At 55.8% G+C, this 55749-nt stretch carries 57 protein-coding genes (1 of these 57 only partly in view); 28 read left to right on the forward strand and 29 right to left on the reverse strand.

Annotated features, from left to right (window positions below; all coding sequences use genetic code 11):
• Window positions 1-253 (forward strand): hypothetical protein (locus ACRBB0_RS01970; protein ID WP_431372714.1); only part of this gene is annotated, 253 nt, incomplete at its 5' end.
• Window positions 254-444: 191 nt separating this feature from the next.
• Here ACRBB0_RS01970 and ACRBB0_RS01975 read toward each other — a convergent pair.
• The 4 genes from ACRBB0_RS01975 to ACRBB0_RS01990 all read right to left on the reverse strand — a co-directional run bounded on the left by ACRBB0_RS01975 (window position 445) and on the right by ACRBB0_RS01990 (window position 2820).
• Entirely contained in the window at window positions 445-678 is a 234-nt protein-coding gene (locus tag ACRBB0_RS01975) for a hypothetical protein (RefSeq protein WP_431372715.1), read from the reverse strand.
• Window positions 679-750: 72 nt separating this feature from the next.
• Window positions 751-1347, reverse strand: a complete 597-nt coding sequence (gene msrQ, locus ACRBB0_RS01980; RefSeq protein WP_431372716.1) for a protein-methionine-sulfoxide reductase heme-binding subunit MsrQ — start codon at window positions 1345-1347, stop codon at window positions 751-753.
• Window positions 1347-2258 carry a protein-methionine-sulfoxide reductase catalytic subunit MsrP gene (msrP, locus tag ACRBB0_RS01985; protein ID WP_431372717.1) on the reverse strand — a complete coding sequence of 304 codons (912 nt, stop codon included), beginning with the start codon at window positions 2256-2258 and terminating at the stop codon, window positions 1347-1349. Before msrP ends, msrQ begins: the two co-directional genes overlap by 1 nt.
• A gap of 94 nt (window positions 2259-2352) precedes the next feature.
• Entirely contained in the window at window positions 2353-2820 is a 468-nt protein-coding gene (locus ACRBB0_RS01990) for a winged helix-turn-helix transcriptional regulator (RefSeq protein WP_431372718.1), read from the reverse strand.
• 58 nt (window positions 2821-2878) lie between these two features.
• On the opposite strand from ACRBB0_RS01990, the gene ACRBB0_RS01995 reads away from it, so the two are divergent.
• Complete coding sequence (locus tag ACRBB0_RS01995) at window positions 2879-3265, forward strand: hypothetical protein (RefSeq protein ID WP_431372719.1); 387 nt, start codon at window positions 2879-2881, stop codon at window positions 3263-3265.
• Here ACRBB0_RS01995 and ACRBB0_RS02000 read toward each other — a convergent pair.
• The gene (locus ACRBB0_RS02000) at window positions 3238-4734 is read right to left on the reverse strand and encodes an FMN-binding glutamate synthase family protein (protein WP_431372720.1); all 1497 of its coding nucleotides are present in this window, start codon (window positions 4732-4734) and stop codon (window positions 3238-3240) included. The two genes, ACRBB0_RS01995 and ACRBB0_RS02000, sit on opposite strands and share 28 nt — an antisense overlap.
• Window positions 4735-4850: 116 nt before the next feature.
• Between ACRBB0_RS02000 and ACRBB0_RS02005 the strand changes: the two genes are divergently transcribed.
• Window positions 4851-5294: a DUF302 domain-containing protein gene (locus ACRBB0_RS02005; RefSeq protein WP_431372721.1), complete on the forward strand. Its 444-nt coding sequence runs from the start codon at window positions 4851-4853 to the stop codon at window positions 5292-5294.
• A gap of 236 nt (window positions 5295-5530) precedes the next feature.
• Window positions 5531-6943: a calcium-binding protein gene (locus tag ACRBB0_RS02010; RefSeq protein WP_431372722.1), complete on the forward strand. Its 1413-nt coding sequence runs from the start codon at window positions 5531-5533 to the stop codon at window positions 6941-6943.
• 66 nt (window positions 6944-7009) lie between these two features.
• On the opposite strand, the gene clpB is transcribed toward ACRBB0_RS02010, so the two are convergent.
• The gene (clpB, locus tag ACRBB0_RS02015) at window positions 7010-9622 is read right to left on the reverse strand and encodes an ATP-dependent chaperone ClpB (protein WP_431372723.1); all 2613 of its coding nucleotides are present in this window, start codon (window positions 9620-9622) and stop codon (window positions 7010-7012) included.
• A gap of 207 nt (window positions 9623-9829) precedes the next feature.
• Here clpB and ACRBB0_RS02020 point away from each other — a divergent pair, with 207 nt between their 5' ends.
• Both ACRBB0_RS02020 and pyrF read left to right on the forward strand, forming a co-directional pair.
• Window positions 9830-10093: a hypothetical protein gene (locus ACRBB0_RS02020; protein ID WP_431372724.1), complete on the forward strand. Its 264-nt coding sequence runs from the start codon at window positions 9830-9832 to the stop codon at window positions 10091-10093.
• 66 nt (window positions 10094-10159) lie between these two features.
• Entirely contained in the window at window positions 10160-10867 is a 708-nt protein-coding gene (pyrF, locus tag ACRBB0_RS02025; protein WP_431372725.1) for an orotidine-5'-phosphate decarboxylase, read from the forward strand.
• Window positions 10868-10882: 15 nt separating this feature from the next.
• Here pyrF and ACRBB0_RS02030 read toward each other — a convergent pair whose 3' ends face one another.
• The 3 genes from ACRBB0_RS02030 to ACRBB0_RS02040 are packed head-to-tail and all read right to left on the reverse strand — an operon-like array spanning window position 10883 to window position 12468.
• Window positions 10883-11299, reverse strand: coding sequence for an NUDIX domain-containing protein (locus ACRBB0_RS02030; protein ID WP_431372726.1), 417 nt, complete (start codon window positions 11297-11299; stop codon window positions 10883-10885).
• A gap of 3 nt (window positions 11300-11302) precedes the next feature.
• Window positions 11303-11578, reverse strand: a complete 276-nt coding sequence (locus tag ACRBB0_RS02035) for an NfeD family protein (RefSeq protein WP_431372727.1) — start codon at window positions 11576-11578, stop codon at window positions 11303-11305.
• Window positions 11575-12468, reverse strand: coding sequence for an SPFH domain-containing protein (locus tag ACRBB0_RS02040; RefSeq protein WP_431372728.1), 894 nt, complete (start codon window positions 12466-12468; stop codon window positions 11575-11577). The genes ACRBB0_RS02035 and ACRBB0_RS02040 overlap by 4 nt, the downstream gene beginning before the upstream one ends.
• Window positions 12469-12580: 112 nt before the next feature.
• Between ACRBB0_RS02040 and ACRBB0_RS02045 the strand changes: the two genes are divergently transcribed.
• Window positions 12581-13834, forward strand: coding sequence for a DNA polymerase IV (locus tag ACRBB0_RS02045; protein ID WP_431372729.1), 1254 nt, complete (start codon window positions 12581-12583; stop codon window positions 13832-13834).
• Between the two features lie 8 nt (window positions 13835-13842).
• Here the strand turns inward: ACRBB0_RS02045 and ACRBB0_RS02050 are convergent, their stop codons facing one another.
• Window positions 13843-14172: a DUF3775 domain-containing protein gene (locus tag ACRBB0_RS02050; protein WP_431372730.1), complete on the reverse strand. Its 330-nt coding sequence runs from the start codon at window positions 14170-14172 to the stop codon at window positions 13843-13845.
• A gap of 180 nt (window positions 14173-14352) precedes the next feature.
• On the reverse strand, window positions 14353-15066 hold the full coding sequence (locus ACRBB0_RS02055; RefSeq protein ID WP_431372731.1) for a GIY-YIG nuclease family protein: 714 nt from the start codon (window positions 15064-15066) through the stop codon (window positions 14353-14355).
• A gap of 286 nt (window positions 15067-15352) precedes the next feature.
• Here ACRBB0_RS02055 and ACRBB0_RS02060 point away from each other — a divergent pair, with 286 nt between their 5' ends.
• A complete protein-coding gene (locus ACRBB0_RS02060) occupies window positions 15353-16555 on the forward strand; it encodes a M24 family metallopeptidase (RefSeq protein WP_431372732.1) in 1203 nt (400 codons plus the stop codon).
• A gap of 1 nt (window position 16556) precedes the next feature.
• On the opposite strand, the gene ACRBB0_RS02065 is transcribed toward ACRBB0_RS02060, so the two are convergent.
• Window positions 16557-17147: an NAD(P)H-dependent oxidoreductase gene (locus ACRBB0_RS02065; protein WP_431372733.1), complete on the reverse strand. Its 591-nt coding sequence runs from the start codon at window positions 17145-17147 to the stop codon at window positions 16557-16559.
• Between the two features lie 99 nt (window positions 17148-17246).
• Here ACRBB0_RS02065 and ACRBB0_RS02070 point away from each other — a divergent pair, with 99 nt between their 5' ends.
• Window positions 17247-17828 carry a TetR/AcrR family transcriptional regulator gene (locus tag ACRBB0_RS02070; RefSeq protein WP_431372734.1) on the forward strand — a complete coding sequence of 194 codons (582 nt, stop codon included), beginning with the start codon at window positions 17247-17249 and terminating at the stop codon, window positions 17826-17828.
• 148 nt (window positions 17829-17976) lie between these two features.
• Here ACRBB0_RS02070 and ACRBB0_RS02075 read toward each other — a convergent pair whose 3' ends face one another.
• Window positions 17977-18903 carry a LysR substrate-binding domain-containing protein gene (locus ACRBB0_RS02075; protein WP_431372735.1) on the reverse strand — a complete coding sequence of 309 codons (927 nt, stop codon included), beginning with the start codon at window positions 18901-18903 and terminating at the stop codon, window positions 17977-17979.
• Window positions 18904-19063: 160 nt separating this feature from the next.
• Between ACRBB0_RS02075 and ugpB the strand changes: the two genes are divergently transcribed.
• From ugpB to ACRBB0_RS02105, 6 genes are all read left to right on the forward strand, one after another.
• Window positions 19064-20368: a sn-glycerol-3-phosphate ABC transporter substrate-binding protein UgpB gene (ugpB, locus tag ACRBB0_RS02080; RefSeq protein WP_431372736.1), complete on the forward strand. Its 1305-nt coding sequence runs from the start codon at window positions 19064-19066 to the stop codon at window positions 20366-20368.
• 74 nt (window positions 20369-20442) lie between these two features.
• On the forward strand, window positions 20443-21324 hold the full coding sequence (gene ugpA / locus ACRBB0_RS02085; RefSeq protein ID WP_431372737.1) for a sn-glycerol-3-phosphate ABC transporter permease UgpA: 882 nt from the start codon (window positions 20443-20445) through the stop codon (window positions 21322-21324).
• Window positions 21324-22175 (forward strand): sn-glycerol-3-phosphate ABC transporter permease UgpE, encoded by an 852-nt coding sequence (gene ugpE, locus ACRBB0_RS02090; protein WP_431372738.1) that lies wholly within the window; start codon window positions 21324-21326, stop codon window positions 22173-22175. The genes ugpA and ugpE overlap by 1 nt, the downstream gene beginning before the upstream one ends.
• Before the next feature lie 13 nt (window positions 22176-22188).
• Complete coding sequence (locus ACRBB0_RS02095) at window positions 22189-23244, forward strand: sn-glycerol-3-phosphate import ATP-binding protein UgpC (protein WP_431372739.1); 1056 nt, start codon at window positions 22189-22191, stop codon at window positions 23242-23244.
• A 3-nt stretch (window positions 23245-23247) separates the two neighbouring features.
• Window positions 23248-24222 (forward strand): glycerophosphodiester phosphodiesterase family protein, encoded by a 975-nt coding sequence (locus ACRBB0_RS02100; protein ID WP_431372740.1) that lies wholly within the window; start codon window positions 23248-23250, stop codon window positions 24220-24222.
• A gap of 3 nt (window positions 24223-24225) precedes the next feature.
• Window positions 24226-25137 carry an HAD-IIA family hydrolase gene (locus ACRBB0_RS02105; RefSeq protein ID WP_431372741.1) on the forward strand — a complete coding sequence of 304 codons (912 nt, stop codon included), beginning with the start codon at window positions 24226-24228 and terminating at the stop codon, window positions 25135-25137.
• Here the strand turns inward: ACRBB0_RS02105 and ACRBB0_RS02110 are convergent.
• The 7 genes from ACRBB0_RS02110 to ACRBB0_RS02140 all read right to left on the reverse strand — a co-directional run bounded on the left by ACRBB0_RS02110 (window position 25134) and on the right by ACRBB0_RS02140 (window position 31426).
• Window positions 25134-26126, reverse strand: coding sequence for an ABC transporter ATP-binding protein (locus tag ACRBB0_RS02110; RefSeq protein WP_431372742.1), 993 nt, complete (start codon window positions 26124-26126; stop codon window positions 25134-25136). The genes ACRBB0_RS02105 and ACRBB0_RS02110 overlap by 4 nt on opposite strands.
• The gene (locus ACRBB0_RS02115; RefSeq protein WP_431372743.1) at window positions 26123-27172 is read right to left on the reverse strand and encodes a Gfo/Idh/MocA family protein; all 1050 of its coding nucleotides are present in this window, start codon (window positions 27170-27172) and stop codon (window positions 26123-26125) included. The genes ACRBB0_RS02110 and ACRBB0_RS02115 overlap by 4 nt, the downstream gene beginning before the upstream one ends.
• Window positions 27169-27420, reverse strand: a complete 252-nt coding sequence (locus ACRBB0_RS02120) for a hypothetical protein (RefSeq protein WP_431372744.1) — start codon at window positions 27418-27420, stop codon at window positions 27169-27171. Before ACRBB0_RS02120 ends, ACRBB0_RS02115 begins: the two co-directional genes overlap by 4 nt.
• Window positions 27417-28256, reverse strand: coding sequence for a carbohydrate ABC transporter permease (locus ACRBB0_RS02125; protein WP_431372745.1), 840 nt, complete (start codon window positions 28254-28256; stop codon window positions 27417-27419). Before ACRBB0_RS02125 ends, ACRBB0_RS02120 begins: the two co-directional genes overlap by 4 nt.
• Window positions 28257-28268: 12 nt before the next feature.
• Complete coding sequence (locus tag ACRBB0_RS02130) at window positions 28269-29183, reverse strand: carbohydrate ABC transporter permease (RefSeq protein WP_431372746.1); 915 nt, start codon at window positions 29181-29183, stop codon at window positions 28269-28271.
• A 70-nt stretch (window positions 29184-29253) separates the two neighbouring features.
• Window positions 29254-30507 (reverse strand): ABC transporter substrate-binding protein, encoded by a 1254-nt coding sequence (locus tag ACRBB0_RS02135; protein ID WP_431372747.1) that lies wholly within the window; start codon window positions 30505-30507, stop codon window positions 29254-29256.
• Window positions 30508-30523: 16 nt separating this feature from the next.
• Entirely contained in the window at window positions 30524-31426 is a 903-nt protein-coding gene (locus ACRBB0_RS02140) for an N-acetylmuramic acid 6-phosphate etherase (RefSeq protein WP_431372748.1), read from the reverse strand.
• Window positions 31427-31587: 161 nt separating this feature from the next.
• Between ACRBB0_RS02140 and ACRBB0_RS02145 the strand changes: the two genes are divergently transcribed.
• The 7 genes from ACRBB0_RS02145 to ACRBB0_RS02175 all read left to right on the forward strand — a co-directional run bounded on the left by ACRBB0_RS02145 (window position 31588) and on the right by ACRBB0_RS02175 (window position 36722).
• On the forward strand, window positions 31588-32460 hold the full coding sequence (locus ACRBB0_RS02145; RefSeq protein ID WP_431372749.1) for a BadF/BadG/BcrA/BcrD ATPase family protein: 873 nt from the start codon (window positions 31588-31590) through the stop codon (window positions 32458-32460).
• Window positions 32457-33230 carry a GntR family transcriptional regulator gene (locus tag ACRBB0_RS02150; RefSeq protein WP_431372750.1) on the forward strand — a complete coding sequence of 258 codons (774 nt, stop codon included), beginning with the start codon at window positions 32457-32459 and terminating at the stop codon, window positions 33228-33230. Before ACRBB0_RS02145 ends, ACRBB0_RS02150 begins: the two co-directional genes overlap by 4 nt.
• 3 nt (window positions 33231-33233) lie before the next feature.
• Window positions 33234-34259 carry an SIS domain-containing protein gene (locus ACRBB0_RS02155; protein ID WP_431372751.1) on the forward strand — a complete coding sequence of 342 codons (1026 nt, stop codon included), beginning with the start codon at window positions 33234-33236 and terminating at the stop codon, window positions 34257-34259.
• Window positions 34256-35392: an N-acetylglucosamine-6-phosphate deacetylase gene (gene nagA, locus ACRBB0_RS02160; RefSeq protein ID WP_431372752.1), complete on the forward strand. Its 1137-nt coding sequence runs from the start codon at window positions 34256-34258 to the stop codon at window positions 35390-35392. The genes ACRBB0_RS02155 and nagA overlap by 4 nt, the downstream gene beginning before the upstream one ends.
• 30 nt (window positions 35393-35422) lie before the next feature.
• On the forward strand, window positions 35423-35752 hold the full coding sequence (locus ACRBB0_RS02165; RefSeq protein ID WP_431372753.1) for a hypothetical protein: 330 nt from the start codon (window positions 35423-35425) through the stop codon (window positions 35750-35752).
• 63 nt (window positions 35753-35815) lie between these two features.
• The gene (locus tag ACRBB0_RS02170; RefSeq protein ID WP_431372754.1) at window positions 35816-36082 is read left to right on the forward strand and encodes a hypothetical protein; all 267 of its coding nucleotides are present in this window, start codon (window positions 35816-35818) and stop codon (window positions 36080-36082) included.
• A gap of 13 nt (window positions 36083-36095) precedes the next feature.
• Complete coding sequence (locus ACRBB0_RS02175) at window positions 36096-36722, forward strand: DUF1523 family protein (RefSeq protein WP_431372755.1); 627 nt, start codon at window positions 36096-36098, stop codon at window positions 36720-36722.
• Here ACRBB0_RS02175 and ACRBB0_RS02180 read toward each other — a convergent pair.
• The 8 genes from ACRBB0_RS02180 to ACRBB0_RS02215 all read right to left on the reverse strand — a co-directional run bounded on the left by ACRBB0_RS02180 (window position 36719) and on the right by ACRBB0_RS02215 (window position 47199).
• Window positions 36719-37054 carry a VOC family protein gene (locus ACRBB0_RS02180; protein WP_431372756.1) on the reverse strand — a complete coding sequence of 112 codons (336 nt, stop codon included), beginning with the start codon at window positions 37052-37054 and terminating at the stop codon, window positions 36719-36721. The two genes, ACRBB0_RS02175 and ACRBB0_RS02180, sit on opposite strands and share 4 nt — an antisense overlap.
• Window positions 37055-37135: 81 nt before the next feature.
• The gene (locus tag ACRBB0_RS02185; RefSeq protein ID WP_431372757.1) at window positions 37136-38008 is read right to left on the reverse strand and encodes a dimethyl sulfoxide reductase anchor subunit family protein; all 873 of its coding nucleotides are present in this window, start codon (window positions 38006-38008) and stop codon (window positions 37136-37138) included.
• Window positions 38008-38757 (reverse strand): 4Fe-4S dicluster domain-containing protein, encoded by a 750-nt coding sequence (locus ACRBB0_RS02190; protein ID WP_431372758.1) that lies wholly within the window; start codon window positions 38755-38757, stop codon window positions 38008-38010. Before ACRBB0_RS02190 ends, ACRBB0_RS02185 begins: the two co-directional genes overlap by 1 nt.
• A 94-nt stretch (window positions 38758-38851) precedes the next feature.
• Window positions 38852-41683: a molybdopterin oxidoreductase family protein gene (locus ACRBB0_RS02195; protein ID WP_431372759.1), complete on the reverse strand. Its 2832-nt coding sequence runs from the start codon at window positions 41681-41683 to the stop codon at window positions 38852-38854.
• Between the two features lie 28 nt (window positions 41684-41711).
• A complete protein-coding gene (locus ACRBB0_RS02200) occupies window positions 41712-42749 on the reverse strand; it encodes a YeiH family protein (RefSeq protein ID WP_431372760.1) in 1038 nt (345 codons plus the stop codon).
• A 211-nt stretch (window positions 42750-42960) separates the two neighbouring features.
• Window positions 42961-43983: a phosphate acetyltransferase gene (pta, locus tag ACRBB0_RS02205; RefSeq protein WP_431372761.1), complete on the reverse strand. Its 1023-nt coding sequence runs from the start codon at window positions 43981-43983 to the stop codon at window positions 42961-42963.
• 87 nt (window positions 43984-44070) lie between these two features.
• Window positions 44071-45843: a sulfoacetaldehyde acetyltransferase gene (gene xsc, locus ACRBB0_RS02210; protein ID WP_431372762.1), complete on the reverse strand. Its 1773-nt coding sequence runs from the start codon at window positions 45841-45843 to the stop codon at window positions 44071-44073.
• A 273-nt stretch (window positions 45844-46116) separates the two neighbouring features.
• Complete coding sequence (locus ACRBB0_RS02215; protein WP_431372763.1) at window positions 46117-47199, reverse strand: glycosyltransferase; 1083 nt, start codon at window positions 47197-47199, stop codon at window positions 46117-46119.
• Between the two features lie 231 nt (window positions 47200-47430).
• On the opposite strand from ACRBB0_RS02215, the gene ACRBB0_RS02220 reads away from it, so the two are divergent.
• From ACRBB0_RS02220 to ACRBB0_RS02235, 4 genes are all read left to right on the forward strand, one after another.
• The gene (locus ACRBB0_RS02220) at window positions 47431-48825 is read left to right on the forward strand and encodes a hypothetical protein (RefSeq protein ID WP_431372764.1); all 1395 of its coding nucleotides are present in this window, start codon (window positions 47431-47433) and stop codon (window positions 48823-48825) included.
• Window positions 48826-48836: 11 nt separating this feature from the next.
• Window positions 48837-50141: a glycosyltransferase family 4 protein gene (locus ACRBB0_RS02225; RefSeq protein ID WP_431372765.1), complete on the forward strand. Its 1305-nt coding sequence runs from the start codon at window positions 48837-48839 to the stop codon at window positions 50139-50141.
• 274 nt (window positions 50142-50415) lie between these two features.
• Window positions 50416-51009 carry a GNAT family N-acetyltransferase gene (locus tag ACRBB0_RS02230; RefSeq protein ID WP_431372766.1) on the forward strand — a complete coding sequence of 198 codons (594 nt, stop codon included), beginning with the start codon at window positions 50416-50418 and terminating at the stop codon, window positions 51007-51009.
• Window positions 51006-51461, forward strand: a complete 456-nt coding sequence (locus ACRBB0_RS02235) for a pentapeptide repeat-containing protein (protein ID WP_431372767.1) — start codon at window positions 51006-51008, stop codon at window positions 51459-51461. The genes ACRBB0_RS02230 and ACRBB0_RS02235 overlap by 4 nt, the downstream gene beginning before the upstream one ends.
• Here ACRBB0_RS02235 and ACRBB0_RS02240 read toward each other — a convergent pair.
• Complete coding sequence (locus ACRBB0_RS02240; RefSeq protein WP_431372768.1) at window positions 51446-51952, reverse strand: serine O-acetyltransferase; 507 nt, start codon at window positions 51950-51952, stop codon at window positions 51446-51448. The genes ACRBB0_RS02235 and ACRBB0_RS02240 overlap by 16 nt on opposite strands.
• A 192-nt stretch (window positions 51953-52144) precedes the next feature.
• Here ACRBB0_RS02240 and ACRBB0_RS02245 point away from each other — a divergent pair, with 192 nt between their 5' ends.
• Window positions 52145-54199, forward strand: coding sequence for an acyltransferase family protein (locus tag ACRBB0_RS02245; RefSeq protein ID WP_431372769.1), 2055 nt, complete (start codon window positions 52145-52147; stop codon window positions 54197-54199).
• Window positions 54196-55749: the 5' portion of a GMC oxidoreductase gene (locus ACRBB0_RS02250; protein ID WP_431372770.1), read on the forward strand. It continues 6 nt past the right edge of the window; the window shows 1554 of its 1560 coding nt (coding positions 1-1554); it begins with the start codon at window positions 54196-54198; its stop codon lies beyond the right edge, outside the window. The genes ACRBB0_RS02245 and ACRBB0_RS02250 overlap by 4 nt, the downstream gene beginning before the upstream one ends.

Genomic DNA, 55749 nt, shown 5'->3' on the forward strand with positions numbered 1-55749 from the left:
CACAAACGCAATTACTCTCAACATCACGCTGCATGGCAGCGGGATCGGCAGATACCCCCAGAGATTCCCACAGGGTTTTCCACAACCCATGCCCTTGAAAGAGGAATCACATCGCTTTTTGCCGACTCATTCGGTCATGCGTCTGATCACTCCTCAAACGGCTCGCCTTCCAAATGACTGCGCTCTTCTTATTCATCCTCCCCTTTTTGGGGGCACCCCCGTGTTTGTTGTCCGTAACCACGCTGTTGTTTGACGTTGGAAAGGGATCCTCGCGTGGCGTTTAATGATCGACACAGTATTGAGCCTGGCAGAACTCCAACGAGTTCGAAGAGACGCAGTTGGAACTCAGCCCATATGTGGGATGAAGAAAATCTCAAGGCGCTGGTTCTCTCGGCTAAGTGAACTGCCTTAGATTTTTATAGTTAGGCGCGACCAGACCGCCCCCTAGTCCGTTATCTGTTCAGAAACCAAGGCTTCGAAATCAGGCTCGCCTTGGATATCGGCGGAGGCATCCCTCAGGTCTGTGATCTGACTGTTGACGCTCGTTGGAAAGGCGCTGTCAGGTTGCTCTTGTTGGATATCGCCATGTTTGCAAAACGGCGCTTCGGCACAGCTTTCCGAATTTGCCCAGATCACAGTTGGCATCATTGTCACGAGACACATTATAAGGGTACGCATTCACAGCTCCTATTGCGAGACCAAGCATCAACCTGTCGTCGCAATAGGGCGGTGCCGTGCACCAATTACGCCTTAGGCGTGGCGAATGCGGCGGCTTTTGACTCGCATTGTTAGCAACCCTGCGATCACAGCCATGTAGATCAACGGTTCGATCTGCCAGCCTTTGACCAACAGCAGGTAATGAACGCCCCCCGCCAAGGCCGCAAGATAGGTCAGCTTGTGCAGGCTGCGCCATTTTGGCCCCAGACGGCGGACCGACCAATTGTTGGACGTCAGTGCCAGGGGGATCATCGCAGCGAACCCAAGCATGCCGACCGTAATATAGGGACGCTTGAGAATGTCCGCCCAGATGCGGGACAGGGTTTGAACATCTAGAACCATCCAAACCGTCAAATGCAGCGCCACATAGAAGAAGGCGAGCAACCCGATGGCCCGCCTGAATTTAAGCAGGTTGATACCAGCGTATCGGCGCAGCGGTGTGATAGCCAAACCGACGATCAGCAACTGCAACGCCAGTTCACCGAGCTCATGCTCAAGGGCTTTGATCGGCTCAACGCCTAAACCGCCAGTCGCGCCAAGATAAACAAGCCACGGCGCAGGCAGCACCCCCAAGAGATAGACAACCCAAGTGGGCAGTTTGCGGGCAAAAGCGTTGATCCGGTCAATCATTAGAAGTTCGCCGCCAAATCCATTCCGTCATACAAGGACGCAACTTCGTCATAGCCGTTGAACATTAACGTGTCTTTACGGCCTGCAAACAGGCCACCACCAATGGGACGTTCGGAGGCTTGGGACCAACGAGGGTGATCCACCGTTGGGTTCACATTGCTATAGAAGCCATATTCACGGGCGTTGGCTTTGTTCCAGCTGGTTGGGGGCTGAGTGTCCGTCAGCGTGATGCGCAGGATCGATTTGATTGACTTGAAGCCATATTTCCACGGCACCACCAAGCGCAGCGGCGCGCCATTCTGGTTGGGCAAAGGTTTGCCATACAGCCCGGTGGCCATCAGTGTCAGCGGATGCATTGCTTCGTCGAGCCGAAGGCCTTCGACATAGGGCCAATCGAGAACCTGGTAACGTGTGCCGGGCATTTCCTCGGGGCGGAACACCGTTTCAAAGGCAACGTATTTTGCATCCGATTTGACCCCGGCCATGGACAGCAAATCAGCCAGTTCAAACCCGTTCCAAGGCACGACCATGGACCACGCTTCGACACAGCGGAACCGGTAAATGCGTTCTTCGATGGTCATCTTGGCCAGAATATCACCCAACGCATAATCACCGGGGTTATCAACCAACCCGTCAATCTTGACCGTCCAAGGCTCAGTGGTCAGCGTATGCGCATTGCGGGCCGGATCTTCTTTTCCCGTTCCGAACTCATAATAGTTGCAGTAGTTTGTGATGTCGTCCCATTTGTTGGGCTTAAGCGCCTCTTGGGCATGCGCTTGACCTGCCACGCCAAATGCGGCCCCGGCCCCGATCCCCGCACCAAGGCCGGCCAAAATTTGGCGACGGTTCAAGAACGCCTTTTCGGGCGTTACATCGGAATGTGTCAGGTCGTTGATCCAGCGCTTGGCCATGTCGGTCTCCTTGTTGGCTGACGGTTAGATAAAGCCTCTGTGATCAACCTCCAACGCAAATTCCCTCACGTTGCCGTGCCGAGTCTGTAACACTTCACTTGGACACGTCAGCCAAACGGATGGATTGCAGCGCGACTTCCTTGCCGTCTTCATCCACCAAAGCCACTCGCAATCGGCGGCGAGAGGCGGTTTCGACCGGGCCAATTGGGGGGCTGAATCCAAGCAAATTGCGATTGCCCCATTCCAACAACGCGAGAAACGACATGGCCAGGTCGACGCCTTTTTTGGACAGATGATATTCCCAACGGGTGCGCCCACCGTCGGGTTTATAGGGGCGCTTAACCACAAGATCGGCCGCGACCAAATCGGCAAGACGGGTCGAGAGCACCGATTTAGGGATGCCAATGTCGGCGCGAATATCCTCGAACCGGGCGACGCCATAGAACAGTTGGCGCAAGATCATGAGAACCCATTTGTCACCCAAGACACCGGCGGCAAGCGCAAGGCCGCAGCGGTCAGGTGGGAAACGAGGGAGGCGTTCGGAATCGGCTGAGTTTGACATGTGAACTCAGATAGAGCATCTTGACCTAAGTTCAAAATTCAAACTCAGGATTCGCATCATGTCCGCCCTTGCTCTTCTTTTGATTGCCAAGATTTTGATAACTGTCCCGCTGATCGCCATCTTTGGCTTTGCCTCAAACAAAAGGCTCAACACCCTCACGGGACAGTGGGGGCATGACCCGCTGATTTACCGGCTCTATGCCGTCGCCTTGTCGGCCCTCTTGGTCGGATACCTGGCCGCCTTGCTCACGGTACTTGAACAGCAGGTGCCGTGGGGCATGCTTTGGGTTGGGCTGGTTTCAAACGCAGGGGCCTTTGCCATGATAATGGTTTGGAGCCTAAATCCGAAAATGCACCGGGCGGCGTGGGCCTTTGGAGCCATCGCCGCCGGGCTTGTCTTGACGCTTGTGTATCCGGCTCAGGCGGTCGCGCCACTGTTCGGCTGAGACGGGTACAGCTCGTTCATGCGGATCGAGCTGCCGTCGTCACGCACAATACGCACATGCCGACGCCGCATCAATCGCGGCTCGGCCACCCCCACAGAATGGGCAATGGTTTCCACCTCATAGACAATGGACTTTGCATAGGCCGCGACGCGCTTGTCTTTGTCCTCAACCACTAGCCCTTTTTGCAGGCCCGGATCATGGGTGGTGATGCCGGTTGGGCAAGTGTTCTTGTTACACTTCAGCGCCTGAATGCAGCCCAGTGAAAACATGAACCCGCGCGCCGAGGTGACAAAATCCGCCCCTGCGCAAATCGCCCAAGCCACGTCACCGGGGTTGATCAGCTTACCACTTGCAACGATACGGATGCGCTCATGCAGCCCGAATTGGTCACGCAGATCGGTCATGCGCACCAGCGCTTCGCGCAATGGCAAACCAACCAGATCCATCAAGGGCATGGGCGCAGCGCCCGTACCGCCTTCGCCCCCATCCACGGTGATAAAGTCCGGGGCATGTTCCGCACCCCGTTTTGCAATCTCATCAAAGAGGCCGACCCAAGGGTTGGCCGACCCCATGCAGGTTTTGAACCCGACCGGCTTGCCGGTCACCGCGCGGATATGGGCAATCAGGTCAAGCAAATCGCCAAAATCATCGACTTCGCGGTGGCGATTGGGCGAATTCGCGGCCTGCCCCACCGGGATTCCCCGAATCTCCGCAATCTCTTTGTTCACCTTGGCCGCCGGCAAAATACCACCTTTGCCCGGCTTGGCCCCTTGGCTCAGCTTAATTTCAAACATCTTTACCTGCGGACGCGCTGCAACCTCGCGCAGCTTGTCGTCACTCAGGTTACCCTCGGCGTCACGCACACCAAATTTCGCAGTGCCGATCTGATACACGATATCGCAACCACCAGCGAGATGATGAGGAGACATCCCGCCCTCGCCCGTGTTCATCCATATCCCAGCCTTGGCCGCGCCACGGCTAAGGGCCAAAACAGCCGGTTTGGACAAAGCACCATATGACATGCCCGAGATGTTAAAGATCGACGGGGCGGCATAGGGCGACTTGCAATGCGGCCCGATCACCATCGGTTCTGTCGACGCGTATTGGTCATCCAGCGGCGGAAACACGGCATTCATGAAAATCGGTGTGCCGGGAACATTCAAATTACGCGTCGATCCAAAAGCGATGGTGTTGCTCTTGGCCCCAATTGCGCGCGACACCCAATTGCGCTGCGCCCGGTTAAACGGCATTTCCTCACGATCCATGGCAAAGAAATACTGGCGGAAAAATTCTCCTAGCTCGGTGAACAGGTGTCGAAAACGTCCGATCACCGGGTAATTACGTCTGATCGCGTCACCGGTTTGCCGCCGGTCGGCAACAAACAAAACGATGACCAATGCGACAGCGATGCCGAGAAAGAAAACGAATAAAAGCGCCAGGTACTCCAGCGCGGCCATTGCATAACCCATATTCAACTCCAGGAATGTGTCGGTTTGCCTCAGGGCAAACGCGGGCGTTGCCGCTACTGTGCCATTAACCAAAACAAATGGCAGCCCTCCTGCTGCATTCGTGAAAGGAAATGATCATGAAAAACATGTTAGCCGCACTGGTACTGTGTGTGATGAGTTCTGCCGCGATGGCTGCGGACATGATCACCTATGACACAGATGAAAGCTTTGATGACGTTGTGTTTGGGCTCGAAAGCGCAATTCTCGACTCTGGTCTGGTGATAGATAGTGTCTCGCATACCGGTGCGATGCTGGAACGCACACGCGAAGATGTTGGATCAGACACGGTTTTGTTTCTAGATGCGGATGTCTTTAGCTTTTGCTCTGCCAAAATCTCACGCGAGGTTATGGAAGCGGATCCAATGAATATCGTATTTTGCCCCTATGACATCTTTGTCATGGTCCGCCCCGAGACCCCAGATGTGACCACGATCGGTTTTCGCACTTTCCCAGATGGCGCAATGAAGGCCGTCGAAGCTCTTCTTGATGGAATCGCCAGATCAGCCATCGGGCTCGACTGACGACACCTGAACGCGACAGTTTTTCGAACCGCAAGCGATTGTTGCGAACACAGAAACCCTCACCCCCTCTCAAATGGAAATAAGACCGAATTATGGCGAAATTTGGTCTTTTTCTTTGCCTCACTCCGCCCGCGTCCCTAGCCTCGTTTACGAATACGATTTCTAGGCTGTCCCAACTGGGCCAGCTTTTTGGGTGTTGGGGCGACATCGAAGTAATTTTGAAAAGGGGCACGGCCATGCCGACGACATTTGGAACCAACGGTGACGACAGCCTGACAGGGACAACTTTGCGCGATGTTATCGCACTTCTGGGTGGTCATGATTATTACATGGCCGATAACGGCGCTGATCTCGTTCTCGGCATGGACGGCAACGATACTTTGATTGGTGGGAATGGCGGCGACGAACTTCTTGGCGGTGACGGCAATGATCAGCTCGTTGGGGCCTGTGGTCATGACACCCTGCTTGGCGAAGCTGGCGACGACATCCTGGACGGTGGCAATGCCGATGATCTCCTTGTTGGGGGGGCAGGCGACGATACACTGATCGGCGGCAACAACGATGATGAGCTGTTTGGTGGCGATGCCGAAGACTATTTGGATGGTGGCAGCGACAACGACACTTTGAACGGTGGTGCCAATGATGACACCATTGTCGGCGGCAAGGGTGACGACCGCATGACAGGCGAAGATGGTGCCGATTTGTTCATCATGGATGGCTGGAAAACCGGCAACGACACCATCACCGATTTCGAAATTGGCATCGACAAAATCGACCTGACCACCATTGGCATTTACGACCTGTCTTTGCTCAGCGTTGACGATTTGGGGGCCAGCACACGCCTCAATCTTGGTTATGGCAATACCTTGGAACTGTCGGGCATTTCCCCAACAGACTTAAGCAATGACGACTTTATCCTGTCCGTTGCCCCCTCCCCCGTTGCCACATCCGACGGCTCCGATACCGTAAGAGGGACCGAGGCCGCAGATGTGATTGTGGCAGGTAAGGGGTCAGACCGGATTTGGGGCGGCGATGGCCATGACAATATTTCTGGCGGGTCCGGCAAAGACCAAATCCGCGGCGAAGATGGCAATGATTTTATTTCCGGGGGCTCAGGGCAAGACAAGATTTACGGCGGAAACGGCAATGACGTGATCACCGGGGATGCGGACAACGATCTTCTCAATGGGGCGGCGGGCGACGATTATCTAAACGGCGGCAACAAGAACGACCGCCTATACGGTGGCAATGGTCACGACCAACTCATTGGCGGAAATGGCAACGACAAGCTCTGGGGCGGTACTGGAGACGATCAGCTCGATGGCGGCACTGGCAAGGACACGATGCTTGCCGGTCATGGCGATGATGAACTGATCGGCGGTCGGGGCCAGGACCTGATGACCGGTGGGTCAGGAAACGATACCTTCGTGTTCGAAGCGCGCAGCAACAATGACACGATCACCGACTTCCAAGACGGAAGCGACCTCTTGGATGTTAGGGGGTATGCATCCCAAGGGATCAACACCTATTCAGATCTGGTTGTCACTCAGTCCGGGTCGGATGTGCATATCCAGTTTACGGGCGACAATAGTGTGACGTTGCGAAACACAGATGTCGCAGACATCTCTTCTGACGACTTCATTTTCTAAGCGTCCTGACCGTCGTCGGACAAAAGAAAGGCCCACCAGTTAGGCGGGCCTTTTTCATTTTCCTATTTAGTGGACGACCGCATCATCCGGTTTGGGCCGGTTCGTCGCCCCAACACGATCGCCGATGATCAACCCTTCGGCTCCGGCGCTTATGACGATGGTATCGCCATCGGCAATATCACCGGCCAGCAACATCTCGGCCAGCGGGTTCTGCAGAGCCCGTTGGATCACGCGCTTGAGCGGGCGTGCGCCAAAGACCGGGTCATAGCCTTCATCGGCCATCCATTTCTTTGCCTCCTCATCAAGCTGCAACGAGATTTTGCGTGCAGCCAAACGTTTGAGCAAGCGGGCCAATTGGATATCAACGATACCGTCCATGTCGTCACGTTTGAGGCGATCAAAGATGATCGTCTCGTCCAGACGGTTGAGGAACTCAGGCCGGAAATGCGCCCGGACCGCGTCCATAACATCGCGCTTGGCTTGCGCCGCATCCGCCCCTTCAGGCAATTGGCTAAGCGCCTGCGAGCCAAGGTTGGACGTCAGCACGATCAAGGTCTGTTTAAAGTCAACTGTCCGCCCCTGACCATCGGTCAACTGACCATCGTCAAGAACCTGCAACAGCACGTTGAACACATCCGGGTGGGCCTTTTCGACTTCGTCAAACAGGACCACCTGATAGGGGCGACGACGCACGGCTTCAGTCAAAACCCCACCCTCGTCATAGCCAACATAACCGGGAGGAGCCCCGATCAGACGCGCCACGGAATGCTTTTCCATGAACTCAGACATGTCGATCCGCACCATGGCGTTATCGTCGTCAAAGAGGAAATCCGCCACGGCTTTGGTCAGCTCGGTTTTCCCAACGCCGGTCGGCCCAAGGAACAAGAACGACCCAAGTGGCCTATTCTCGTCATTCAGGCCTGCACGCGCACGGCGCACGGCATTGGAGACCGCCGTAACAGCTTGATCCTGACCAATGACCCGCCTGTGCAGATCGTCTTCCATCCGCAACAGCTTTTCACGGTCTCCTTCAAGCATTTTCGACGTTGGAATACCGGTCCAGCGTTCCACAACGGCGGCGATATGCTCAGGGCGCACCGCCTCTTCAACCATGACATCGTCGCTTTCTTCGGCATCGGTCAGCTGCTTTTCAAGACCGGGTATAATGCCGTATGACAGCTCCCCCGCCTTGGCCAGGTTGCCTTCCCGTTTGGCTTGCTCAAGCTCCGCGCGGGCGCGATCAAGTTGCTCTTTGATATCACGCGCAGAGGCGAGCTTATCGCGCTCAGCCTGCCATTTGGCAGTCATTTGCGCAGACTCATCCTGCAAATTGCCAAGATCCAATTCCAGCTTGGCCAAACGATCCTTTGACGCCTGATCTTCCTCAAGACGCAACGCCTCGACTTCGATCTGCTTTTGCAGAATATCGCGATCCAACGCATCCAGCTCTTCTGGTTTGCTGTCCACTTCCATGCGCAAACGGCTGGCGGCTTCGTCCATCAAATCAATCGCCTTGTCCGGCAAAAAGCGGTCGGTGATATATCGGTGGCTCAACGTCGAGGCCGAAACCAACGCGCTATCAGAGATCCGCACCCCGTGGTGCAGCTCATACTTTTCTTTGATGCCGCGTAGAATGCTGATCGTGTCCTCGACCGTTGGCTCTTCAACCATCACCGGCTGGAACCGCCGCGCCAGAGCCGCGTCTTTTTCAACGTGTTTGCGGTATTCATCCAGCGTGGTCGCGCCGACGCAATGCAACTCACCACGTGCCAAGGCAGGTTTCAGCAGATTCGACGCATCCATCGCACCATCTGCTTTGCCCGCGCCAACCAACGTGTGCATCTCATCAATGAACAAGATGATTTCACCGGCGGCTTGCGTGACTTCGGTCAGGATTGCTTTCAGACGCTCCTCAAACTCACCGCGATATTTCGCACCGGCAATCAACGCCCCCATATCCAATGCCAACAGCTGTTTGTTGCGCAGGGATTCCGGCACATCGCCGTTGACGATCCGCAACGCCAACCCTTCGGCGATTGCGGTTTTCCCGACACCCGGTTCACCAATCATCACCGGGTTGTTTTTGGTGCGACGGCTCAACACCTGCATTGCACGGCGAATTTCTTCGTCTCGTCCAATAATCGGGTCGATTTTGCCTTCTCGTGCGGCTTCGGTCAGATCGCTCGCGTATTTCTTGAGCGCATCATACCCTTCTTCAGCAGTGGCACTGTCTGCGGTACGACCTTTGCGAATACCATTGATCGCTTCGTTTAGCTTTTGGGCCGAAACATTGCCGGCTTCCAACGCCTCTTTGGCCGCGGTTTTCACCAACGCCAAAGCCATCAAGAGACGCTCAACCGGAACAAAACTATCACCGGCCTTTTTGGCAATCTTTTCAGCCTCATCCACAACTTTTCCGGTGCTGCTGTCGAGGTAAATCTGACCCGCATCCCCGGTCACTTTGGGAATTTTCGCCAATTTGGTGTCGATCACCTGAACAACACGCTCAGGCTGGCCTCCTGCCCGTTTAATCAGGTTGCTCGCAAGCCCCTGATCGTCATCCATGAGTGCTTTGAGTAAGTGCTCGGGTGCCAGTTTTTGATGGCTCTCCCGCATTGCGATTGTCTGCGCCGCTTGAATAAACCCGCGCGACCGCTCCGTGAACTGATCTAGGTTCATGGTCTTCTCCTTTGTCCAAGCGCCCATCGGTTGTTCGCGCCCGCTCAGCAGCACACGAACCTTTTAGGGCCTCACACAAAAGATGGAGATTTTGACGCTCGCCTTCAAGGGGTGCGCGTTGCAAAAATACCATTACATTTTTACGGACAGCTGCACCGGATTTTAAACCCTTTGCGCGCAAGTTGCGGCACGTGGAGGCAAATTGAAATGATTATTACTGACGTCGAATATAGCGGGTTTCGACACGATGGGCCAAATGGCGTTACGTCGGGCTCGATCTCTCTGATTTGTGGCGACACTCGAATTAACGTCCCTTTGACGCTGCCGCGCCGGGTGGAAATCAGCAAAAGCAAACACCGCCTTCTGCTTTTGGCAGAAGCCCTGCGACAGACCCGCCACATGCCGGAATACCGTGCCAAAGGTGCTATTCGTTTGGCTCCGGGCATTTTGCCGCCCACTCTAAGGGCTTGATGCCTTGACGAACGCGGGCCTGCACCTCAAAAGAGGGCCGTTTGCTCAGCGAAAGGTCTTGCTCCCATGTCTATTCCAACCTCTGATGATCGTCTGATTGTTGCCCTTGATGTCCCCAATGTCTTGGCGGGTGTCGATCTGGTGCAAAAACTGGGTGACAGTGTATCGTTTTACAAGATCGGCCTTGGCATGCTGACCGGTGGTGGACTAGCGCTTGCAAATGAACTCAAGGCCGAGCATGGCAAAAAGATTTTCCTCGATATGAAGTTCTTTGACATCGGCGCCACGGTGGAAGCCGCCGTTCGCGGAATTGCCCAGTTCGATCTGGACTTCCTGACGGTCCACGGAGACCCGCATGTTGTGCGCGCCGCAAAAGAGGGCGCCGCGGGCAAAGACTTGAAAATCCTAGCAGTGACCATTCTGACATCGCTTGATCGCGCCGATTTGGACGCGTCTCTGATTCAGGCTGGTGACATTCCCGACCTCGTGACGACCCGCGCCGCCCGCGCGTTTGAAGCGGGTGCGGATGGCGTGATCGCATCACCAAATGAGGCTGCGTTGATTCGTGCGTTGCCCGAGGCCCAAGGCAAACTGATCGTCACCCCCGGCGTTCGTCCGATTGGCGCTGATCTGGGCGACCAAAAACGCATCGCAACACCTGCAGCGGCCATTGCAAATGGGGCGGATCATATTGTTGTGGGGCGCCCGGTTCACACTGCGGCAAACCCGCGTGCAGCCGCCCAAGCGATCGTCGCAGAGCTCAACCAAGCGTAAAATAGCAGACCACTCTCATTTTGCCGATAAATACGCTCTTAGTATGTCGGCAAAATGTGGGATCGCTTTGGGGTGGGAAACAAAATTCTCTGGCAGCATTGACTGCCAGCCCTCTCCCTCACAGCCAAAGACAATATCATCCAAGACTGTCTCATCCACATGAGCCACAAAGAAAAAACTGACTTTTCCTTGGTTTTCCCGAATGTGAACCAGCTCCAGGTCGGCTTCTGACAAACGAAGACCGATTTCCTCTTCGGTTTCCCGTAACGCGCAGGCTTCCGGGCTTTCAGCCCCTTCTCGGCCGCCACCCGGAAAATCCAAGCACCCTGGAAAGACAATCCCGGGCGTATGATCCCGCCACAGCGCAATCAAAAAGGGGCCCGCAAACAGCATCACCTTGGCCCCTAGAAAACTTTGCCGTCGACGATCCATTGTTCAGTTGTCGTTAATGTCTGTGTCCCAGATTTTGATCTGCCCTTTGCGTTCCCCCGCAAGCCTACGAATGACAAGCCAAGCGACCAGTGAACAGACTGCAAACACCAGCAAAGCCACCGACAGCGATGTTATCAACCCGCCACCCACCGCCAAAATCAACGCAACGGCTAGGGCACCAACGCCAAACCCCAGAAAAACAAACCCAGGGGCAAAGACCTCAATGATCAGCAAAACAATGCCTGCGCCGGCCCAAATCCACCACTGATCCCACATCATTTGCTTCCCTTCAGCATCTGGAACGCATCACCAAAGGCATCCAGCACATTGGCAGGCAGCAACACGGTCTGCTTGCCCGCACCCTCTCCGACCTTAACCAGCGCCTCGACTTGCTTCAAAGCGACCTGATACTGTGCGGCTTCTATGCCGTGCTCTTTGATCGCCTTGGCAACAACTTCTGTGGCATATGCTTCGGCCTCAGCCGACACGCGGCGGGCCTTGGCGGCTTGCTCGGCAGCATATAATTCGGCATCAGCCTGAAGCTCAACCGACCGGCGTTCCCCCTCGGCTTCGGTCACTTGGGCACGGCGGGCACGTTCGGCGTTGAGCTGCTGCAACATTGCATCGCGGGTTGCCTGATCCAAATTCACATCCAAAATTTCAGCACGGGTCACTTCGATACCCCAATCATCCACCGCGTCTTCGACGCTGTTTTTGATCTGCGAAATCAATTGAGAGCGGTTTGACTGCACCTCGTCGAGCTCCATTTTACCGATCTGGGCCCGCACGATCCCGGCAACCGTGGTCGCAATCGCACCGTCAACGTCGCGAATCCGGTAAACCGTCTTTTCAGGCTCTAAGATTCGATAGAACACAGAGGTTTCAACCTGAACCAAGACGTTATCCGTGGTGATGGCGTCTTGTTTTGCGTTGGGCAACTGTCGTTCGAGGATCGAAATCTTGTGCCGCACACGATCCAAGAACGGAACGATCAGGTTGATCCCCGGCCCAAGAACCGACCGAAGACGACCAAAGCGCTCAACCACATGCTTTTCAGATTGCGGAACAATCCGCACGCCCAAAAGAACAATGACAAAAACCAAGACCGCCAATAGTAGAATGACGATATTGCTGCTAGAAAACTCGGCAAGGACCGCTTCGATATCCATAAAAACTCTCCTGAAAAGACTTGTCACCAAGATGGTGATTTTTGTGAGAAATGAAAGCCCTGTTCCCTCTCCTCTGATTGCCGGGACGTCGTTCAGGGGATATTGTCAGGGCATGCCGTCACTTTGTCGAAATTGTCTGACGCCCTTCGAAACGGGCAACCGTTGCCCGTCTTGCGGGCGGCCGCGCGTCATTGCTCATCCTGAGCTTTGGGATTTGAGCATTGCTCATATGGATTGTGACGCGTTTTACGCCAGTGTGGAAAAACGTGACAATCCTGAGCTGGCAGACAAACCGGTGATCGTTGGCGGGGGGCGGCGCGGTGTGGTCTCGACGGCCTGTTACATTGCGCGGATGCGCGGTGTTCGCTCGGCTATGCCAATGTTTCAGGCGCTCAAAAAATGCCCGGATGCTGTGGTCGTAAAACCACGCATGGACGTATACGTAGAAACCTCCAAGGCGATTCGGGCGATCATGGAGGAGATGACCCCGTCAATTGAGCCGCTCTCCTTGGACGAAGCCTTTATGGACCTGACAGGAACCACACGTTTGCACGGCGTTCCGCCCGCAATCAAGTTGGCACAACTGGTCAAACGCATGAAAGACGAACTCGGGGTGACCGGATCCATCGGCCTGTCACACAACAAATTTCTCGCTAAAATCGCATCAGATTTAGACAAGCCCAATGGGTTCTCTGTGATCGGCAAAGCCGAAACCGAGAGCTTCTTGCGCCCCAAACCTGTGCGCCTGATCTGGGGCGTTGGTAGTGTCGCCCAAGACGCGCTGGAACGTGCGGGCATTCGAACCTTCGAAGACCTGTTGCGCTGGGAGCGCGAGGACCTGTCACAGAGGTTTGGATCAATGGGCGAGCGGCTCTGGCATCTCGCCAGAGGGCAGGACCATCGCAGCGTGAAACGCAATGCTCCGATCAAATCGATCTCAAATGAAACCACGTTTTTCGAAGATACAGGGCACACAGACATCCTTGATGGTCACCTCTGGCGGCTCTGCGAAAAGGTCTCTGATAGGGCCAAAGCGCGCGGATTGGCGGGGCGGGTGGTGACGCTCAAGCTCAAGGATTCCAAGTTCAAGTTGATCACGCGGCGCGTCACTTTGCCCGATGCCACCCAAATCGCTGATCGGATTTACCGCACGTCTCGCTCTTTGTTCGATCAGGTTCCCGGCGAGGGCCCGTATCGGCTCATTGGGGCCGGTATTTCTGATCTGGTCCCAGAAGATGATGCGGATCGGGCGGGCGATTTGCTTGATCCCAAGGCCGGAACCCGTGCCCAAGCGGAACGAGCCACCGACGAAATCAGGGCCCGTTTTGGCGAAAACGCAATCGTCAAAGGGCGATCTTTGCGGTAGGGGCTGCGCTACAAAAGCTGATCTTCTTCGTCGATCGCATCAAACCCCAGTGCTTCAAGCCCACCTTCGAGGTTGTCGACCAGATGCGGGGTTCCAATCAAGTAATCCGCTGTTGGGGTCGATGCTTCCGCCAACGCGGTCGAAAAGGCCTCTTGCAACTCTTCTGCTTCAAAGGCCCCGCGCCCAATCCACATCACCGCCACCAAGGCTGCTTGCTCTTCGACATCCATGCGGTCGATAAACGCACGTAATTCGCCCTCAGCTCGGTCCAATTCCCGCGCCATTACGATGACGGCGGCAACTTTTCGGACGGCTAGTTTGTCGCCGATACTTCCCATGTCGCGTCTCCTGAAAGGTTTATGACAGTTCTTCTCAGGGATTTTGCGTCGGACACCAAAACCGCGCCTTGATCTTGCGCAAGTCAGATCGTGGCCGTTGCAGAGCAAAATGAGAAGGTCCGGTCTGAGCCCAATCTACTGTATGCCGCGAGGTGCATGAATGTCGGCTTTCAAGCTTTCCTATTGGAATTTCCGCCGCTTGAAGGCTCTCACGTCAGCGGTAGATAGCTTGAACCACTCACCGTTGGCGCGATGATCTGCAAAACGGCGGTGCCAGTAAGTCTCGATGCCTGGTGGGTCGTCAGTTTTAATGGCATGAACAAGTTCGACCTTCTCGGGGAGCGCAATGCTAATTTGCTTCACGCGTTTCTCCAGTTCGTCGCTGCGACCAATTTTGAAATGATCACCCGACTGTAGGAGATAGACCCAGCCATCCGACATTTTTGCTGTGGTGGCACCATCTTTGGAAGCCTGAGAGGCAATCACTTCAGGCAAGATTGAGACGAGGTCTTCCTCACCTCGTTCAATAGCGCGATCTCTGAGAGCGACAATAACCCCATTCTTACTGCCAAAATGCTTGGCAAAAGTATTATGGCTGAGAAAACTAGGGGTTTCCCTGGCATAAAAGCGCAGTTCAGCGCTTGAAGGAGGCTTGCCGTAGTGGCGGCAGACCTCGGCATATTTGTCCAAAACATGATCACTTGAAAGGCGACCCTGCTTCTTGTTCGGCACCAAGCCAGCATCGGCTACCGCGTCATTCCAGCGGAGCCACAGCTTTCCATACCAGTCGCTTTCCGCGATTCCAGTCTCTTGATGAAACGGGGCCTTGCCAGGCGCTTTGCCCCCGTTCTTTTCAGCAAGGCGTTTGATCTCACTTATTATATGTTCTTTCATGGCAAGAGCTTCGACAGTGGTGTGTAGGGTGTCAAGTCGTTGCGACCGGAAACTAGAGCCACATAAATCAAAAGCAGTTATTGATTTGAAATTGAACGACGGCAGCTTCGTCCGCGATGCCGTCATTTGCCGCACTCACCCTTGCCAACGTCCCATCTCTCCGCCATTCTTAACGCTGGGCAGACGATGGCGTCGTCAGTTATATGCCCTTTTCCGTCCTGCACGCCGGGACCTTGCTTTGCCGATGCGGTGGGGGAGGGTTTCCCACCCGTCACAGGAGGGTTTCATGGAACGTCCCCAGCAGTATCGTTTTCACCAAGGTGAAAAAACGCTTCCCTTTGCCGACGCGGAATATGACGCGCGGCTGGCGCAGTTGCGCGCCGAGATGGCCAACCAAGGCATCCATGCCTGTGTGTTCACCTCGATGCATAACATCGCCTACTATTCCGGCTTTTTGTATTGCAGCTTTGGCCGCCCTTACGGGTTGGTCGTCACGTCAAGTGACAGCGTGACCATCAGCGCCGGTATTGATGCCGCGCAACCATGGCGGCGCAGCCATGCCGACAACATCACCTATACCGATTGGCAGCGGAACAATTATTGGCGCGCGATCCTATCCGTTACCGGGCCGGGCAAGGTTGTCGGTTATGAAGGTGATCACCTGACCCTTGCTCAAAACGCGCTGCTGAACGAATTCTTGTCCCCAAGCGCGACACATGACATCGCTCCGGCCACCATGCGTCAGCGGATGCATAAATCGGCGGCTGAGATTGAGCTGATCCGGCATGGTGCGCAGGTTGCCGATGTGGGGGGCTTTGCGATCCGCGATGCGATCAAACCGGGCCTCCGTGAGATCGACATCGCCATCGCCGGTCGCGATGCGATGGAGCTGGAAATCGCCAAACGATTCCCCGATGCGGAGTACCGCGACACATGGGTGTGGTTCCAATCGGGCATCAACACCGATGGGGCGCATAATCCGGTGACTGCGCGCGAATTGCAGCGCGGCGATATACTGTCACTGAACACATTCCCCATGATTTCAGGCTATTACACCGCTCTTGAACGCACGCTCTTTGTCCAAGAGGTCGACGCCGCCAGCCTGAAAATTTGGGAGGCCAATGTCGCCGCGCACGAATACGGGATGTCTTTGCTGACACCCGGAGCGAGTTGCAGCGACATCACCGAGCAAATCAACACCTTCTTTGCCGAACGCGATTTGCTGCAATACCGGACCTTTGGGTACGGCCATAGTTTCGGTGTTCTGTCCCATTATTATGGGCGCGAGGCCGGGCTGGAATTGCGCGAAGACATCGACACAGTCCTAGAACCCGGCATGGTGATCAGCATGGAACCCATGTTGACCATTCCAGAAGGCCAACCGGGGGCCGGAGGATACCGCGAACACGATATTCTGGTGATTACCGAAAACGGCAACGACAATATCACCGGCTATCCCTATGGCCCTGAAACCAACGTGGTTGGCTGATCTACTGACCAAGGCGGCCAAGCTGACCCATCTTGGCCGCCCATTTATCGACCTGTCCGGGCTTGGGTGACCCGGCCTGAGCGAGCCAGGTAAACCGTGCTGGTTTGATGCCCACAAAGTCCATCACCTGTTTTTTGATCTGCTTCTGAAAAGCATCGCCATATACAAGTCGCTGAAAGATGCGCGGCGTGTCAGAGGTGATGATCACCCGCCCGGAGCGCCCAGTCAGCATTGGGGCCGGTAGCCCAAGGAAGTTGGGGTTGCGGGTGTCAAACGCCCGCCCGGTCATCAGAGCCCGATCCAACAAAGCCTTGGTTTTGGCCGGGTAACTTCCCCACCACATCGGCATGGTCATCACAAGATGATCGGACCATTCAATCCCCTGCATAAAACTTTCCAAATCCGGCTCTAGCGGTTTGGTGTGTCGGTAATGGGTTTGTCCAAAGTCCGGATCAAACGACATCTGTGACAATGACATCGCTCGGACATCATGGCCGCCGCTTTGGGCAGCGGCTTGGTACGTGGTCGCCAAATGCGCGTTTAGCGTGTTGGCAACGGGGTGGGCATCAAAGACGAAAATTTTGCGTGGCATTGTTGGGCTCCAATAAATGACTGCGGTCAATATTCACCAAAAATGACCACGGTCAATACTAAAATTTGACCATGGTCGAAATTTGTGCAGAGTGAGCCCATGAACAAACCAATTCAAAAACGCACCTTGCAAACCCGCGCCCGCCTTCTCGAAGCAGCCCGGCAAGTGGTTGAAGAAACAGGCTATCCTGCCCTGCGGACCGAGGAAGTGGTCAAACGCGCAGGCACCGCCAAAGGCACATTCTTCGCCCATTTCCCCGACAAAGACGCGCTGATGGATCATTTGATCGGAGCTGATCTGGATGCGATTTTGGATCATATGCAGGCGGGTTCCGCCCCAAACTCGGTTGTGCAGCTGGTCGAATCACTGATGCCATTGCTTCGCTATATGGGGGCCGAGCGCGAGGTTTTTGACGTGATCATCCGCCGCTCTGGCGCGGCTGCGATTGAAGATATTGGCCCCATCGCCAAAACCTTTGAACGACAGGTTGTCTTGCTGATGCAATGGCTCGACAATTCGGCTTTTCGCCGCGATGTCGGGCCTGATTTACTGGCCGAAGGGGTACAGGCGTTTGTTGTACAAACCATTGCGTTGAACTTTTGCTCACTGCACAACACGGTCGATCTTCCCGATCGCCTGAGACCGTATTTGGAAGCCTGGCTTACTCCTAGCCCCTCGTAACCCTCTGGTGTTACGATAGAAAACCGGCACCATTTCAAAACCAGATCACAGAAGCGCTAAAGATCAACCCGACCAAACGCCCACCTTTTGGGTGTCACCCAACAGGCGGTTTTCACCTCTGGTCTAACCGACCTGTCTAACAGGCCTATCAGCTCGTGAGCCGCGCCGTCTCTGGTGGAGCTTCGGCTAAAAACGGCGTGAGGCTATCGACAAAAGCATCGATAAAATCCAAGACCACAGGCGTGCGCGTGCCCGTTGCGGGGCGTAAAATTGACAGACGATGATAGATTTGTGGATCGAACGGCCGGATCACCAATCCGCTGTCTCGGAATTGCTCCGCATCCAACGCGCTAACCACCGACGCCCCCATGCCTTCGGCCACCATTGTGCAAGCTGTTGTAAATTGGCGCACCTCAATCAAGCTGTTAATCTCAACGCCAGCATCAGCAAAGGCACGGCTCAGCCGATAATAAAACCGACTGTCCCGCCGGGTATGAATCAACCGTTCCTTGGCCAGATCAATCGGAGCAATGCGCGGTTTATTCGCCAAAGCATGGCCCTTGGGCAAAATACAGACTGATTTGACATACAAGTCCTGGCTTTCGGTCGCCGGATGCCCGGCAAAGCCGTCGGTCAGCCCGCAATCATATTGCTCACCGATGATCCATTCCAGAATCCGCTCTGGCCGATCCGGTTCAAGGGTCACCGTAACTCCGGGCCGATCGCGCAAGAATTCCACCAGCACTTTGGGCAAATGGCTCGTCGCAAATCCCGGCAAACAGGCGATCCGAATGTGCCCTGCCGTGCGTTCGGTCAGATCGCGACGCAGGTCTTCGAGATGATCCAAACTGTCCAAAATGCGATTCACTTCGGTTAGCAAATATCGCGACTCACTTGTGGGTTCGAGCACGCCGCGCCGCCGCTCAAACAGCTCAAACCCGATGGATTTGGCAAAATCAGACAGTAATCTGCTAACTGCGGGTTGTGACACGCCTAAATTTTTGGCGGCTCGTGTAATATTACCGGCTTCTGCTACAGCACGGAACGCCTCAAGCTGTCTTAGCTGAAATTTCAATGACTTACCCCCGTTTCACATAGCTTACCGCAGACCACCCTTTCACTCAAGTTATAACGTAATGTTATGGTTGGTTTACAAATGTTTCACTTGAATTATCAATGTGCTTAGCAAATGCTCAGAGTTACAACTCAAATTGTTGTTGTCAGGGAGACACTCAATGACCTTCACCAAATCGCTTTTGGCGAGCACCGTTTTCATGGGTGCCCTCGCCAGCACGGCCTATGCACAGACCGAAGTTACCTGGTGGCACGCCATGGGCGGCGCCAATGGCGAGCGCGTTGACAAGATCGCGGCCGATTTCAATGCCAGCCAGGACGAGTACACCGTCACCCCCGCCTACAAAGGCAACTACACGGAAACCATGACCGCCGCGATTGCCGCGTTCCGTGCTGGCGAACAGCCGCACCTCGTTCAGGTTTTCGAAGTTGGCACAGCAACAATGATGGCCGCCAAGGGCGCGATCTATCCGGTTGAACAGCTGATGGCCGATGCGGGCGAACCCTTTAACGGTGACGATTATTTGCCAGCGGTTGTGTCCTATTACGAGACACCAGAAGGCGAACTCCTGTCGATGCCTTTCAACAGCTCGACCCCAGTTCTGTGGTACAACGCCGATGCGCTCAAGGCCGCCGGTGTCGAAGCGCCCACCACTTGGGATGAGGTCGAAGCCGCCTCTGCCGCGCTGGTTGCCAATGGCATGAAATGCGGCATTTCCTTTGGCTGGCAGTCATGGGTCATGCTGGAAAACTACTCTGCGTGGCACAACATGGAGCTGGGCACAAAAGAGAACGGCTTTGCCGGGTTCGACACTGAGTTCACCTTTAACAACGACAAAGTTGCAGCGCGTTTGCAATCGGTTGCCGACATGCAGGCCGACAACAAATTCGTTTACGGCGGTCGTCGCGGTGACAGCCTTCCGATGTTCACCAACGGCGAATGCGGCATGTGGATGAACTCGTCTGCCTACTACGGTTCGATCAAATCCCAAGCCAAGTTCGAGTTCGGTCAAACCATGCTGCCGCTCGACACCAAGCTGGCTGATGCGCCGCAAAACTCCATCATCGGTGGCGCGACCCTCTGGGCGCTGGCCGGTCATGAGGACGAAGAGTACAAAGGTCTGGCCAAGTTCCTGACATACCTGTCTTCGCCTGAGGTTCAGGCTTGGTGGCATCAGGAAACCGGCTATGTGCCAATCACCAAAGCCGCTGCTGAGCTGAGCGCCGAACAGGGCTTCTATGAAAGCAACCCCGGCACTGACACCGCGATCAAACAGCTGAGCCTGAACATTCCCACAGCCAACTCTCGTGGCTTGCGCTTTGGTAACTTTGTTCAGATCCGCGACGTGATCAACGAAGAAATGGAAGCTCTCTGGGCCGGCAACGCCACCGCCCAAGAGGCGCTGGACAATGCTGCGTCACGTGGCAACGAGCTGCTGCGCAAATTTGAGCGCTCAGCCAAGTAAGTCTCCGTTTCAGTGATCTGGCCCGGCAGCCAAGTGTTGCCGGGCTTTTTCTGCCCTCTGTCCCCCGAGATCCAATGCTCAAACGCGTTCACTTTCCGGCCTCTGTCCTGCCCTACCTTTTGGTGGCTCCGCAGGTCATTATCACACTGATCTTCTTTATCTGGCCAGCCAGTCAAGCGGTGTATCAGTCATTCCTCATCGAAGATGCCTTTGGTCTGTCGACCGAATTCGTTTGGTTCGAAAACTTCGAATACCTTTGGGGCGATAAACATTATCGCGGGGCTTTTGGCCGCACGATTTTCTTTTCTGCCAGCGTGGCCTTCCTGTCGATGAGCTTTGCGCTGATCCTGGCAGGGTTTGCAGATCGCGTGGTGCGCGGCTCTACGGCCTATCGCACCCTATTGATATGGCCCTATGCCGTCGCGCCGGTGCTGGCCGGTGCGCTGTTCGTGTTCATGTTCAACCCGACGATCGGCATCTTCCCCTACATACTCGAAATGATCGGATATGATTGGAATCATTACCTAAACGGCGGCCAAGCCATGTTCCTGGTTATTGTTGCCGCCGCTTGGAAACAGGTTGCCTATAACTTCCTCTTCTACCTCGCTGCGATGCAATCCATCCCCAAATCCATCACCGAAGCCGCCGCCATTGATGGTGCTGGGCCAATCCGACGCTTTGCCACCATCATATTTCCACTGATCTCTCCGACCACGTTTTTCCTTCTGGTGATCAACGCCACTTACGCCTTCTTTGAAACCTTTGGCATCATCCATGCCATCACCCAAGGTGGCCCTGCGAACTCAACCACGACGCTGGTCTACAAGGTTTATAACGACGGGTTTGTCGGCCTTGATCTGGGCGGATCCGCAGCACAGTCGGTCATTTTAATGGTTATGGTGATCGCGATGACGGTGATCCAGTTCCGCTTCATCGAAAAGAGGGTCCAGTACTGATGGTCGAAAACCGCCCCCTTCTGGCGATCCTGTCGCATTTGATCCTCTTGCTCGGAGTGGCGATGGTCGCCCTGCCGGTCTGGATTACCTTTGTCGGTGCCAGCCACGAGGCTGAGCGCATGATGCAAACCCCAATTCCCATGTGGCCCGGCGACCAGTTCCTTGTGAACCTTAAACAAACCTTTTGGGGCTCGGGCTTGTCGGGCACCAAGACCGCGCCGGTTTGGATGATGATGTTCAATTCGCTGATCATGGCGCTGATGATTGCGGTGGGCAAAATCGCCATCTCTCTCCTCTCTGCTTTTGCGATTGTGTATTTCAAGTTTCCGTTCCGCATGGCGTTCTTTTGGATGATCTTCATCACCCTGATGCTCCCGGTTGAGGTCCGCATCCTGCCCACCTTCGAAGTCATCGCCGATCTTGGCATGCTCAACAGCTATTGGGGCCTCACCGTGCCCTTGATCGCCTCGGCAACGGCGACGTTCATGTTCCGCCAAGTCTTCCTCACCATCCCTGATGAGATGCTGGAAAGTGCGCGGATCGACGGGGCTGGCCCGATGCGGTTTTTCTGGGATATCGTCATTCCCCTCAGCCGCACCAATATTGCCGCGCTGTTTGTCATCCTGTTCATTTATGGCTGGAACCAATACCTCTGGCCGCTTTTGGTCACGACCGACAGCGACATGTCGACCATCGTGGTTTCGATCAAGCAAATGCTTGAAGCGGCTGAACAATCTCCACAATGGAACATCATCATGATGACCGCTCTGCTGGCCATGGTGCCACCGATTTTTGTGGTCATCGCAATGCAAAAGCTCTTTGTGCAAGGGCTGACGGAAACCGATAAATAAGGCGGCGCAGCATATGGCTGGTATCAAGCTCGACACCCTCACAAAATCCTACGCGGACACGCAGGTTTTGCACCATATCACCGCCGAGATCGAGGACGGTGAATTTGTTGTCATCGTTGGCCCGTCCGGCTGTGGGAAATCCACGCTGTTACGAATGGTGGCAGGTCTGGAAACGGTCAGCTCTGGCGACGTGTATATTGGCGACAAACGGGTCAATGATCTGGAACCGGCGGATCGTGACATCGCTATGGTGTTCCAGAACTACGCGCTCTACCCGCACATGAGCGTCCGCCAAAACATGGCCTATGGCCTGAAAATTCGCAAACTCGCCAAGGATGAAATCAATCGACGCGTTCAAGACGCCGCTGATATTCTTGAAATAGGTCAATACCTTGATCGCAAACCGCGCCAACTTTCAGGTGGTCAGCGCCAGCGCGTCGCCATGGGCCGCGCCATCGTCCGAGACCCGCAAGTATTCTTGTTTGACGAACCTCTCTCCAACCTGGACGCCAAATTGCGCGTCCAAATGCGACTCGAAATTCGCAAATTGCAAAAGCGCCTCGGCGTGACGTCCATCTTTGTGACCCATGATCAGGTTGAAGCCATGACATTAGGCGACCGTCTGATGGTCCTGAACGGTGGCTATGTTGAACAATTCGGCACGCCCATTGAACTATACGAGCGGCCCGCATCGGTTTTTGTCGCCGGTTTCATTGGTTCGCCCGCGATGAACTTCATCCCCAGTACCGCCACAAATGGCACGGTGAGCATGCCAAACGGCATCAGCTTGGACACCGGCCAAGACGTCTCCGGGCCTGTCCTTCTCGGTGTGCGCCCCGAGCATCTGACACCTGACGCAACCGGGCATTTCAAAATGACCATCGAGATGCTTGAACATCTGGGCGGAGTGACATTGCTCCACGGGACGCTGGCCGGTACAGACCTTCAAATTGTGGCAAGCCTTAACGGGATCACCCAGCATATCGTCGGCGAAGAACTCACCCTGTCTGCGCCGACCTACAACTTACATCTGTTTGATCCCGAGACAGAAAAACGGATCGGGGCCTGACTTATGTCAGACCCTCTTGCCCTCTTGCGCAAAGCGCCCGGCATTGTTCGCTTGCACGGCCATCGTGCTGCGCGCGGGGTGCTGCCTGAAAATACCTTGATGGCCTTTCAACAGGTCTTTGACACTGGCGTGCAGGTGGTTGAGCTGGATGTCCTGACCACAGCGGATGGTATTCCAGTCATCACCCACAACCCCGCGCTCATGGCCGCCTCGACCCGCGACCCCAATGGGCTTTGGCTGTCACAAGACGGCCCTCGTGTGATTGATTTGACCTATGAAGAGCTGCGGCGCTACGACGTTGGCGGGCTGCGTGCAGGTACAGATTACGCCAATCGCTATCCCGATCAGGCCTTTCTCACGGGCCAAACCATTCCCAAACTCTCTGACCTCTGCGCCTTGGTGAATGAGCCACAATACCGTCATATCTGGCTCAATCTCGAAGTTAAAAGCGACCCAACAAAACCGGACAACACCCCGGCGCTTGGCGAATATACTGCGACAATCATTGACACGCTTACGCATTACAACCTAAAAACCCGCGTTATATTTCAAAGCTTTAACTGGAATGTTCTAGAGCAGGCAAAACGCCTTTCCCCAAGCCTCCCACGGTCTTATCTGAGTTACGACCCCAAACCGAATGCGCCCATGGATGCCAATACTTTCGAAGGATCCCCATGGATGGCTGGGGCGTCTTTGGCCGAACATGGCGGTTCGCTTGCGCATGTTGTTGCGGCGCAGGGAGGGGCCGTTTGGAGCCCCTATTTCGCCGATATCACCGCCGAAAAAGTCGCGACAGCGCAGAGCTTGGGCCTCATTGTAAACGCCTGGACGCCCAACACCGCCCACGACATCCAAGCAACGATTGATGCTGGGGTTGATGGGATCATCACCGATTATCCGGGCCGGGCACAGCGATTGCTGCTTTCACAGGGTTTGACCTGGCGCGACGACATCCGCCCCTTTGCCGAGGCACCCTAATTTATGGAACCCCTCTCTGATCTGACGGCGCATCAAGCGTTTGACCGCTATGAAACCGTGCGCGCCCGTCTCCCAGACGCCAGCTTTCCAACCAGCTCACGCAGGGCAGCCAATCTGGCGGAATTGGCGGAACATTTTGATGCCTTTGTGCTTGATGCCTTTGGCGTTCTCAACCGTGGCGATGATCCAATTCCCGGCGCGCCTGAACGCATCGCTGAGCTGCGAGCGATGGGTAAACAACTTATCGTTTTGACCAATGCAGCCAGCTATACGCGTGATCAACTGCTGGCAAAATACCGCCATCTTGGGTTTGATTTCACCGCAGACGAGGTGGTTTCAAGCCGTGATGTCGCTCTGGCTTCGCTGCCAATTTTGCCAGACGGGCGCCCCTGGGCTGCGGCTTCGCTTCTTGATGACAGTTTCAAAGACAGCCCGTTTCCGCTTGAGCATTTGCACAAGGATCCATCGTTATATCAAAGGGCTGGCGGTTTTATCCTTCTGTCCAGCAGCGGTTGGAGTGCTTCCGAAACCAAGTCACTTGCAGACGCGTTGCAAGCCAGTCCCAGGCCGTTGATTGTTGCCAACCCCGATTTGGTCGCGCCGCGCGGCGATGGGCTTACCATGGAGCCAGGCACCATCGCCCATCACATCGCAGACGCCTTGGGCGTGTCGCCCGACTTCTATGGCAAACCCTTTGCCAATGCTTTTCAGGTCGCATCAATCCTGCTTCGTGACGTCGAACCAAACCGCATCGCGATGGTTGGCGATACGCTGCATACGGACATTTTGGGCGGAGCGGCAGCGGGGTTTGGCACCGTGCTCATCACAGACCATGGCCTTTTTCAGGGGGTCGATGTTGCGCCATTCATCACCCGGTCGGGCATCCAACCGGACTGGATTGTGCCGACAACTTAGAGCCGCTGGCCGTTTGCATCGAAATAAAAACGTTTTTCGGCGGGGGCAGACACCCAAAGCTCATCGCCAATCCGTGCCGAGTGCTGACCAAAAAGCCGCAAAGTAATGTCACTGTCACCGGTTTTCAGGATGACATTTGTATCGCCGCCAAGCGCTTCGACATGGGCAACTTTGCCGTTGATGTCCCCCTGTGGGTCGACACGCAGGTCTTCGGGCCGAATGCCCATGATGCGCGGATCGGCCTGATCAACAACGGATGCGGGCATGAAGTTCATCGAAGGCGAGCCCAGGAAACCGGCCACAAATTGATTGGCGGGGTTGTTGTAAAGATCCATCGGACTTCCAACCTGTTCAACGCGGCCATCCCGCAGCACAACAATCTTGTCGGCAAGCGTCATCGCTTCGGTTTGATCATGGGTCACATAGATCATCGAGGCGGACAGCTGCCGGTGCAGATTCGAAATTTCTATCCTCGTGTTCATCCGCAGCGCGGCATCTAGGTTAGAGAGAGGTTCGTCAAATAGAAACAATTTGGGCTGACGCACGATGGCGCGACCAATGGCGACACGCTGACGTTGCCCGCCCGAAAGCTCGGAGGGATAGCGTTTGAGATAGTCTTCGAGGTTAAGCATCCGCGACGCCTCTGCGACACGGGCGTCGATTTCGTCCTTGCTTTGCCCTTCTTGTTTGAGCGCCAAAGTCATGTTGCCACGCACGTTCAGATGCGGGTAAAGCGCGTAGCTTTGAAAGACCATGGCGATCCCACGTTTGGCGGGTGGGGTGTGGTTAACCACTTGCCCACCAATCTGAATTTCGCCGGCACTGGCATCTTCGAGACCGGCTATCACCCGCAACAGTGTCGATTTTCCACACCCTGATGGGCCAACAAAGACGACGAATTCACCGTCTTCCACTTCGAGGTTAATGTCTTTTAGAACATGGGTCTTGCCAAAGGATTTGTGGACGCCTGTCAAGGAAAGAGCGGTCATTGGGAGATCTCCTCTCGCGTGGTCGTCAGCTCAACCGGCTGGCCACTTCGGATGCTTTGGTCAGCGGCCAGGCAAATCGCAAGCGATTGCACCGCGTCATTCATATGTCGTGCAAGGTCAATGTCTTCGGCAATGGCGCGCAGCATAAAGGCTTGCTCAGCATCACAGAGGTCTTGGTGGCCCGGTTCATCCGGCAGATCAATCAGCCTGTCGCCCTCAGGACGATGTACCAGCAATCCACCAACCGCAGTGTGCCCGTCAACATCTGCAGAGGCGCCTTTGTTGCCATCCGTAATGGACACCGAGCCATTCGGGCTCACCACATCTTTGACGAAAAACGCCGTTTCGGACATCATCGGGCCCCAACCGGCTTCGTACCAACCGATGGACCCATCGGCGAATATGACCTGAAACTGCCCGTAATTGTACATATTGGGGTCGATCTCATCCGAGAGCCGCAGGCCCATACCGTGGACACGTACCGGCGTGGCATCGGTGATCTGGCACATCACATCAACATAATGCACACCGCAATCCACGATGGGCGATGTGGTCTGCATCAAGGCTTTATGCGTCTCCCACTCGGCACCCGTGCTTTGTTGATTGAGGTTCATACGAAACACAAACGGGCCGCCCAAATTGCGCGCCTCTTGGATCAATCGCACCCAAGACGGGTGGTGGCGCAGGATGTAGCCAACAACCAATTTGCATCCTGTCGCCTGAGCCTTGGCAACAGTTCGGCTGGCATCCTCCACTGTCATCGCCAGTGGTTTTTCGACAAAGACATGCGCTCCGGCCTCCATCGCGGCGATGGCATAGTCGGCGTGGGTCTCGGTATAGGTGGCGATCACCACCAGATCGGGCTTGGTATCCGCCAAGGCTTGATGAAAGTCCGAAAAGACAGGGTATTGGCGCAGATCAGCATGAGCCACCGTACCAGAGCGGCTCACCAAACCCACGATCTGCGCGTCGGGGTGGTTGTGGTGGGCCAGCGCGTGGGATGCCCCCATATTGCCAAGGCCTGCAATCAAAACACGGACCGTCATCGCACAACCTCTGGATCATGCGCGCAACTGATCATGTGATCTCCATAGAGGACATACTCTGCACCAGTCGCGCTAACGGCCCGTAAAACATTGCTAAAAACGGGAACCTCGCCCCAGCGGCATTCCGGTTGATCGGGATCGACCACAGCAACCACCTTGATGTTGCTCTGCTCGAATTGCCAACTTTGATGGCTGTTTTTAGCATGCTGTGAAGACGGGCATACAAGGGCGATAACGCGTTTGGTCATTTCACCGCCCCCGAAGTCAGGCCGCGGATCAGCTGGCGCGAAAAGATCACATAGAGGATCAGAACCGGCAGGATCGCCATCGAGAGGGCCGAGAGCACCGCGTTCCAATCGGTGACGAACTGGCCGATGAAGACTTGCGAGCCGAGGGTCAGGGTTTTGACCTCTTCCGCCGGGGCGAGGATCAGCGGGAACCACAGGTCGTTCCAGATCGGGATCATGTTGAACACCGCGACGGTGGCCATGGCCGGGCGCACGAGGGGCAGGACGAGGCGGAAAAAGATGGTGTATTCGCTTAGCCCATCAATGCGACCGGCGTTTTTGAGGTCTTCGGAGACCTGTCGCATGAATTCAGAGAGGATGAAGACCGCGAGCGGCAACCCTTGGGCCGTGTAAACGAGGATCAGCGCCCAGAGCGTGTTTACCAACCCGGTTTGCACCATCATTTCAAGGATCGCGACGGTGCCGATACGGATCGGTATCATGATGCCGAGCGCCAGATAGAGACCCATCAACATGTTGCCCTTAAAGCGATATTCGCTAAGCGCATAGGCGGCCATGGCCCCGAAAAGCAGAATGAAAAACAGCGACCCGACAGTGACGATAAAACTGTTTTGAAAGTAGAGAAAGAAGTCGCCCTGTTTCAGAACGGTTTGATAACCAACCAGTGAAAAGCTCTCGGCATCTGGCAGGGCCAGCGGTTCGCGAAAGATCTTTTTCCGGGTCTTGAAGCTATTGATCAGGATCACAAAAACCGGGAACAGCGCGATTAACGTGTAGGCGATCAAGGCACCATGCATGGCGACGGCGTTGAACGGATTTGAGCGTGCTTTGTTCATCTTTGCGCCTCCTTACAGCTGATACCGGCGCATCCGGGTTTGGATGCCGAAGAGATAGATACAGACGCCCACCAGAATGATCGCGAACATGGCGCTTGCGATGGCGGAACCCATATGTGGATCACCAAGCTGAAGCTGGAAGCCAAAGAAGGTGCGATACATAAAGGTGCCGAGGATGTCGGTTGAGAAATCCGGTCCAGCAAGCGCACCTTGCACAGAGTAAATTAGGTCGAAGGCGTTGAAATTGCCCACAAACGTCAGGATTGAGATGATGCCGATTGAGGGTAGGATCAGCGGCAGTTTGATCTTCCAAAAAGCTGAGGCCCCGGTGACGCCGTCAATCTCACCCGCCTCCAATACCTCTTCTGGGATGGTCAACAGGGCGGCATAGATCAGCATCATCGGGATGCCAACATATTGCCAGACCGAGATCAGCGCGAGGGTGGTCAGCGCGTATTCCTCTTTGCCGAGCCATGGAGCAAACAGCGATTTGAGGCCAACCGCGTCGAGCATTGACGGCGCAATACCCCAGATCGGCGACAGGATCAGCTTCCACGCAAATCCCACAATCACAAAGCTGAGGATCGTTGGAATGAAAATCGCCGAACGATAGAGCGCCGCAAAACGCAGTCGCGGGTGGCTTAGAACAGCGGCCAAGGCGACGCCGATGGGGTTTTGCACCAGCATATGCACGACAAAGAACCAGAAGTTATTGCCCAAGGCGTTCCAAAATTGTTCCGACCAGATCGGATCAAGGAACAGGCGTTGGAAGTTTTCCAAACCGACAAACACACGTTCCTGATCGATCTTGGAATAGAGCGCCAAGCGTAACGTGTTGAAAAGCGGGAAAATCATCACAGCGGTGTAAACCAGCACGGCAGGAGCCAGAAACACAACGATGTGCCAGCGAAAGCGAGGGCGATCCATGGGGAACCTCCGGTTTGAGTGGTCCGGGCAGAGAAACCCCGCCCGGATCGTCAGCAGTGAAGGGGAGGAATTACTGCTGCGGTGCGTACCAGGACGCAAGGCCATCCTGAAGTTTGGCACCAAGTTCCGCAGGGGCCGATGTGCCCTTTATCGCGGCGACGGACGCGCCCCATGTGTCGTTTTCAAGGTTCGGCGTGCCACGGCTCAGGATTTGATAAGTGGAGCGAATGGTGCTTTCGCATTCCCCGCGCCAGCTTACAAATTCCTTAGCGAGCGGATCTTCGAGGTCAACCGGCGTGTTGGACAGCGGGAAGAAACCCGGAAGGGCGTTGCCAAAAATCGAGGCAAATTCAGGCGATGCCACCCAAGTCAGGAAGGCTTTGGCCGCGTCGGGGTTGGCCGTTGCCGCATTCATGCCGATGCCAATGTCGGTGTGATCCGAGATGTAGCAGGTGTCGCCAGCCGCCTGAACCGGGGCTTTGAACGCGCCCATTTCAAAATCGGCCTGCGTGTTGAAACCCGAGATTTCCCAGCTGCCAGCAGGATAGATCGCTGCCCGGCCAAGCGTGAACAGGTTTTGGCTATCGGGATAGGTTTGCGCCTCGTAGCCATCACCCAAATACGGGGCCCATTTGGCGAGTGTTTCGTAAGGTTTGGTCCAGGCATCATCTGTGAGCTTTTGCTCGCCTTTGATCAGCGCAAGACGGCCTTCTTCACCTTTCCAATAGTTTGGACCGATGTTGTTGTAACCCATGGTTGCGGCTTCCCATTGGTCATTGGTGCCCATGGCCATCGGGATGTAATTGCCGTCTTTTTGGAAGGCATCCAATGCGGCAAAGAACTCGGCCTCGGTGGTAGGAACCTCAACGCCGACCTCGGTAAAGGCTTCTTTGTTATAGATAAAGCCGTGGATAACCGACGCCATTGGCACGCAGAAGCTTGCCGAGCCATCGTCGCTTTGCCACGCCGACTTCGCCACGTCCGAAAAGTTGCCCATGGCTTCCATGTCGGCAAGGTTGGCAAGATGACCAGCATCATAGAGCGCCAAAGACGCATCAAACGGGCGGCAGGTGATCAGATCACCGGCAGAACCTGCATCAAGCTTGGAGTTCAAAACCGCGTTGTATTCGGTGGGTGCCGACGGGGTGAACTTAACCTTGATGCCCGGATTGGCGGCCTCAAAAGCGGGGATGATTTTATCCTGCCACAAGGTCAGGTCATCGTTGCGCCAGCTTTCGATCGTCAGCGTGACATCCTCGGCCATCACGCTTGTCGCGGTGAGCGCGGTTGTGGCCATCGCTAAAAAAATTGCCTTGCGTTTCATAGTAGTACTCCCAGAATTATAGTGTTGTTTCGTGTGAGTGTAGCCGCGATATGGCGGGACCAAGGTGGCCCTGCGACCGGATCAATGCGGCGCGGGCCAGTTCGGGCGATTGCGCACCCAAAGCGAGAAGGCAGGCGATTTTAACATCACCGCCGGAACGGGTCAGAGCCGACGCTGCGCTGGCTTCGTCAACTTGTGTAACCTGCTGAACGATACCGCGCGCCCTGCCCAGAAGTTTGATATTGTCGGCCTGTAAGTTGACCATAAGCCCCTGATAAACATGCCCCAAGGCCACGCCCATCAAGGTCGACAGAGTGTTGAGCGCAATCTTTTGCGCGGTGCCAGCCCCCATTCGGGTCGATCCCGACAGCACTTCGGGCGGCGTATCAAGCGCAATAGCGTGATCTGTCAATTTGAACAAAGCGGCCTGCGTATTGTTGGCGATACCAATAACTGTGGCCCCCGCCGCATGGGCCAATTCGGCCGCCCGCAGCGTAAATGGGGTGCTGCCGCTCGCGGTGACGGCAATCAGGCAGTCACGCGATGTCATATTGACCAGCAAGTGTTCGAGGCTTTCGACATCATCCTCAACGTCACCCGGCATATGCGCCGAAGTCGGAATGCCGCCCGCCATCAAGATTTCTACCTGCTGCGACGGAATGCCAAAGGTGCCACCTAGCTCCATCGCGTCCGCGGCGACCATCAACCCGGACGAGCCTGCCGCCACATAATAAAGAGTTCCGCCATTACGGACACAGCGCGCCATCTTGTCGGCACCGGCCTGAATGACATTCAGGCAAGCCGAAACACATCGCCCGGCATCAACTTGATTGTCGACCAGCGCCGCTGCCGCGCCACCAAGCGTGGCCACATCTAGCGTAGATGCAAGTGGATGAAGCTGTTCGGTTTTGAGCGTCAAAGCGCGATTCCCCCTAAGTTGACCATAAGAATACCCTTTGAATACCAATTGTCTACCATTTTTTCACAGCACCGAAAAAGTCGCGCATTTTTCACCGATTACAGCCAGATGGTATTCTTTCGGCCTTTTATTTAGGCAAAAGGTATTATATAGGTAGCATCATGACCAGACCGCCTGAGATACTCGCCATTGATGGCGGAGGAACCCGTTGCCGGGTCGCGTGTGAGCACAACGGCCAGCGCTTTCACTTCGAATCCGGCAGTTGCAACGTCACCTCGGACCTTGACGGATCAATCGAGCAAATCATGCGCGGATTAAAGGGGTTGGCGCGTCTGCTTCATATAGATTTGGAGATGTTCAAAGACACCCCTTGTTATCTTGGCTTGGCCGGGGTCACGGGGCCGGAAAAGGCGCAAGACGTGGCGCGACGACTTCCTCTGACACATGTTCGAATCGAAGAAGATCGCGCCCCTGCCGCGCGTGGGGCCTTGGGGCGACAAAACGGAGCCCTAATCCACTGCGGTACAGGGTCCTTCCAAGCGGTTCAACATAATGGCCGCGCCCGGTTCGCTGGGGGATGGGGCGCGCGGCTCGGAGATGAAGCGTCGGCGCAATGGGTCGGGCGGTTGGCCCTGTCTGACACGTTGTTGGTCCATGATGGACTCAAACAGCCCAGCGATCTCTCTCAAGAGCTTCTGACTCACTTCGAGAGCACAACCGGTATCGTCGCATTTGCGGCAGCGGCCAATGCCGCAGACTTTGGCCATCTTGCCCCCCGCGTCACCAAAGCCGCCGCCAAGGCAGATCCAATTGCCCAAGAGATCATGCGCCAAGGCGCGGAACGGCTCACCTTTGCGTTGACCCATCTGGGTTGGACGACCGGCATGCCAATTATGCTAACCGGGGGTATCGCCCCGAGTTTTGCCCCCTATTTCAGCGCCGACATGCAAGCGGCGTTGACCCCGGCAAACGGCACCCCAATCGACGGGGCGATTTCGCTGGCCCATGACTTCAGAAAGGAGATCACGGGATGAGTGTTGCTGAATTTCTAGCGCCCGATATCTGGCTATCCCCCACCGCTGGCCCACGCTATGTGCAACTGCGCCGTCGGTTGGAACAGGGCATAGAAGAAGGCGTTTTACCGGCCAATAGCTCGCTCCCGCCTGAACGTGAATTGGCCGAAATGACCGACCTGTCGCGCGTGACTGTACGAAAAGCGATCCATGAATTGGTGAGCAAGGGCTTGATCGTGCAACGGCAAGGCTCCGGGTCATTTGTGCGCGAGGCCGAAGCAAAAGTTGAACAATCTCTGTCACACCTCACGTCCTTTACAGAAGACATGAGCCGACGCGGCATGGAAACCACCTCAAGCTGGCTCGAGCGCGGGATTTTCATGCCGTCTCCCGATGAAGTAATCGCGTTGGCTTTGTCAACCGGAGACTCGGTCGCGCGTATTACCCGCCTGCGCGAAGCCGGTGGTCGCCCTATGGCGATCGAACGCGCTGCGCTGCCGCTTGATATCTTGCCCAATCCGCTTGAGGTGACCACATCGCTTTATGAGCTTTTGGAGGCCAGCGGGCATCGACCTGTGCGGGCTGTGCAAAAGATTTCAGCCATCAACCTATCCGCAAAAGATGCCGAGCTGTTGGGTGTTGCAGAAGGAAATGCGGGCCTAAGCATCAAGCGCACTTCGTTTCTCGAAACCGGGCGTGTGGCGGAATACACCCAGTCGCTTTATCGCGGCGATGCGTATGATTTTGTTGCCGAATTGCGGCTTTCCAATTCTTCTCAAGGACGAGGTTAACCGATGTCCCAGACCCTGACCCAAATGCGGCGCGAAATCGAAGAGATACCAACGGCCGTTGACCGGCTCTTGTCTTCAAGCGCCGATGCCATCGCGACCACCATCAGCAAAATCGGGGACGACGTTCCGTTTTTGATGTCTGTGGCGCGTGGATCATCTGATCACGCCTGTTCGTTTCTGAAGTATGCCTGCGAGCTGGAATTGGGCCTGCCAATGGCCTCTGTTGGCCCCTCTGTCGCGTCAATTTATGGGGCAAAGCTCCAAGTGCCGAACGCCCTGTGCATATCGGTATCGCAATCAGGCAAAAGCCCCGACATTGTTGAGCTCACACGGGCTTTGACGGCAGGAGGCGCAACCAGCGTCGCGATTACCAATGACGCGACGTCCCCCCTGGCGAAGGCGGCAACTGCAACAGTGCCAATTTGCGCGGGGCCGGAACTCAGCGTTGCCGCAACCAAGACCTTTGTCACATCCTTGGTGGCTGGGCTTTGGCTTGTGGCCGAGTTGAAGGGGGACGCAGAGCTGATCAAGGCGATCCGCGCCCTGCCCGAACATCTGGAAAAAGCAACGCAATGTGATTGGACCGTTGCCGCCAATGCCATCACCGGGTCATCGGTTTTGACCCTGGGGCGCGGGCCGTCTTTTGCGATTTCGAACGAAGCGGCGCTCAAGTTCAAGGAAACCTGCCAAATCCATGCTGAAAGCTATTCATCAGCCGAAGTGATGCATGGGCCAGTCTCTATCGTAGAGCGTGGATTTCCGGTGATTGGATTTGCCGCTGGGGACGCCGCCGAGACATCGTTGGTTGAGGTTGCGGATGCTTTGACCGAAAAGGGCGCATTGGCCTTTGTCACCAGCAAACGCGCCAAGAAAGCCATTTGCCTGCCGCATCAGCGCACCGATCATTGGCTGACAGATCCGATCTCAACCATTGTGTCGTTCTATACAATGGTCGAAAAGGTCTCGACCGCGCGGAACATCAACCCCGATGCGCCACGCCACCTAAACAAAGTGACCGAAACCGTATGACCCAATCGCGCCAGATATTTCGAGGCGGTCCGATCTTTGACGGTGAACGCCTGCTCATGGATCACTGTTTGATCGTAGAGGCAGGGCGGATTGCTGCGCTCGGGCCGGATAATGGGGGAATGTCAGGCACAGGTGTCGACCTTGGCGGCGATATTTTGTCGCCGGGTTTTGTTGATCTCCAGGTGAATGGCGGCGATGGCATCATGTTCAACGACGCCCCCAACGTTGAAACCCTACGGCGGATGGGACAGGCGCATATTGGGCTGGGTGCGACTTCCATTTTACCCACTTTGATCACCGATACAGCGGCCAAAACCGACACTGCGATCAAGGCGGCCAAGGCCGCAATTGCCGAAGCCGTGCCGGGCATTGCCGGTTTGCACCTTGAGGGGCCGCACCTCTCGACTGAGCGCAAGGGCGCACATTCCGCTGGGCTGATCCGTCCGATGGGTCCGGGTGATCTGGAGGTGCTGCTAGAGGCGGCGCAAATGCTCCCGGTATTGATGCTGACCATTGCGCCTGAAAATGTCACGTTGGACCAGGTGCAACAGCTGTCGCAGGCCGGGGCGATTATTTCGCTTGGTCATAGCAACGCCGGTTTTGACACCTGCATGGCCTATGCTCATGCAGGGGCGCGCTGTGTGACCCACCTGTTCAACGCCATGAGCCAAATGGGAAATCGCGAACCCGGTCTTGTGGGGGCGACCTTGGCAAATGGGGGGCTGTCGGCCGGGCTGATCGCCGATGCCATCCACGTACATCCCGCCACAATCCGTAATGCCTGGTCCGCAAAACAGGGACCGGGAGAGATATTTCTGGTCAGTGATTCCATGGCCTGCGCAGGCAGCACAGCCCAGAGTTTTGAAATTGATGGGCGCACAGTGCTGCGGCGGGATGGGCGTTTAACGCTTGAGGATGGAACCTTGGCCGGGGCCGACCTTGATCTTGCCACCGCACTCCGGGTGATGGTCCAAGAGGTTGGCATAGCGCCCGAGGCGGCCTTGCGGGCCGCAACCTTGGTGCCGGCAAAATTAGCGGGTTTGGACGCCGGGTATCTGGCACTAGGGGGCAAGGCTGATCTGATCCGCATCGGACCAGACTTCACCCTGCGCCCGCTAACACAGGGCGCTTGACCGACCAAACACCAGACCCATTTTGGAGGTATGTTTGTTGAACTTGCCCTTCCTGCGATTGTCTTGATGGTGCTGGCCGTGGTTGTGCCGCGACTGGTCGAAACCTTCCTACCCGAAACCTTGTTTGGGATGGCGATCATTGCGGCCCTGTCTTCGCTGATCCTTTGGATCTTGGCTTCGCTTGGTTTTGCCATGCTGTACCAATGGGAAAACCCGCGCCTCGCGGCCCTATTGTTCAGCTCCACAACAAGTTGGCCCTATTTTCTCAACCTTGGGGCCAAAGCCGCCGTCATTTGGGGGCCTGTATTGGCTTTGACTGTCTCGACCACGCCGCGCCGGTGGAAAACCAACACGTGGTAAGCCACCATATGGTTGAAATTCCTTTTCTCTGCTATCAGGTGACTCATCAAAGAGAGGTAAGCCATGTTCGCGCTAGGGCGTTTGGTGATTGTAGGGCTGGTTGTGCTGTCGGTGATCTATGTGATCGCCTTGATACGCCTGCGGGCACACAGGCGCGAGAAGCTCAAAGATGAATGGGTCAAAGGCGGCGGCAAAGGTGATTTTCACGATTATGTCGACGACGGGCTGGAAAAACACCAAAAACTACGGCGTTGGTCGCTGTTTGCACTGGTCTATGGGCTGCCGATCTGCATTGTGGCGAGCATCATCTATCTGACGAATTTCCACTAAAGGGGGCCGGGTTATGGCATATGTCAAATGGGCTTTTATCATCACGTTTTGGGTCATTGTCCTGGCCTTTTTACATTATACCCTGCCTCAGAACGACATCGTTCGTATCACGGACACCTATGAAAAGCGGGTCGATCCCGGTGAAAACAGCTGGTTCTGGGCGCAGGCCGATGTTGGAACCGATGGCACTTTGCCAACGCGCGATGTGTTTTTCATCCAAACTGTGAATGCCGATGGCAACATCATGGTCTATCGCAACGAAGATACCGGGTGGAGCTGGCCGCCCTATTTCAAATTTGACACCTCGAACCTCTATGCCGAGGCCGGTGATCTCAAGTCGTCGTCCGACGCGCCGCGCTGGGTTGCAATACGCCACTATGGGTGGCGCAACGAGTTCATAACGATCTTTCCCAACGCCGTTTCAGTGCGTGAAGTGGACAGCCCCGACGTGCGGATCATTCCTTGGATGAACATCGCGATATTGGTCACGCTGTTTGCGATTTTCTGGGCGATCCGAGTGCGCTGGAAACGCTTTCAGGCCAAGCGCATCGCGCCTGTGGTCCAAAGTGTCGAAGACAAGATCGACGATGGCGGTGATTGGTTGAAAGAGACCTTTAGCAGCGACAAACCTGCCCGCTAAATATCTTCTGAACAGATGTCTCGGTTGACTTCCATTAGCTCAACCGGGGCTCCGTTCACTTCAACAAACGCGACTGTCAGGCCGGGAATCGGGCTATTGGGTTCGATGATGATCTTATGGCCTTGCAAGGCTTGGGCCAAATCCTCGACCTCAAACGCGACATGGGCAATCGACTTGACCAGATCAGGGTAAGGCGCGTCCTCGTCATAGCGCTGCCACTGAATGCCGAACGGATTGTTCTTGTGGTCGCTGACCGTCATTGCCAATTTTGGCAGCGGGATTTCTCCGTCAAAACGCCCGGTTGTCGGAATGCCAATATGGTTGAATTTCATCACCTTGCCCCAAGAGTCGCTGTGGTGGCGGACTCTAGGGACATCGCGATACAAGACAAGCATCGGCGGATCACGTCGCTGTTATCGTTTGCCGTAATACAGCCCGACAACATGTTCGGCCTGCGCAAAGAACAACCATCGCGCCACGACAACCCCGGTGAGGTGGGACAAAACCGCAAGGATTGCCATGAGATGATGCGGGTTGGTTAGTAAGATCAACAGCGGCAGCACTGCCATCAGCCCCAGCGAGATCAGGCGCAATTTGTCACCATGTTTGCGCCCGACCACATAGACAAATTCGTTGAGCAGATAGTTGGTCCCGGTATGGGGCGGTTCAAAGGCGCGCACCTTGCCGCGCGACCCAAGGCCGGTGGCGCTCCCAATGTCAGAGCCCGCGTCGGAAAACCGTTGATCCCCTTGCCAAAACCAATAGGCCTGAACGCCGCCCGCCACCGCGATCAAGAAGATCGCCATCGAAATCTTACCCGCCAAAAGTGCGCCTCCACCAAGGGCGAGGCTAAAAAACAGGGCCGGGGTTGACCAGTGATGCCAGCGCGGAACCGTTTTAAGCTGGGTATAGATCATCGAGGTTGTGCCAACAGTTGCGAGGCAAGCCAAGGCACCCAACCAGCCAAGCGGTGGAATATGGATGCCAAGGATGATCAGGAAAAACGCATAAAGCCCCATCAGAGTTAGGGCGGCGGCGGCGGCCCATGCTTCGCGCGAGAGCCAGCTAGACCGCCATTGGCTAAAGGCTTTGAGCGCGCGTTCGGGATGACCAAGGTGAAACGTCGATGCCAGCAACCCACCGACAGTCAGAGCAAACGCGATGAGGAAGAACGTAAAGCCGACCCAGCCGCGATTGGGATCGGGGTCAATACCAAGCCAGAACAACAAGCCAAGGCCAAGCCCCGACAAAGTGGTGAAAACGATGACGGAAGGTGCGGGATGCATCAGAGTTTCTCCAAAGCTTTGTCGAGCCACCCGAGGAAGCCCTGCGGCTCAGATGCGACAGGGTCAAGCCATGGAGCCAATACGTCAACTTCGCCTTCCCAGGTATCCTTGGGTTTGGGCGGTAGGTATTTGTTGACCGGTTTGGTGCCGAGTTCGGGCATCAAATCCATGCCGCCGCGCTCGGCCGAAAGCTTGGACACATTGCTGTCGGGATCGGCAAAATCCCCAAAATGGCGCGCACCAGCGGGGCAAGTCCGTACGCATGCCGGTTCGCGATCTATTTCGGGCAGGTTTTCGTTGTAGATGCGGTCGACGCACAGGGTGCATTTCTTCATCACCCCTTCGGCAGCATCAAGTTCGCGGGCACCATAGGGGCAAGACCATGCACAAAGGCCACACCCGATGCAGTCGCTTTCGTTGACCAAAACAATGCCGTCTTCGACGCGTTTGTAGCTGGCTCCGGTCGGGCAGACGGTGACACAGGGCGCATCGTCGCAATGCAAACAAGACTTGGGAAAATGGACAAGTTGTGCCGCGCCTTGATCCGGCTGGACTTCGTAACTGTGAACGCGGTTGAGGAAGGTGCCAACAGGATCACCGCCATAAGGGTCTTGATCAGACAGCGGCGCACCATAGTTTTCGGTGTTCCAGCCTTTGCAGGAAATCACGCAGGCATGGCAGCCAACGCAGGTATCAAGATCAATGACCAGGCCGAGCTTGCGTTGTGTTGTTTCGGGAAGTGAGGTCATGGGTGGGCCTCCGGGTTTGGGTATGTTGCAATGTGGCGCATGGGGGTCAGACGCCGACCTCCCAGAGTGTTCTTGGTATGTTGGCAGGGTAAGATCATTTGCCCACCTTCCAGCGAAGCTCTTTGGGGCCGGTACCAACGGGGGACTTTTGTGGCGCAAAACCGGGTTGGCTTTGGTCGGCGGGGCTGGTGGTTTTTTCGATACGCACCTTGAGGTCAAACCAAGCGGCTTGGCCCGTGATTGGGTCGGAATTGGCCCAGCGCTGTCCATCACCGCGGGGCGGTAGGAGTTCATTGATCAAGTGGTTGAGAAGGAAACCTTTGGTGGCTTCGGGCGCATCATGTTCAAGCGCCCAAGCCCCCTTGCGTTTACCAATGGCGTTCCACGTCCAGACTGTGTTTTCATTCAACGCCGCCATTTCCATCACAGGAACCGTGATTTCCCCGTGGGCCGAGCTGACCCGCGCCCAATCACCATCGCTGAGGTCGTGTTCACGCATCAGTTTGGTCGGCAGATAGAGCGGATTGCGGCCGTGGAGTTGACGTAGCCACGCGTTTTGGGTGCCCCAGCTATGATACATCGCCATCGGGCGTTGCGTCAGCGCGTGAACCGGATACCGCTTGGGATCGACCATGGTGCCTTCGAACGGCTCGTACCAAATTGGCAGCGGGTCCATGACTTTTTTCAGACGGTCGCGGAGATGCTCGGGGGGTTGATGCGCACCGATGCCTTCGGCGGCGCGTTGAAATTTGCGCACCGGTTCCGAATAGAGCTGAAAGATATAGGGGGCCGGGGCATCGTAAAGGCCAAGATCAACCGCCCAATCCTGATAGGATGTGTTCCACGGTTTGAAATAGGTGGCCCCGTCAGGAATGTGATGGACGTGAAAGCCACCATTTTTGATGTAGCTGTCAAGTTGCGCCGCGTTTGGCGCGCCACGGCCAGTGCTTGGGCCATCTTCGCCAATGCGCCAGCCGGTTAGCGGGCCAATGCCGGGTTTGCGTTCGTGATTGATAATATAGTCTGCGTAATCGGCGTATCTCGGGCTCCCGTCGTCCTTGACGAAATGCGGCAGGCCAAGTTTAGCCCCAAGTTGGATCAAGGCCGATTGAAAACCACGCACGTCACGATCAGGTTCGACAACCGGCCATCGGATCGCATCGGCGGCCCCGTCGGGTTCCGAAATCGGGCGGTCCAGCATCGAGATGCAATCATGTCGCTCAAGATAGGTGGTATCGGGCAGGATCAGGTCGGCATAGGCCACCATTTCCGAGCTATAGGCATCGGAATAAATGATGTTGGGAATGACGTAATTGCCGTTTTCATCCTTGTCCGTCAGCATCTTCATAACGCCAGACGTGTTCATCGACGAATTCCAGGACATATTGGCCATGTACAAGAAAAGGGTGTCGATCTTGTAAGGGTCACCGGCATGGGCATTTGCAATAACCATATGCATCAAACCATGCGACGACATGGGGTTTTCCCAAGTAAACGCTTTGTCGATCCGCGCCGGGGTGCCGTCTTTGTTGATCATCAGGTCTTCGGGACCAAGGACAAAGCCAAGATGCGGGCCATCCAGGGGCGCGCCGGGCGTGACGCCACAATGCGGCCTTGGGTGGGCTTCGACGGGTTTGGGATAGGGCGGTTTGAACCGATAACCGCCAGGCGTTTCGACCGCGCCAAGCAGGATTTGCAGCACATGCAACGCCCGACAGGTTTGAAACCCGTTCGAATGGGCTGAAATCCCGCGCATCGCGTGGAAAGACACCGGGCGGCCAACCATTTTTGCATGTGTTTCACCGCGAAAATCCGTCCATTCCTGATCAAGAACAATCGGTTCTTCAAAGGCTACCCGCGCCAATTCCGCCGCCAACGCCCGGATGCGCGCCGCCGGAATACCGCAGCGCTCGGCCACGGCTTCGGGCGCATATTGCGGATCGAGGTATTTCTCGGCCATCCGGTGCATGACCGCATGATGCGTCACCCCGGCCCGACGAATGTGACCGGTGAGATCAGGCATAATGCCAGGCTTATCAAAGGCGACGAGCTCTTTGGTGTTGCGGTCAATCACCTGCGGCTTGCCATCGCCATCGCGCAGGAAAAGCCCATAGTTTTCGGATTTTGGATCACAATCCAGCAATACTGGCGCATTTGTGTAGCGCGCCAGATAATCCAGATCGATACGCCCAGCTTTGAGCAGTTCATGAACTATGGCGAGGATAAATAACCCATCCGTACCCGGCGTGATACCAACCCATTCATCGGCGACGGCGTTATAGCCAGATCGGATCGGGTTCACGCCGATCACTTTGGCACCACGCGCCTTGATTTTGCCAATGCCCGCCTTGATCGGATTGCTGTCATGATCTTCGGCGACACCAAAGATCATAAACAGTTTGGTATGTTCCCAGTCGGGTTGACCAAATTCCCAAAACGCACCGCCCATCGTATAGATGCCAGCCGTCGCCATATTGACTGAGCAAAACCCACCATGCGCCGCATAATTTGGGGTGCCAAAACTTTGCGCCCAAAAGCTTGTCAGAGACTGAGATTGATCCCGTCCCGTAAAGAAAGCCAGCTTTTCGGGGGCGTTTTCGCGCAACGGCTTGAGATGAGACACGGCGATCTCAAAGGCCTCGTCCCAGCTGATCTCTTCGAACTCGCCCGAGCCGCGGGGACCGACCCTTTTGAGAGGCGCGCGCAAGCGTGACGAAGCGTTGTGCTGCATGATACCCGCCGAGCCTTTGGCACAGAGGACCCCCTTGTTGACGGGATGATCGCGGTTGCCTTCGATATAGGCGACCTTGCCGTCTTTCATATGCACATTGATCCCGCAGCGGCAGGCGCACATGTAACAGGTTGTTTGACGAATCTCGTCAGATACCTTGGGGCTCGTGTCTAGTTCAGGTGGCTGGAATGTCATCTGGCGCCCTTTTTGCTGCGGTTTGCGTTTAGGTGATTAATCGTATCCCAATCAGGATGAAGGCCCCGATAAAGAGTGTTTCGACAACGATCAGGGCAATGGCGGCCATGCCGACACCAAGCACCTGTTTAAGATTGGTTTTCATGCCCACGGCAGCAATGGCTATGAGCAAGAGCCAGCGCGAGGCCTGGCTCAGGAACTCGGCCAGAAAGCCCGGAATGAGATGGGCGGAATTCAGACCTGCGAGGATCAAAAAGGCCAGAACAAAGAACGGCAAAAGTGGCGGGCGCTTCTGGCCCGGATTGGCCTCGGCCATTGAGCGGATCGCGATGGATGCGACCAAAACCACAGGGGCCAGCATTGCCACGCGGATCAGTTTAACCAATGTCGCGGTGTCGCCTGTTTCAACCGAAATCGAGAAACCCGCACCGACCACCTGCGCAACGTCATGGATGGTGCCACCGATGAAAACACCGGCTTCGGTTGTGTTCATGTCCATCGTTTTGGCAAGGATAGGGTAGAGGATCATCGCCAATGTCGACAAAACGGTGACGCCGACCACCGTGAAAATCAATCGCTCCTCTGAGCGTTCATCGCGGGGAAGGATTGCCCCCAAGGCCATGGCTGCGCTGGCCCCACAAATTGCAACCGAGCCTGCGGTCAAAAGCGAAAACCGCCACCTGTGGCCAAAGAGACGCCCAATCGCGAGACCAAAAGCAATTGTTGCCAACACGCCACCGATGACCAGCGCGATCAAAGGGGCCCCTAGCCCCACCAGCAAATCCACACTAATCCGCGCGCCCAAAAACGCGACCCCAACCCGCAGGACCGTCCGGGCGGAAAAGGCGATGCCGGGCGCGGCTTTTTCATCTTCGGACAGGAAGGCAACGGCGATGCCAAGAAGCAAGGCCATCAACATTGCCGGTGTGGCATAGTGTTCAGACAGAAACTTGGCCGTGACCGCAACCAACACGGACACAGCCACGCCGGGAAACATAACCCTGGTCTGTTCGGTCAGGTTTGAGACGCTGAAGGGCGCAAGGAAAGATGTCTGTGTGTCCGCCATTTGGCTGGCCTTTCAAGGGTGGAACGGCACGGGATTAGCCATATCCATAGTCGAGTGTGAGCGTTTCAAGTTGCCCAGATACGGTTTGGCACCTGCCCCAGAGAGGCTAGGCCATAAGGGGCAGAAACACACGATGGATCAATTCGTGTCATTAATCGGCATTTGGGCGTGTTGGACGGCTTCATAAGGGCCAGCATCCAGCGCGGGGGCATCATGCGCACCCCTTGTTTGACTGGTCTGAGACCGTTGACGCCGCTTGCGCACCGGTGATCGCAATCATCTGATAAACGTCATCAGCGCTGCAACCGCGGGATAGATCATTTGCCGGATGCGCCAGGCCTTGCAAAATCGGACCCAGCGCGATCGCCCCGCCAATCCGTTGTGCAATTTTGTAGCCAATGTTACCGGCGCTGAGGCTTGGGAAGACAAAGACGTTGGCTTGGCCCGCGACTTCAGAATCTGGGGCCTTGGACAGAGCAACTTCGGGGATCAAAGCCGCGTCAAACTGCATTTCGCCATCAATCTTGAGGTTGGGAGCCCGATCCCGGATCAACGTGACAGCATTTTCGATGCGCGCCAAGGATTCATGCGCGTCCTTGGTCACACTTCCCATTGTTGAAAACGACAACATCGCAACCCGAGGCTCTTCGCCCGTCAAGGATTCCAGAGATTGCGCCGAAGAAATGGCAATATTTGCCAGCTCTGCGTCTCCGGGTTGTAGGATCAACCCACAGTCACCAAAGATCACGGCGCGTTCATGCGGAGCGCCGAGCAACATCAAGAAGCAGCTCGAAACGACATCGATGCCGGGCGCTTTGCCGATCACTTGAAGAGCCACCCGAACCGTGTCAGCCGTTGTCGCAACAGCACCGCCAAGGGTGCCATCAGCATCTCCCAATCGCACCATCATGGCCGCAAAGCCAAGCGGATCAATCATGGCCTGACGCGCTTGTTGTTCATCGACACCCTTGTGACGGCGCAGTTGGAGATAAGCCGCGCTATAGGCCGCCTGTTTGTCCGAGGTGGCCGGATCAACGACGGTCAGAGCCTCAGCGCCTTGGACACCCTCCGATGCGGCTGCGAAACCGCTGGGAGACGCAAGGAGCGTCACGTTTGCAACACCGTCCTGAACCGCTCGGACAGCGGCTTCGACGATGCGGCGGTCCTCACCTTCGGGCAACACAATATGCGGGCAAGCGGCGCGCGATCTGTCGATGATTTGGTCTAGAATCAAGGCCGCTCCTCCCAAATTGGCCATGCTGCCAAATGCGGCAGCGCAAACTCACCCCAAGGGTTGTCTTGGGGTGAGCGTTGGATCCGCTTAGCCTTGCGGGACCATATCATCGGCAGAGATACCAGCCACTTCGACGGGCTTTTTCATGGCGTCGCGGCGGAACGGATCACCCAGTTCTTGGTTAATCATGGCTTCGATGAGGGTGGTCTTACCCTCTTTCTGATCCTTGATCGCCTTGTCCAGCGCGGCGGTCAGCTCATCCATTGTGCGGGCAACGACACCTTGAAGGCCACAGGCCTTGGCGATACCGGCATAAGACACCTGTTCATCAAGCTCAGTGCCGACAAAGTTATCGTCGAACCAAAGGGTCGAATTCCGCTTTTCCGCGCCCCATTGATAGTTGCGGAAGACGACCTGCGTCACGGCAGGCCATTCGCCACGACCAATCGCCGTCAGCTCATTCACCGCGATTCCAAAGGCACCATCGCCAGAGAAACCAACGACAGGAACGTCTGGCTGACCAATTTTGGCACCAACAACCGCTGGAAGACCATACCCACAGGGGCCAAACAGGCCTGGGGCCAGATATTTACGCCCCTGATCAAAAGAGGGGTAAGCGTTGCCGATTGCACAGTTGTTGCCGATATCCGAGGAAATGATCGCCTCTTTCGGCAAGGCGGCGGTGATCGCGCGCCATGCCATACGCGGGCTCATCCAATCGGGCTTGTCCGCGCGGGCACGTTCGTTCCAGTTGGTGCCCGGATCGTCGTTTTCGTGAGTCAAAGACGTCAATTCCTGCGCCCAAGCCGATTTGCGCTGAGCGATATTGGCCTTGCGATCAGCACGGTTTTCATCACCAGCTGTATCGCTCATCTGCTCCAACAACCCGTTGGCGACTTTGGCGGCGTCACCAACGATCCCAACAGTGACCTTTTTCGTGAGGCCAATGCGATCTGGGTTGATGTCGACTTGAATGACCTTCGCATCCGCGGGCCAGTATTCCATGCTGTAGCCAGGCAGCGTCGAGAAGGGATTCAAACGCGTGCCAAGGGCGAGGACCACATCCGCGTCTTTGATCAGCTCCATCCCGGCTTTGGAACCATTGTAGCCAAGGGGGCCAGCATAGAGCGGGTGGTTGCCGGGGAAGGCATCGTTGTGCTGATAGCCAACGCACACTGGGGCATCGAGACGCTCGGCCAATTTGATCGAGGCGTCAATACCACCTGCAGACAGAACGACACCCGCACCGTTGAGGATAACAGGGTTTTTCGCTTCGGACAGGATTTTTGCGGCCTGAGCAACGGAATCAGATCCGCCGGAAGAACGTTCAAATTCAATCGGTTCAGGGATTTCAATGTCGACGATCTGGGTCCACATGTCACGCGGAATGTTCAACTGTGCGGGGGCTGAGGCGCGTTTGGCCTGTGCGATAACACGGGTCAGAACTTCGGCAACGCGGGATGGATCACGCACTTCTTCTTGGTAGGCGACACAGTCTGCGAACATGCGCATCTGTTCCATTTCCTGAAAACCACCCTGACCAATGGTTTTGTTGGCCGCCTGAGGCGTGACCAGCAAACAAGGCGTATGGTTCCAGTAGGCGGTTTTAACCGCGGTCACAAAGTTGGTGATGCCGGGGCCGTTTTGCGCGATCATCATCGACATCTTGCCGGTGGCACGGGTGTAGCCGTCGGCCATGAAACCGCCAGACCCTTCGTGGGCGCAATCCCAGAAGCTGATGCCAGCCCGTGGAAACAGGTCAGAGATTGGCATCATGGCGGAACCGATGATACCAAATGCATGTTCAATTCCGTGGCGCTGCAGAACCTTAACAAAGGCTTCTTCGGTTGTCATTTTCATGTGTGCATCTCCAAGACAAGGACGCCGACCAAATTGGGCCGGCGTGATTTGGAGCCATCGTAGTCTTGAGACCCGCTGCCCAATAGGTCCAGAAGGCGACCGACGATACATCCAAAAGTCATTATTAATGAGACTTTTTATCTCATTATGTAGAAATAATAGACCAATACGGGGGTTTAGCCAGTTAGGCGAGGCTAAAAAATTTTTGAAAATTCCGGCTTTTGTCAGGGCTAAATGGAGCAAAATCCCCTGAAACAAGCGATTTTAGGGGATCTACCGCACAGATTGGCAAGCCACCGCAAGAATCTCGGCTGTTTTTTGGCCCCAAACGTTCCAATTCAAGCTTTTGTTGAATTCGATCTGCGCCGTGCGGCTCAGAGCTAAAAACGCGCCCGGAGAATCAAGGTAAGACAGCACCCAATTGGCAAACTGATCGGCCGAGCTCCCAACGGGTAAAACGTGGCCGTTAACCCCGTCTCGAACCGGTGTATGTCCAAGCTGATAACACAACACCGGCAGGCCACAGGCAGAGGCATCACAACATGTGAAGCCATACCCTTTGACGGTTGGCCGGAGCAGAAAATGGGCGCAACAGAGAATGTCTTGATACGCGTTCCGCTCGTCTTCAATTTCCAAATTCAAAAACGGATGCACCGTCATCCATTCGTTAATTTGAGTGTCGGGCGGGATGCAACCGATGACGGTCAGGCGCGCATCAACTCCGCGCATTCGCAAGATATTCAGGGTCTCGAAGGCGACCGCACCGCCACATGTCGGCCAATCACGCCCGATAAACAACAACTGCACCGGCGCAACATAAGAGATCATTTTTGACACCGAGGCCGTAGCGCCAAAGCCATTCGCCCCCCAGGGCAAGACAAACGAGCGCGTGGCCGACAGCTCAAAAAGTGACTGCGCCGCATTCAAGACGTCATCGGTCGGCCACAAAATAAGATCAAGTGCCTTGAGCGCAGCCCGGTCTCGACGTGACCGCCAACGCGTCACCGGACGGTTCAGAATTCCAAAATCCAACCAACGCAGGTTAAACCCAGCCGGTCCAGGCAAGCCTCTGATAGCATGGGGGGCTGCTGCGATCACAGTGGAACGGGGTAAATCGAGTTTGTGAAGCGGCACCAGCGTGAAACCACAAAAAACCACGTCAAAATTGCCGCGCTGAATTTGGCTGGCGACGTGACGAGGCAGCCTTGTGCCAGCCTCTGACACCGGGATATCGACCACGTCGCTCACATGCGCCGACAAGGCGTCAAACATATGCGATTTGGCATGCCCTAGGCTGAGGTGCTCGGCGGACGTCCGATCACAAAGATAGGCTAACCGCAGGTCTGTCTTTGCCATGAGAATGCCCCAATTCTGTGTCCCACGCCTTTGTGCGGCATGTTTCGGGCGGGATTGGGGCGCGTTTACCAAGTTTTTCAAGGGCTTTGAGGACAATGGTCGCTTGGGGCGAAAACTGTTTCGGGTTTCATGATTTCGTACCAATGCTGTCGCGACTTAGCCTTGAGTGGCTGCTAGATTGACCAGAATTCGGAGCCCGATGGGGGGTCCGTTACGGGACGATTCGACGCGATGCCCAATCCGATTGCCTTTCTGGCACTGGCGATTTTTCCAGTGGTGGTGGTTGCCCTTTATGGGCGGCTGCGGGCTGATCGTGCGCTGATTTGGGCGCTGATGCTGGGCTATTTGTTTTTGCCAGAACCACCGGCAGTGTTCGACCTGCCGTTGATGCCCCCGCTGAACAAACACAACATCCCAGCGCTGATGGCCTTTATGATTGCGCTGTGGCGCTACGGGTATGACGGGCCGCTTTTGCCCCATAGCCATGTTGGCAAACTGCTTCTTATTGCCTTCGTGTTTTCGCCGGTTGTGACCGTGCTAAACAATGAAGAAGCAATCTTTTTCGGGCAGGTCGGTGTCGAAGGCCACAACCTAAAACACGCCCTTGCGCTGCCAATCGAACAGTTTTTGCTCATCGTGCCGTTTTTGATGGCCCGCCAGCATCTTGCCAATGGCGGGGCGCAACGTGAAATACTCTGGGCGCTGATGGTTGGCGGGTTGGTTTATTCACTGCTGATGCTTATCGAAATCCGACTGTCCCCTCAGCTTAACCTGTGGGTTTACGGGTATTATCAGCACCTGTTTGGCCAATCGATCCGTGCTGGCGGCTATCGCCCGGTGGTTTTCTTGTATCATGGCTTGTGGGTCGCGTTTTTTGTCATGACATCGGTCATCTCGGCCTATGCGTTGTGGCGCAGCGAAAAAGGCCCCCGGTTCAAATTCCTGCTCGCGGCGCTGTATTTGTCTGCCGTGCTGGTCTTGGCAAAATCGCTTGGGGCGTTGCTCTTTATGCTGCTGTTGGTGCCTCTCGTTGTTGTGCTCAGCCCCGGCGCGCAGGTGCGTGTCGCCATCGTAATTGGCACGATTGCCCTCGCTTATCCGATCCTAAAGGGCGCAGATTTGATCCCTCAAGAGCGCATGCTGGCCCAAGCCGCCGCCATCGACCCACAACGTGCCGGAAGCCTTGAATTCCGGTTCGACAACGAAAACACCTTGCTGGAACGCGCGTATATAAAACCGGTTTTTGGCTGGGGCAGCTTTGGGCGCAACCATATTCTCGACCCCAACACCGGCAATATCCTAACGGTGACCGACGGGCGCTGGATCATTGTGATTGGTGTCTATGGCTGGGTCGGCTTTATCGCTGAATTCGGCCTCTTGTTGCTGCCGCTTTTGTTGTTGGGACGGGAAATGTCGGCGACCGGAAACCGCGAAATTTCGCCCTATGTTGGCGCGATGAGCCTTTTGCTGGCCATTAACGCGCTGGACATGATCCCCAATGCAACGCTGACCCCGCTCACTTGGGTGCTGGTCGGCGCTCTGACCGGTTATGCGGAGAAGCTCCGGGCCGAGCGGCTCAATCTGACGAAACACAACACGGCGCTGAAATGGCAGTCGGTGATGTAACGAGGACGAAAATGACAGGTAAACCAAACGTTCTTTTGGTCGCGGATGAGTGCAATCCCGAATGGCCATCTTTGCCGATTGTTGGCTACAAATATGCGTTGGAAATCGCCAAACTATGCGACGTCACGCTGGCAACCCATGTGCGCAACCGCGAAAACATCGAAAAAGACCGCGCCACGTCTGAGCCTACAGGCATAAGGATTGTCTACGTCGACAATGAATGGATCGCCTCGCCGATGTTCAAGATTGCGCGGCTTATTCGCGGCGGCGAAGAGGTCGGTTGGTCAACATCCATGATCTTTAACTACCTTCCTTATCTGGCCTTTGAGCATGGCGTTTGGCGCCAGTTCAAATCAGAGCTCAGGTCGGGTCATTTTGATATTGTGCATCGCATCACCCCCATGTCCCCGACGTTGCCAAGTTGGCTGGCTCATAAGGTGAAACAGCCGTTTGTGATCGGCCCCCTAAACGGCAATCTCGACTGGCCAGCGGCCTTTGTGGCGGAACAGGCGCGTGAAAAAGAAAAACTGCGTCGTCTGCGGGATTTCTACAAATACCTGCCTTATGCGCGCTCAACCTATGATGATGCCGCCGCCGTGCTGTGCGCGTTTTCGCATACCCGCAAAGATCTGGCCCGCGTGGAAGATGCACGTATCGTGTCCTTTCCTGAAATCGGCTTTGACCCGGAGATTTTCCACGCTAAGGGGGCCAAACCCGCAGGCAGTCGTAGTACGGATGGCAAAATTCACTTTCTTTATGCCGGGCGATTGGTGCCGTACAAACTGCCAGAACTGCCCTTGCAGGCTTTTGCAAAGTCGGAGCTGTTGCGCCAGCATCATTTGCATGTGGTCGGCGATGGGCCCGAGCGTGAGCGCATGCAGGCCGTGATTGATGAACATGGTTTGCAAGACTGCGTCACCATGCATGGCCGAAAAACCCAAAGCGAGGTCGCGAATATGATGAGGCAAGTGGATGCCTTTGTCTTTCCCTCAATCCGTGAACTTGGGGCTGGCGTCGTGATCGAATCCATGGCGTGCGGCAACCATGTTCTGGTGTCCGACTACGGGGCACCCGGAGATCTGGCTGGGCAAGGACGTGGGGCCTGTGTTCCTATGGCGGATTTTGACGGGTTGGTTGAAGGGTTTAAGGCCGAAATGGAGGCTTGTGCCACCAATCCCGCAGCGATGGCCGAGACATCCGCCCATGCTATGACCTATGCCCAAGAGGGATTTCCCTGGGCGCAAAAGGGCGCAAAAACCATGGAGGTTTATGACGCTTTGCTCGGTGGCGAGAGGCTTGAAGGTCTCGGGTATTGAGACTGAGGTCTTAAGGGCTGCCCCCCCTTTGAGACCTCCTATATGAGTGACGCGATTGCGCCATCCGGGCCTGTCGTAACGCCCGTGCGGCGGGTCTTTATCATTGAGAACGAGCGTGACAAGACGCTTTTCGAGCAATTTACGGCTTGTGAGTTGCGTTGCGCCCACGCTGACCCCACCTTGGTTTGGCGCGGCGACAGGCTCTGGCCATCATAACAGCCGCTATGGAAATTTTTCGAATTTTGGAACTCACACTCGCTCTGGACATATCTCAATGACCAATAATCCGACTGAAACCTCTCAAGGAAAACAAACGGATGCGGCGGCTGCAGGCTTGTCTGTACTGCCCAATGGCTATCAAACCGCTCGACTGTCCGTCACTCCTTGGCGCGCGGTTTTGAGAGATGACAGAAGGCTTCAAGCGCTCGAAGAGGCGCTATCGGTGATGCTAACGGAGCCGGTTCTACGGCATTTGCCTGAGCGGGTGCACCTGCCCAAAGGCCCCGATGCGATCAAAGCTTGGATTGCCCAACGCGATCAAAGCGCCGCCCTCTATTTGGTTGAAGCGGATACCGGGCTCGCCGGGTTGATGTTCCTGTTTCGTCCGGTTGACGCCCCTACAGATGGGCCAATGCATCTGGGGTATTTGTTTGGTGAGGACAGCTGGGGCAAGGGTTTTGCGTCCGAGATGGCCTGTGGTTTGGTTGAGGCTCTCGCCACAGGGCCAAAGTTCACGTTGCAAGGCGGTGTTGATGTTGCCAATCCTGCCTCGGCGCGGGTTTTGGAAAAGGCTGGTCTTGAGATTGACGAGGCCCAAAGCAATGATGAGACGAGCGTCTTTTTGAGACAGGTGGGGGGGCGCAATTGACCGGCGGGCGCTCCCAGCCCACCAAAATTGAAATTCTCGACACCTTTGGCGCGGTCATCGCATGCATTCCGCAAAGGCACCCAGGCGCGGATTTGCAAGGGTGCGATTTGTCGGGACACGATCTTTATCAAGCGCAACTGCAAGGTCGCAATCTAACTGATGTCTGGCTTTATTGGGGCAGCATGTGGAATGCCACTCTGGACGGGGCCTGTTTGGTTGGGGCCAATCTATGTGGCGCGAATCTACGAGAGGCGTCGCTTGTCGGGGCGGATCTCAGGAACGCCAATTTGGGACACGACGCGTTTGGCAAGGGCGCATGGTTGCAAGAGGCGACCTTGTCCAAGGCGAATTTGAACCGCGCCAACCTGGTTGGTGCGTTCTTTGATGATGAAACAGTTTTTCCGGCCGGATTTCACCCAATGCGACGTGGGATGATTTACGCCCCCGATTGAGGAGAAGAGATCACCCGCGCCGGGATTCCGGCGACGGTGGCCCCGGCGGGAACATCACCAGTCACAACCGCATTCGCCCCGATCACCGCATGATCACCCACCGTCAGCGGCCCGATCAACTTGGCCCCTGCCCCGACATCAACGTGACCACCAAGAGTCACCGGTCCGGCCAATGTCACCTGATGAAAGATCATGCAGTTGGGGCCGATTTTGCTTTCAGGATGGATGATGATGCCTGTCGGATGAGTGAGCCGCAAACCGCCACCAACTTCGGTGGTCAAATGCAATTCCGATTGGCAGATCGTCGACCACCACAGATGGTTCAGCACCCAGTATTTCGATGCCAGCTTGGCCAAGGGACCACCTTTTTGGCGAGTGGCCTGATAGCGGCGCATGGCGCGGATCATCTTTTTGCCCGGCTCCCAAAACCGGTCAATCTTTTCGCGTGACCAATCGGGATCGGTTGCTGAAACCCCTGTTTCCTGTACCATTTTGTCTCAGTTTCCCCTCGGCCCGCGAAAACGCCAAATTCCTGCCAAGATTTGAGCCATCCTTGAAGGTATGGCAACACTTAGCCGTCACCCTGCGCCACGAATCCCTTGTGGTGAGGCATAAGGCACCCGGAGAATCCGGAAGGACTATGGAATGATCGCGCTTTTTGTCAGGCTTGGGGCCTGGTTCGTATGACGCAACACAGCTCGCATAACCTGCCCTATCGTAGCGATATTGACGGGCTGCGCGCCTTTGCCGTGCTGTCGGTGGTTTTGTACCACTTCGGCCTCCCGCTTCAGGGCGGGTTTGTCGGCGTTGACGTGTTCTTTGTCATCTCGGGGTTTCTAATCGGCGGGCTTTTGTGGCGCGAATACGATCACACAGGGCGCATCTGGTTGACGAACTTTTATGTCCGTCGCTTCCGCCGATTGGCCCCGGCATTTTTTGTCATGGTCTTGGTCACGGCCGCGGTCGCTTGGGCGATCTTATTGCCGTTTGAATACCGCGAATTCGGGAAGGCCGCGATCGCGTCCACAGTCTATTTATCTAATGTTCTTTTCTTCCGCCAAGCTGGCTATTTCGACGCCGCATCCGAAGAAAAGCCGCTGCTTCACACATGGTCATTGGCTGTTGAAGAACAGTTTTACATCTTTTTGCCGCTGCTGATTTTATTGCTGGCGCGCTCCCGTCGTGGCCTTTTGGCGGCATTGATCGGCTGTTGGCTGCTGTCCCTAACCGCATGCATTATAGCAACGCCAACCCATCCCATGGCCGCGTTTTACCTGTTCCCCTTTCGGGCTTGGGAAATGCTTTCGGGCGTGTTGCTAGCGATTTGGGGCTATCAAACCCGCAGGCAGTGGCGCGGATATGCGTCCCTGAGCTGGCTCGGGCTTATCCTTTTGGTTTTGTCAGTTGTCTTGATCCCCGCAGGGCCAATGTTTCCGGGGATATTGGCGATCGTGCCTGTTCTTGGCACCGTGTTGATCTTGGCAAATGGCACCGGGCAAAACCCCGTCAACCGGATGTTGAGCCACCCGCGCGTTGTGTTTTTCGGGTTGATTTCATACTCGCTCTACCTGTGGCACTGGCCGGTTTATACCTTGAGCACCTATCTGCGCGGTGACGACGGCACCCTGCTTGAAGCGTTGGTTTGGATGGCGGTGTCGGTGGCCATCGCCTGGCTGTCCTGGAAGTTTGTCGAAAACCCGGTGCGACGCGCCCGCGGCATACCCGGAGGTGTCGTCCTAAGCGCCATGGCCATAGCCTCGCTCGGGACATTGGCTTTGGCTGGGTGGATTTTTAAAACCGACGGCTTGCCCAATCGCTTTGGTCCAGAGGCCCGCACACACATCGCCGCCACCGGTGACTTTTTGCAAGATTGGAGCCGATGCTACATTGCGGATGATCTGCCATTGGACGGTCTTGAGGTCTGCCCAATTGGCCCCGAAGGTGCGCCCAAAGTTCTCGTTTGGGGCGACAGCCACGTCCGCGCGTTCAAAGAAGGTCTGGACTTGGCCGCACATGAGGCCGGAGTGCCCGGATTAATCATTTGGCGCGCAGGGTGTGCACCACTCTTTGGACTGCGCAAAGTCGAAAGCGCCGCGACACCGGCGCAAAACACCGCCTGCACCCAAGCGAACCTACAAATCCAGCAAAGCTTCACCCGATTGCAAAGCCTTGAGACGGTTTTATTGGTCGGACGTTGGGCTTATTATGTGTCCGGTACCGGTGTCGGATTGGACGCTGAGAATGTCATCGACATTCATCCAACTGACGGCGCTGAGCGTTTGACCCTTACCCAACCGCAACTTATCAGCAGTGCCGCGCGGGAAACCGTTACATTCCTAAACGAGCGATTTGAAAACGTGTATGTTCTGCGGCAACCTCCTGAAATTGCACAATATAGCGCCCAATTGGCCGCACGCGAGGCTGCACATCAAGGCATGGCGCTGGCTGCGACCCCCAAGACCGAACCGGTGATGTCGCGTGACACCCTGGCCCTTCGCGCAGCTATTTCCGATGCCCCATGGTTGCCCTTGGCCGAAGCTGGAGCGATCCATTGGATCGACAGTTGGCCACGGTTTTGCACCGCCGACACATGCAGCGCCATTCATGACGACATTGGCCAGTATTTCGACAATAACCACATCACCAACTCTGCGGCCCGACGCGTCCGGGATTTGTTCACTCCGGTCTTCGCATCAGTGACCCGGCAATCGGCCCTTGTTGAGACTGCCGGGCAATGACCCTTCAGAAAACCCATTGGGATGCGATTGTCATTGGCACCGGCATCGGCGGAGGGACCATCGGGCGCGCGTTGGCCGAGGCAGGGCACAACGTGTTGTTTCTGGAACAAGGTCCGGCCGGATTTAGGAACGAAGAAAACGGGTTATCCGATATTTTCGTCCCCCAAGCGCGGCTGACACGCGGCATGTGGCCTACGCCCCTTCATCTGAATCTGAACGGGCAGGATCAGGTGTTTTATGCGCCATTGGGGGCCGGTGTCGGTGGCTCTTCGTCGTTTTATGCCGCCACTTTGGAACGCCCCGAGAGGCACGATCTGGAGAACATGCCAGAGAGGCCGCATCCAACCGGCGGCTGGCCGATTGACTTTGACGCGATGACCCCGTGGTTTGGTCGCGCTGCCCAGTTGTTTCGGGTTTATGGCGGCAATGATCCGTTGTCCAAAGAGCCCCCCCAGCCCCTGCGCACTCCGCCTGCGCACACCGAAGCCGAGGCCAGCCTGATTACCAGTTTGGCCAAGGTCGGCATGCACCCCTATCACGCACATACCGGGATTGAACGCATCGACGGTTGCCGCAATTGTTTGGGAGTAAAATGCCCCAAACCGTGCAAAATGGATGGTCGATCCGCGGGGGTTGAACCCGCTTTGAAGACAGGACACGCAACGCTGATGTCGCGGGCCAAAGTGGTGCAGTTACTTGAAGACGGCGGCCAGATCACCGGGGTAAGAACCGAAATCGACGGTGGTATACAGACGCTTTATGCCAAGCGATACATCCTGGCAGGGGGGGCGCTTGGGTCGGCGAAATTGCTGTTGGCATCTGCCAATGAACGCCATCCAAATGGGCTTGGAAACAGCTCGGATATGGTCGGGCGCAACTTGATGTTCCACCTCAATGAAATGTTCGCACTTTGGCCCAAGGCCGGCACGCCGGATTCGGGCGCGACCAAGGCGATTTCCATGCGTGACCTCTATTTTCGGGATGGCAATCGTTTTGGAACGCTACAAGCCATGGGAATTCGGGCCTCTTATGGTGAGATCGTGCATTACCTAAACCTCATGCTGGCGCGCTCGCCTTTGGCCAAGCTGCCCGGCCTTGCCCACTTAACCCGCATTCCGGCTGCGATCGCGCATCGGCTCTTTGGCAACGCGCAGATTTTTGTGGGTTTGATGGAGGATCTTCCCTATTCGGGCAATCGCGTGGTCTACGACCCGAAACAGCCTGATACGCTTGCTGTCACCTATGATTTTCACCCCGAATTACTCACCCGCCGCCGTGCGTTTCGGCGGGCCATACGGCGGGCATTGCGGGGCCACAGACGGGCCTTTCTTGGGCTGGCACCTGAGCTAAACTATGGCCACCCATGCGGGACTGTTCGTTTTGGAACCGATCCCAAAGACTCGGTGCTTGATCCCAATTGCAAGAGCCATGACATCGCAAATCTATGGGTCGTTGACGCAAGCTTTATGCCCACCTCAATGGGCGTTAATCCAAGCCTGACCATTGCCGCCAATGCGTTGCGCGTGGCCGATACAATTGTGAGGGACGCC

The sequence above is a fragment of the Pelagimonas sp. genome, assembly GCF_050633425.1.
In the GTDB taxonomy this organism is placed as follows: domain Bacteria; phylum Pseudomonadota; class Alphaproteobacteria; order Rhodobacterales; family Rhodobacteraceae; genus Pelagimonas.

Bases quoted from the DNA above. Each gene is read 5' to 3' on its own strand.
- ACRBB0_RS01975 (WP_431372715.1), bottom strand. From the start codon at position 678: ATGCGTACCCTTATAATGTGTCTCGTGACAATGATGCCAACTGTGATC.
- msrQ (WP_431372716.1), bottom strand. From the start codon at position 1,347: ATGATTGACCGGATCAACGCTTTTGCCCGCAAACTGCCCACTTGGGTT.
- msrP (WP_431372717.1), bottom strand. From the start codon at position 2,258: ATGGCCAAGCGCTGGATCAACGACCTGACACATTCCGATGTAACGCCC.
- ACRBB0_RS01990 (WP_431372718.1), bottom strand. From the start codon at position 2,820: ATGTCAAACTCAGCCGATTCCGAACGCCTCCCTCGTTTCCCACCTGAC.
- ACRBB0_RS01995 (WP_431372719.1), top strand. From the start codon at position 2,879: ATGTCCGCCCTTGCTCTTCTTTTGATTGCCAAGATTTTGATAACTGTC.
- ACRBB0_RS02000 (WP_431372720.1), bottom strand. From the start codon at position 4,734: ATGGGTTATGCAATGGCCGCGCTGGAGTACCTGGCGCTTTTATTCGTT.
- ACRBB0_RS02005 (WP_431372721.1), top strand. From the start codon at position 4,851: ATGAAAAACATGTTAGCCGCACTGGTACTGTGTGTGATGAGTTCTGCC.
- ACRBB0_RS02010 (WP_431372722.1), top strand. From the start codon at position 5,531: ATGCCGACGACATTTGGAACCAACGGTGACGACAGCCTGACAGGGACA.
- clpB (WP_431372723.1), bottom strand. From the start codon at position 9,622: ATGAACCTAGATCAGTTCACGGAGCGGTCGCGCGGGTTTATTCAAGCG.
- ACRBB0_RS02020 (WP_431372724.1), top strand. From the start codon at position 9,830: ATGATTATTACTGACGTCGAATATAGCGGGTTTCGACACGATGGGCCA.
- pyrF (WP_431372725.1), top strand. From the start codon at position 10,160: ATGTCTATTCCAACCTCTGATGATCGTCTGATTGTTGCCCTTGATGTC.
- ACRBB0_RS02030 (WP_431372726.1), bottom strand. From the start codon at position 11,299: ATGGATCGTCGACGGCAAAGTTTTCTAGGGGCCAAGGTGATGCTGTTT.
- ACRBB0_RS02035 (WP_431372727.1), bottom strand. From the start codon at position 11,578: ATGATGTGGGATCAGTGGTGGATTTGGGCCGGCGCAGGCATTGTTTTG.
- ACRBB0_RS02040 (WP_431372728.1), bottom strand. From the start codon at position 12,468: ATGGATATCGAAGCGGTCCTTGCCGAGTTTTCTAGCAGCAATATCGTC.
- ACRBB0_RS02045 (WP_431372729.1), top strand. From the start codon at position 12,581: ATGCCGTCACTTTGTCGAAATTGTCTGACGCCCTTCGAAACGGGCAAC.
- ACRBB0_RS02050 (WP_431372730.1), bottom strand. From the start codon at position 14,172: ATGGGAAGTATCGGCGACAAACTAGCCGTCCGAAAAGTTGCCGCCGTC.
- ACRBB0_RS02055 (WP_431372731.1), bottom strand. From the start codon at position 15,066: ATGAAAGAACATATAATAAGTGAGATCAAACGCCTTGCTGAAAAGAAC.
- ACRBB0_RS02060 (WP_431372732.1), top strand. From the start codon at position 15,353: ATGGAACGTCCCCAGCAGTATCGTTTTCACCAAGGTGAAAAAACGCTT.
- ACRBB0_RS02065 (WP_431372733.1), bottom strand. From the start codon at position 17,147: ATGCCACGCAAAATTTTCGTCTTTGATGCCCACCCCGTTGCCAACACG.
- ACRBB0_RS02070 (WP_431372734.1), top strand. From the start codon at position 17,247: ATGAACAAACCAATTCAAAAACGCACCTTGCAAACCCGCGCCCGCCTT.
- ugpB (WP_431372736.1), top strand. From the start codon at position 19,064: ATGACCTTCACCAAATCGCTTTTGGCGAGCACCGTTTTCATGGGTGCC.
- ugpA (WP_431372737.1), top strand. From the start codon at position 20,443: ATGCTCAAACGCGTTCACTTTCCGGCCTCTGTCCTGCCCTACCTTTTG.
- ugpE (WP_431372738.1), top strand. From the start codon at position 21,324: ATGGTCGAAAACCGCCCCCTTCTGGCGATCCTGTCGCATTTGATCCTC.
- ACRBB0_RS02095 (WP_431372739.1), top strand. From the start codon at position 22,189: ATGGCTGGTATCAAGCTCGACACCCTCACAAAATCCTACGCGGACACG.
- ACRBB0_RS02100 (WP_431372740.1), top strand. From the start codon at position 23,248: ATGTCAGACCCTCTTGCCCTCTTGCGCAAAGCGCCCGGCATTGTTCGC.
- ACRBB0_RS02105 (WP_431372741.1), top strand. From the start codon at position 24,226: ATGGAACCCCTCTCTGATCTGACGGCGCATCAAGCGTTTGACCGCTAT.
- ACRBB0_RS02110 (WP_431372742.1), bottom strand. From the start codon at position 26,126: ATGACCGCTCTTTCCTTGACAGGCGTCCACAAATCCTTTGGCAAGACC.
- ACRBB0_RS02115 (WP_431372743.1), bottom strand. From the start codon at position 27,172: ATGACGGTCCGTGTTTTGATTGCAGGCCTTGGCAATATGGGGGCATCC.
- ACRBB0_RS02120 (WP_431372744.1), bottom strand. From the start codon at position 27,420: ATGACCAAACGCGTTATCGCCCTTGTATGCCCGTCTTCACAGCATGCT.
- ACRBB0_RS02125 (WP_431372745.1), bottom strand. From the start codon at position 28,256: ATGAACAAAGCACGCTCAAATCCGTTCAACGCCGTCGCCATGCATGGT.
- ACRBB0_RS02130 (WP_431372746.1), bottom strand. From the start codon at position 29,183: ATGGATCGCCCTCGCTTTCGCTGGCACATCGTTGTGTTTCTGGCTCCT.
- ACRBB0_RS02135 (WP_431372747.1), bottom strand. From the start codon at position 30,507: ATGAAACGCAAGGCAATTTTTTTAGCGATGGCCACAACCGCGCTCACC.
- ACRBB0_RS02145 (WP_431372749.1), top strand. From the start codon at position 31,588: ATGACCAGACCGCCTGAGATACTCGCCATTGATGGCGGAGGAACCCGT.
- ACRBB0_RS02150 (WP_431372750.1), top strand. From the start codon at position 32,457: ATGAGTGTTGCTGAATTTCTAGCGCCCGATATCTGGCTATCCCCCACC.
- ACRBB0_RS02155 (WP_431372751.1), top strand. From the start codon at position 33,234: ATGTCCCAGACCCTGACCCAAATGCGGCGCGAAATCGAAGAGATACCA.
- nagA (WP_431372752.1), top strand. From the start codon at position 34,256: ATGACCCAATCGCGCCAGATATTTCGAGGCGGTCCGATCTTTGACGGT.
- ACRBB0_RS02165 (WP_431372753.1), top strand. From the start codon at position 35,423: ATGTTTGTTGAACTTGCCCTTCCTGCGATTGTCTTGATGGTGCTGGCC.
- ACRBB0_RS02170 (WP_431372754.1), top strand. From the start codon at position 35,816: ATGTTCGCGCTAGGGCGTTTGGTGATTGTAGGGCTGGTTGTGCTGTCG.
- ACRBB0_RS02175 (WP_431372755.1), top strand. From the start codon at position 36,096: ATGGCATATGTCAAATGGGCTTTTATCATCACGTTTTGGGTCATTGTC.
- ACRBB0_RS02180 (WP_431372756.1), bottom strand. From the start codon at position 37,054: ATGAAATTCAACCATATTGGCATTCCGACAACCGGGCGTTTTGACGGA.
- ACRBB0_RS02185 (WP_431372757.1), bottom strand. From the start codon at position 38,008: ATGCATCCCGCACCTTCCGTCATCGTTTTCACCACTTTGTCGGGGCTT.
- ACRBB0_RS02190 (WP_431372758.1), bottom strand. From the start codon at position 38,757: ATGACCTCACTTCCCGAAACAACACAACGCAAGCTCGGCCTGGTCATT.
- ACRBB0_RS02195 (WP_431372759.1), bottom strand. From the start codon at position 41,683: ATGACATTCCAGCCACCTGAACTAGACACGAGCCCCAAGGTATCTGAC.
- ACRBB0_RS02200 (WP_431372760.1), bottom strand. From the start codon at position 42,749: ATGGCGGACACACAGACATCTTTCCTTGCGCCCTTCAGCGTCTCAAAC.
- xsc (WP_431372762.1), bottom strand. From the start codon at position 45,843: ATGAAAATGACAACCGAAGAAGCCTTTGTTAAGGTTCTGCAGCGCCAC.
- ACRBB0_RS02215 (WP_431372763.1), bottom strand. From the start codon at position 47,199: ATGGCAAAGACAGACCTGCGGTTAGCCTATCTTTGTGATCGGACGTCC.
- ACRBB0_RS02220 (WP_431372764.1), top strand. From the start codon at position 47,431: ATGCCCAATCCGATTGCCTTTCTGGCACTGGCGATTTTTCCAGTGGTG.
- ACRBB0_RS02225 (WP_431372765.1), top strand. From the start codon at position 48,837: ATGACAGGTAAACCAAACGTTCTTTTGGTCGCGGATGAGTGCAATCCC.
- ACRBB0_RS02230 (WP_431372766.1), top strand. From the start codon at position 50,416: ATGACCAATAATCCGACTGAAACCTCTCAAGGAAAACAAACGGATGCG.
- ACRBB0_RS02240 (WP_431372768.1), bottom strand. From the start codon at position 51,952: ATGGTACAGGAAACAGGGGTTTCAGCAACCGATCCCGATTGGTCACGC.
- ACRBB0_RS02245 (WP_431372769.1), top strand. From the start codon at position 52,145: ATGACGCAACACAGCTCGCATAACCTGCCCTATCGTAGCGATATTGAC.